At 48.3% G+C, this 57,671-nt stretch carries 55 protein-coding genes and 2 tRNA genes; 18 read left to right on the forward strand and 39 right to left on the reverse strand.

The annotated features are described in order from the left end of the window. Positions 1–25 precede the first annotated feature (25 nt). Positions 26–1,399, forward strand: coding sequence for an FAD-binding oxidoreductase (locus tag DBY97_RS08355; RefSeq protein WP_107858136.1), 1,374 nt, complete (start codon positions 26–28; stop codon positions 1,397–1,399). 55 nt (positions 1,400–1,454) lie between these two features. On the opposite strand, the gene DBY97_RS08360 is transcribed toward DBY97_RS08355, so the two are convergent. Together DBY97_RS08360 and DBY97_RS08365 are read right to left on the reverse strand one after the other, a co-directional pair. Then, entirely contained in the window at positions 1,455–2,285 is an 831-nt protein-coding gene (locus DBY97_RS08360; protein WP_107858057.1) for a symmetrical bis(5'-nucleosyl)-tetraphosphatase, read from the reverse strand. 70 nt (positions 2,286–2,355) lie between these two features. After that, the gene (locus DBY97_RS08365) at positions 2,356–2,745 is read right to left on the reverse strand and encodes a RidA family protein (RefSeq protein WP_003746001.1); all 390 of its coding nucleotides are present in this window, start codon (positions 2,743–2,745) and stop codon (positions 2,356–2,358) included. Positions 2,746–2,915: 170 nt separating this feature from the next. On the opposite strand from DBY97_RS08365, the gene yaaA reads away from it, so the two are divergent. Both yaaA and DBY97_RS08375 read left to right on the forward strand, forming a co-directional pair. Continuing rightward, the gene (yaaA, locus tag DBY97_RS08370; RefSeq protein ID WP_107858137.1) at positions 2,916–3,695 is read left to right on the forward strand and encodes a peroxide stress protein YaaA; all 780 of its coding nucleotides are present in this window, start codon (positions 2,916–2,918) and stop codon (positions 3,693–3,695) included. A gap of 79 nt (positions 3,696–3,774) precedes the next feature. Continuing rightward, positions 3,775–3,865: transfer RNA gene (locus DBY97_RS08375), tRNA-Ser, on the forward strand. 131 nt (positions 3,866–3,996) lie between these two features. Here the strand turns inward: DBY97_RS08375 and DBY97_RS08380 are convergent. From DBY97_RS08380 to DBY97_RS08400, 5 genes are all read right to left on the reverse strand, one after another. Continuing rightward, positions 3,997–5,601 (reverse strand): ABC transporter ATP-binding protein, encoded by a 1,605-nt coding sequence (locus DBY97_RS08380; RefSeq protein WP_107858058.1) that lies wholly within the window; start codon positions 5,599–5,601, stop codon positions 3,997–3,999. A 24-nt stretch (positions 5,602–5,625) separates the two neighbouring features. Further along, positions 5,626–6,534: an oligopeptide ABC transporter permease OppC gene (gene oppC / locus DBY97_RS08385; protein ID WP_003683112.1), complete on the reverse strand. Its 909-nt coding sequence runs from the start codon at positions 6,532–6,534 to the stop codon at positions 5,626–5,628. A 72-nt stretch (positions 6,535–6,606) separates the two neighbouring features. After that, a complete protein-coding gene (oppB, locus tag DBY97_RS08390; RefSeq protein WP_036490316.1) occupies positions 6,607–7,527 on the reverse strand; it encodes an oligopeptide ABC transporter permease OppB in 921 nt (306 codons plus the stop codon). A gap of 232 nt (positions 7,528–7,759) precedes the next feature. Next, positions 7,760–9,556, reverse strand: a complete 1,797-nt coding sequence (locus DBY97_RS08395) for an aminopeptidase P family protein (RefSeq protein WP_107858059.1) — start codon at positions 9,554–9,556, stop codon at positions 7,760–7,762. A 75-nt stretch (positions 9,557–9,631) separates the two neighbouring features. Next, on the reverse strand, positions 9,632–11,251 hold the full coding sequence (locus tag DBY97_RS08400; protein WP_107858060.1) for an ABC transporter substrate-binding protein: 1,620 nt from the start codon (positions 11,249–11,251) through the stop codon (positions 9,632–9,634). A gap of 326 nt (positions 11,252–11,577) precedes the next feature. Between DBY97_RS08400 and DBY97_RS08405 the strand changes: the two genes are divergently transcribed. From DBY97_RS08405 to DBY97_RS08430, 6 genes are all read left to right on the forward strand, one after another. Continuing rightward, on the forward strand, positions 11,578–12,648 hold the full coding sequence (locus tag DBY97_RS08405) for a porin (protein ID WP_107858061.1): 1,071 nt from the start codon (positions 11,578–11,580) through the stop codon (positions 12,646–12,648). A gap of 124 nt (positions 12,649–12,772) precedes the next feature. Further along, entirely contained in the window at positions 12,773–14,290 is a 1,518-nt protein-coding gene (locus DBY97_RS08410; RefSeq protein WP_314458415.1) for a polyamine aminopropyltransferase, read from the forward strand. Positions 14,291–14,457: 167 nt separating this feature from the next. Then, a complete protein-coding gene (locus tag DBY97_RS08415; RefSeq protein WP_199900760.1) occupies positions 14,458–14,925 on the forward strand; it encodes an FxsA family protein in 468 nt (155 codons plus the stop codon). A 178-nt stretch (positions 14,926–15,103) separates the two neighbouring features. After that, positions 15,104–16,951, forward strand: coding sequence for a lytic transglycosylase domain-containing protein (locus DBY97_RS08420; protein WP_107858064.1), 1,848 nt, complete (start codon positions 15,104–15,106; stop codon positions 16,949–16,951). A gap of 277 nt (positions 16,952–17,228) precedes the next feature. Continuing rightward, positions 17,229–17,441 (forward strand): 30S ribosomal protein S21, encoded by a 213-nt coding sequence (rpsU, locus tag DBY97_RS08425; RefSeq protein ID WP_003680926.1) that lies wholly within the window; start codon positions 17,229–17,231, stop codon positions 17,439–17,441. A gap of 98 nt (positions 17,442–17,539) precedes the next feature. Beyond that, positions 17,540–17,986 carry a GatB/YqeY domain-containing protein gene (locus DBY97_RS08430; protein WP_107723506.1) on the forward strand — a complete coding sequence of 149 codons (447 nt, stop codon included), beginning with the start codon at positions 17,540–17,542 and terminating at the stop codon, positions 17,984–17,986. Positions 17,987–18,049: 63 nt separating this feature from the next. Here the strand turns inward: DBY97_RS08430 and accD are convergent, their stop codons facing one another. The 14 genes from accD to DBY97_RS08500 all read right to left on the reverse strand — a co-directional run bounded on the left by accD (position 18,050) and on the right by DBY97_RS08500 (position 30,463). Then, on the reverse strand, positions 18,050–18,916 hold the full coding sequence (accD, locus tag DBY97_RS08435) for an acetyl-CoA carboxylase, carboxyltransferase subunit beta (RefSeq protein ID WP_049331298.1): 867 nt from the start codon (positions 18,914–18,916) through the stop codon (positions 18,050–18,052). 75 nt (positions 18,917–18,991) lie between these two features. Beyond that, on the reverse strand, positions 18,992–19,777 hold the full coding sequence (trpA, locus tag DBY97_RS08440; RefSeq protein ID WP_107723507.1) for a tryptophan synthase subunit alpha: 786 nt from the start codon (positions 19,775–19,777) through the stop codon (positions 18,992–18,994). A 305-nt stretch (positions 19,778–20,082) separates the two neighbouring features. Beyond that, positions 20,083–20,430, reverse strand: a complete 348-nt coding sequence (locus DBY97_RS08445) for a hypothetical protein (protein ID WP_107723508.1) — start codon at positions 20,428–20,430, stop codon at positions 20,083–20,085. Beyond that, the gene (locus DBY97_RS08450) at positions 20,414–20,716 is read right to left on the reverse strand and encodes an integration host factor subunit alpha (protein ID WP_003680933.1); all 303 of its coding nucleotides are present in this window, start codon (positions 20,714–20,716) and stop codon (positions 20,414–20,416) included. The genes DBY97_RS08445 and DBY97_RS08450 overlap by 17 nt, the downstream gene beginning before the upstream one ends. 114 nt (positions 20,717–20,830) lie before the next feature. Next, positions 20,831–23,194 (reverse strand): phenylalanine--tRNA ligase subunit beta, encoded by a 2,364-nt coding sequence (gene pheT, locus DBY97_RS08455; protein ID WP_107723509.1) that lies wholly within the window; start codon positions 23,192–23,194, stop codon positions 20,831–20,833. A 28-nt stretch (positions 23,195–23,222) separates the two neighbouring features. Further along, a complete protein-coding gene (locus DBY97_RS08460; protein ID WP_107858065.1) occupies positions 23,223–24,392 on the reverse strand; it encodes an HpaII family restriction endonuclease in 1,170 nt (389 codons plus the stop codon). Positions 24,393–24,396: 4 nt separating this feature from the next. Continuing rightward, complete coding sequence (locus tag DBY97_RS08465; protein ID WP_107723512.1) at positions 24,397–25,497, reverse strand: DNA cytosine methyltransferase; 1,101 nt, start codon at positions 25,495–25,497, stop codon at positions 24,397–24,399. After that, complete coding sequence (locus DBY97_RS08470) at positions 25,475–25,912, reverse strand: very short patch repair endonuclease (protein WP_107723513.1); 438 nt, start codon at positions 25,910–25,912, stop codon at positions 25,475–25,477. The genes DBY97_RS08465 and DBY97_RS08470 overlap by 23 nt, the downstream gene beginning before the upstream one ends. Before the next feature lie 19 nt (positions 25,913–25,931). After that, a complete protein-coding gene (gene pheS / locus DBY97_RS08475) occupies positions 25,932–26,921 on the reverse strand; it encodes a phenylalanine--tRNA ligase subunit alpha (protein WP_003683075.1) in 990 nt (329 codons plus the stop codon). Positions 26,922–27,169: 248 nt separating this feature from the next. Continuing rightward, a complete protein-coding gene (rplT, locus tag DBY97_RS08480; protein WP_003675502.1) occupies positions 27,170–27,529 on the reverse strand; it encodes a 50S ribosomal protein L20 in 360 nt (119 codons plus the stop codon). A 12-nt stretch (positions 27,530–27,541) separates the two neighbouring features. Beyond that, the gene (rpmI, locus tag DBY97_RS08485; RefSeq protein WP_003675505.1) at positions 27,542–27,739 is read right to left on the reverse strand and encodes a 50S ribosomal protein L35; all 198 of its coding nucleotides are present in this window, start codon (positions 27,737–27,739) and stop codon (positions 27,542–27,544) included. 142 nt (positions 27,740–27,881) lie between these two features. Continuing rightward, the gene (infC, locus tag DBY97_RS08490) at positions 27,882–28,403 is read right to left on the reverse strand and encodes a translation initiation factor IF-3 (RefSeq protein ID WP_079453677.1); all 522 of its coding nucleotides are present in this window, start codon (positions 28,401–28,403) and stop codon (positions 27,882–27,884) included. A 17-nt stretch (positions 28,404–28,420) separates the two neighbouring features. Further along, the gene (gene thrS / locus DBY97_RS08495; RefSeq protein WP_107858138.1) at positions 28,421–30,334 is read right to left on the reverse strand and encodes a threonine--tRNA ligase; all 1,914 of its coding nucleotides are present in this window, start codon (positions 30,332–30,334) and stop codon (positions 28,421–28,423) included. A 52-nt stretch (positions 30,335–30,386) separates the two neighbouring features. Beyond that, a tRNA-Val gene (locus DBY97_RS08500) sits at positions 30,387–30,463 on the reverse strand. A 237-nt stretch (positions 30,464–30,700) separates the two neighbouring features. On the opposite strand from DBY97_RS08500, the gene tgt reads away from it, so the two are divergent. From tgt to DBY97_RS08520, 4 genes are all read left to right on the forward strand, one after another. Next, entirely contained in the window at positions 30,701–31,816 is a 1,116-nt protein-coding gene (tgt, locus tag DBY97_RS08505; RefSeq protein WP_107858066.1) for a tRNA guanosine(34) transglycosylase Tgt, read from the forward strand. Between the two features lie 85 nt (positions 31,817–31,901). Next, entirely contained in the window at positions 31,902–32,912 is a 1,011-nt protein-coding gene (gene hemH / locus DBY97_RS08510; RefSeq protein WP_107858067.1) for a ferrochelatase, read from the forward strand. Positions 32,913–33,035: 123 nt separating this feature from the next. Then, positions 33,036–33,434 carry a c-type cytochrome gene (locus DBY97_RS08515; RefSeq protein WP_107858068.1) on the forward strand — a complete coding sequence of 133 codons (399 nt, stop codon included), beginning with the start codon at positions 33,036–33,038 and terminating at the stop codon, positions 33,432–33,434. Between the two features lie 206 nt (positions 33,435–33,640). After that, entirely contained in the window at positions 33,641–34,132 is a 492-nt protein-coding gene (locus DBY97_RS08520) for a disulfide bond formation protein B (protein WP_107858069.1), read from the forward strand. A gap of 60 nt (positions 34,133–34,192) precedes the next feature. Here DBY97_RS08520 and DBY97_RS08525 read toward each other — a convergent pair whose 3' ends face one another. Beyond that, entirely contained in the window at positions 34,193–34,921 is a 729-nt protein-coding gene (locus DBY97_RS08525) for a YebC/PmpR family DNA-binding transcriptional regulator (protein WP_003745951.1), read from the reverse strand. Positions 34,922–35,286: 365 nt separating this feature from the next. Between DBY97_RS08525 and DBY97_RS08535 the strand changes: the two genes are divergently transcribed. Then, entirely contained in the window at positions 35,287–36,717 is a 1,431-nt protein-coding gene (locus DBY97_RS08535; RefSeq protein WP_107697005.1) for an alanine/glycine:cation symporter family protein, read from the forward strand. A gap of 58 nt (positions 36,718–36,775) precedes the next feature. Here the strand turns inward: DBY97_RS08535 and trhA are convergent, their stop codons facing one another. After that, complete coding sequence (trhA, locus tag DBY97_RS08540; RefSeq protein ID WP_070625855.1) at positions 36,776–37,402, reverse strand: PAQR family membrane homeostasis protein TrhA; 627 nt, start codon at positions 37,400–37,402, stop codon at positions 36,776–36,778. 189 nt (positions 37,403–37,591) lie between these two features. Here trhA and cysD point away from each other — a divergent pair, with 189 nt between their 5' ends. Continuing rightward, a complete protein-coding gene (cysD, locus tag DBY97_RS08545) occupies positions 37,592–38,533 on the forward strand; it encodes a sulfate adenylyltransferase subunit CysD (RefSeq protein WP_283120760.1) in 942 nt (313 codons plus the stop codon). A gap of 232 nt (positions 38,534–38,765) precedes the next feature. Continuing rightward, complete coding sequence (locus DBY97_RS08550) at positions 38,766–39,329, forward strand: RBBP9/YdeN family alpha/beta hydrolase (RefSeq protein ID WP_003681918.1); 564 nt, start codon at positions 38,766–38,768, stop codon at positions 39,327–39,329. Between the two features lie 132 nt (positions 39,330–39,461). Here DBY97_RS08550 and pyrC read toward each other — a convergent pair whose 3' ends face one another. The 4 genes from pyrC to DBY97_RS08570 form a co-directional block, all read right to left on the reverse strand. Next, on the reverse strand, positions 39,462–40,496 hold the full coding sequence (pyrC, locus tag DBY97_RS08555; RefSeq protein WP_107858071.1) for a dihydroorotase: 1,035 nt from the start codon (positions 40,494–40,496) through the stop codon (positions 39,462–39,464). Between the two features lie 99 nt (positions 40,497–40,595). Then, positions 40,596–41,189, reverse strand: coding sequence for an NMCC_0638 family (lipo)protein (locus DBY97_RS08560; protein WP_107858072.1), 594 nt, complete (start codon positions 41,187–41,189; stop codon positions 40,596–40,598). A 12-nt stretch (positions 41,190–41,201) separates the two neighbouring features. After that, entirely contained in the window at positions 41,202–41,426 is a 225-nt protein-coding gene (locus DBY97_RS08565; protein WP_107858073.1) for a sulfurtransferase TusA family protein, read from the reverse strand. 124 nt (positions 41,427–41,550) lie between these two features. After that, positions 41,551–42,105 (reverse strand): hypothetical protein, encoded by a 555-nt coding sequence (locus DBY97_RS08570; RefSeq protein ID WP_107858074.1) that lies wholly within the window; start codon positions 42,103–42,105, stop codon positions 41,551–41,553. Between the two features lie 210 nt (positions 42,106–42,315). Between DBY97_RS08570 and DBY97_RS08575 the strand changes: the two genes are divergently transcribed. Further along, the gene (locus tag DBY97_RS08575; protein ID WP_039864296.1) at positions 42,316–42,927 is read left to right on the forward strand and encodes a CNP1-like family protein; all 612 of its coding nucleotides are present in this window, start codon (positions 42,316–42,318) and stop codon (positions 42,925–42,927) included. Between the two features lie 63 nt (positions 42,928–42,990). Here DBY97_RS08575 and DBY97_RS08580 read toward each other — a convergent pair whose 3' ends face one another. Beyond that, positions 42,991–44,106, reverse strand: a complete 1,116-nt coding sequence (locus DBY97_RS08580; RefSeq protein WP_107858075.1) for a porin — start codon at positions 44,104–44,106, stop codon at positions 42,991–42,993. Positions 44,107–44,494: 388 nt separating this feature from the next. On the opposite strand from DBY97_RS08580, the gene DBY97_RS08585 reads away from it, so the two are divergent. Beyond that, positions 44,495–45,241: a carbonic anhydrase gene (locus DBY97_RS08585; RefSeq protein ID WP_107858076.1), complete on the forward strand. Its 747-nt coding sequence runs from the start codon at positions 44,495–44,497 to the stop codon at positions 45,239–45,241. A 62-nt stretch (positions 45,242–45,303) separates the two neighbouring features. Here the strand turns inward: DBY97_RS08585 and DBY97_RS08590 are convergent, their stop codons facing one another. From DBY97_RS08590 to DBY97_RS08640, 11 genes are all read right to left on the reverse strand, one after another. Continuing rightward, positions 45,304–46,938 carry a CTP synthase gene (locus DBY97_RS08590; protein WP_049348005.1) on the reverse strand — a complete coding sequence of 545 codons (1,635 nt, stop codon included), beginning with the start codon at positions 46,936–46,938 and terminating at the stop codon, positions 45,304–45,306. A gap of 124 nt (positions 46,939–47,062) precedes the next feature. Beyond that, entirely contained in the window at positions 47,063–48,718 is a 1,656-nt protein-coding gene (locus tag DBY97_RS08595) for an AMP-binding protein (protein ID WP_107858077.1), read from the reverse strand. A 93-nt stretch (positions 48,719–48,811) separates the two neighbouring features. Then, the gene (gene mnmA / locus DBY97_RS08600) at positions 48,812–49,915 is read right to left on the reverse strand and encodes a tRNA 2-thiouridine(34) synthase MnmA (protein ID WP_107858078.1); all 1,104 of its coding nucleotides are present in this window, start codon (positions 49,913–49,915) and stop codon (positions 48,812–48,814) included. A gap of 126 nt (positions 49,916–50,041) precedes the next feature. Next, positions 50,042–50,518, reverse strand: a complete 477-nt coding sequence (locus DBY97_RS08605) for a copper chaperone PCu(A)C (RefSeq protein ID WP_107858079.1) — start codon at positions 50,516–50,518, stop codon at positions 50,042–50,044. Between the two features lie 131 nt (positions 50,519–50,649). Next, positions 50,650–51,033: a diacylglycerol kinase gene (locus tag DBY97_RS08610; protein WP_107858139.1), complete on the reverse strand. Its 384-nt coding sequence runs from the start codon at positions 51,031–51,033 to the stop codon at positions 50,650–50,652. Between the two features lie 68 nt (positions 51,034–51,101). After that, positions 51,102–52,058: a glutathione synthase gene (gene gshB, locus DBY97_RS08615; RefSeq protein WP_107858080.1), complete on the reverse strand. Its 957-nt coding sequence runs from the start codon at positions 52,056–52,058 to the stop codon at positions 51,102–51,104. 115 nt (positions 52,059–52,173) lie between these two features. Continuing rightward, complete coding sequence (gene recN / locus DBY97_RS08620) at positions 52,174–53,835, reverse strand: DNA repair protein RecN (protein WP_107858081.1); 1,662 nt, start codon at positions 53,833–53,835, stop codon at positions 52,174–52,176. A 199-nt stretch (positions 53,836–54,034) separates the two neighbouring features. After that, positions 54,035–56,050, reverse strand: a complete 2,016-nt coding sequence (locus DBY97_RS08625) for a BCCT family transporter (protein ID WP_107858082.1) — start codon at positions 56,048–56,050, stop codon at positions 54,035–54,037. Between the two features lie 252 nt (positions 56,051–56,302). Beyond that, positions 56,303–56,911 (reverse strand): SMC-Scp complex subunit ScpB, encoded by a 609-nt coding sequence (gene scpB, locus DBY97_RS08630; RefSeq protein WP_070607876.1) that lies wholly within the window; start codon positions 56,909–56,911, stop codon positions 56,303–56,305. A 69-nt stretch (positions 56,912–56,980) separates the two neighbouring features. Continuing rightward, a complete protein-coding gene (locus DBY97_RS08635; RefSeq protein ID WP_107858083.1) occupies positions 56,981–57,214 on the reverse strand; it encodes a glutaredoxin family protein in 234 nt (77 codons plus the stop codon). Positions 57,215–57,363: 149 nt separating this feature from the next. Then, entirely contained in the window at positions 57,364–57,564 is a 201-nt protein-coding gene (locus DBY97_RS08640) for a (2Fe-2S)-binding protein (protein ID WP_003681978.1), read from the reverse strand. Positions 57,565–57,671: the final 107 nt, after the last annotated feature.

Here is a 57,671-nt window from a genome sequence, read left to right on the forward strand (position 1 = left end):
TTCCCGACTTTTCCGCCTGACTGCCATGCACCTTCACGACCGTTTTGCTGAGTTTCTTTCCGCCTCTGAAATCATCGAAGCCACTCCGGCCTTGTTAAACGACCAACGCCGCCGTTTTGTTTCTTCTCCAGATATTGTCTTACAGCCGAACTCTGTCGAAAGCGTGCAGAAAATCATGCGTTTCTGCTTTGAGAACCGCATCCGGGTAACCCCGCAAGGCGGCAATACCGGATTATGCGGCGCAACGGTAACCACCGAGGGCGTACTGCTCAACCTCTCCAAGCTAAACCGTATCCGTGATATCAACCTTGCCGACAACAGCATGACGGTTGAAGCTGGCGTGATTTTGCAAAATGCTCAAAAGGCGGCAGCCGAAGCCGGACGACTGTTTCCGCTCAGCCTTGCCAGCGAAGGCTCTTGCCAAATCGGCGGCAATATCGCCTGTAATGCCGGCGGTTTGAATGTCTTGCGTTACGGCAGCATGCGTGATTTGGTATTGGGTTTGGAAGTCGTTTTACCAAACGGCGAACTGGTTTCTCACCTTCAGCCCCTGCACAAAAACACGACCGGCTACGATTTGCGCCATCTTTTTATCGGTAGCGAAGGAACATTGGGCATCATTACCGCCGCCACACTCAAACTCTTTGCCCAGCCCAAAACCAAAACGACCGCATGGGTAGGTTTAGACGATATTGAATCCGCCGTCTCGCTTTTAACTGCGGTGCAAGGTCATTTTGCCGAACGCTTGACCAGCTTCGAGCTGATCAGCCGCTTTGCCCTCGATTTATCCTCGGAATTCAGCCAACTCAAAAAGCCTGCCGACGCGGAATGGCATATTTTGATTGAACTTGCAGATTCCGTTCCCGATGCCGGGCTGGATGAAAAGCTTGCCGAATTTCTCTATCAAAACGGGTGGGAAAACAGTATCTTGGCGCAATCCGAGCAAGAGCGTTCCGACTTATGGACCTTACGTGAAAATATTTCCGCTTCCCAACGCAAACTCGGCACCAGCATCAAACACGACATCGCCGTTCCTATCGCCCAAGTGGCCGCCTTTATCCGCCAATGCGCCCCTGACCTGGAAACCCGTTTTCCCGGCATACAAATTGTCTGCTTCGGACATTTAGGCGACGGCAGCCTGCATTACAATACATTCCTGCCCAACGTATTGAGCAACGAAGCCTACCAATACGAAGACGCCGTCAATACCATCGTTTATGAAAACATCCTTGCCTGCCACGGTACGATTGCCGCCGAACACGGCGTAGGCATCATCAAAAAACATTGGCTGCCCCGTGTACGTACGCAGGCCGAACTCGTTCTGATGCATGCCATCAAAAATCAGCTTGACCCTTATAGCATTATGAATCCGGACAAACTCCTGCCTTCTTTGGATTAACCAATACAAAAAGGCCGTCTGAAACATTTCAGACGGCCTTTTTATTTTATCCAAACTATTTCAATGCCGTTTTCCAATCCAATCCGCCCAACGACGGTACCTGTATCACTTCGTTGGTATCCAAATTGACCGCTGTCAGCTCTCCGCCCCACAACGCGCCGGTATCCAAAGCAATAACCTGATCGGTATTAACGTAACCCAATGACGACCAATGTCCGAACACAGTAATATAATCCAAATTCTGCCTATCAGGCGCTTTAAACCAAGGGCGCAGGTAAAGCGGCATTTTTTTCAAAGTGGATTTATATTCGTAATCCAATTCGCCTTTGTACGTCAGCGCACGCATACGGGTAAAGACGTTGATAATCATGCGTAAACGCTCATAGCCTGTCAAATCGTCTGTCCACTCGGTCGGCTTGTTGCCGTACATTTTGCCAAAAAATTTCCTGTACTTTTTACCTTGCAATTCATCCTCAGCTTCACGGGCAAGGATTTCGGCTTTATCAACCGACCATTGCGGCAAAATACCGGCATGCACCATCACATGTCTGTCGCCGCGTACCAAAAGCGGTTGATGACGCAGCCAATCAAGCATGGCATGACTATCGGGATGGGTCAAAATCGGCTCAACCGTATCACTGCGCTTGAGCGTTCCTTCACCGCAACCGACTGCCAAAAGATGTAAATCATGATTGCCCAAAACCATTTGCACGCTGCTGTCATGCTCTTTGGCAAATCTCAGGGTTTCCAATGACTTCGGGCCGCGATTGACAATATCGCCGACCAGCCAAAGGGTATCCGTACCATGATTAAAGCCGATTTTGGCAAGCAACAAAGTCAGCTCGTCAAAACAGCCTTGAATGTCTCCGATTGCGTAATGTGCCATTATTATTGTTTTCCGTTGTTATTATTTTCAGACGACCTCAAGCCCAGCCCAGGCCGTCTGAAAACATCAATTATGCGTTTAAAACCAATACTGCCTCTGCTTCAACCTGAACGCCTTTAGGCAGGCTGGCCACGCCAACCGCCGCACGTGCAGGGAAAGGTTGTTCGATAAATTCAGCCATCACTTCATTGAACACGGCAAAGTTGGCCAAATCAGTCAAATAAGCATTGAGTTTGACGATATCGTTCAAAGAACCGCCGGCCGCTTCGGCTACGGCTTGCAGGTTTTTAAATACTTGCACTGCTTCGGCGCGGAAGTCGCCATTGCCGACCACAGTCATCGTAGCCGGATCCAAAGGAATCTGACCGCTCATATAAACCGTATCGCCTGCGCGGACTGCTTGGCTGTATGCGCCAATCGCGGCAGGGGCTTTGTCAGTATGGATAATGGTTTTAGACATGATATTCTCCTCAAATAGAAATGTCAGAATCAGGTGAAAGCTTCGAATTTTACTTTCAACAGAAATACGTTTCAATAAAAGCATTCAATTAATGCGTTTAGTCCGTCTTGTTCTTCCTCGATTTTAAACCTACAATCCCACACATTATTCATTTCAAAGCCGAAATTATTATGTTTTTTGTCTTATCCCCAGCCAAAAACCTCAACGAAAAAGACCCCTCCCCCGTCAGCAGCTTTACGCAGCCCGACCTTCTGCCCGAAGCAGAAATCCTGATGCAGGAGTTGCGTCAGCTTGCCCCCCAACAAATCGCCGAGCTGATGCATGTTTCCGACAAAATCGCCCTGCTCAACTCCGAACGCAATGTCGCATGGCACACGCCGTTTACGCCTGAAAACGCCAAACAAGCCGTATTTATGTTCAACGGCGACGTCTATGAAGGCATCGCCGCCGATACGCTCAAACCGGAACAAATCGACTACCTGCAACAACACGTCCGCCTGCTCTCCGGCTTATACGGCGTACTGCGCCCGCTCGACTTGATGCAGCCCTACCGCTTGGAAATGGGCACAGCCTTTGCCAACACGCGCGGCAAAAACCTCTACGAATTTTGGGGCGATAAAATTACCGACCTGCTCAACCAAACGCTGAAGCAGGCCGACAGCGACGTTTTAATCAACCTCGCCTCACAAGAATATTTCAAATCCGTCAACACCAAAAAACTCAACGCATGCCTGATTACGCCGATTTTTAAAGACGAGAAAAACGGCAAATACAAAATCATCAGCTTCTACGCCAAACGTGCGCGCGGTTTGATGGTGCGCTACGCGGCAGAACACAGCATTACCGAGCCTGAAATGCTCAAAAATTTCGACTACGAGGGCTATTCATTCAATGAGGCAGCTTCAAACGAAGCCGAATGGGTATTCATGCGTGAAGAACAATCTAAATAAAAACAGAATCCTAGATATTTTTTCTAAAATACCTCTTGGCAAAGGCCGTAAGTTCCATTAATATTACGGCTTCAAGAATGGAAGCGTGGCAGAGCGGTTTAATGCAACGGTCTTGAAAACCGTCGAGGGTTGATAGCCCTCCGTGAGTTCGAATCTCACCGCTTCCGCCATTCTTGATATTTTTTTTATCTAATGAAAATGAAATGCGAGACTTGATGATTCAAGTCTTTTTTTATTTTCAAATCCAAAGAATCCCGCAAAGGCCGTCTGAAAATCTCTTTTCAGACGGCCTTTTCCTTTTCTATAAATCAAACGCGGCGTTAATCAAACGTTTGGTGTAGTCGTTTTGCGGATGGTGGAAAATCTGATCCGCGCTGCCGTATTCAACCATTTCGCCCTGCTTCATCACAATCACGTTGTCGCTGACAGCGCGCACGACAGACAAATCATGACTGATAAACATATAAGTCAGACCGTATTTCTTCTGCAAATCGCGCAAAAGTTCGACCACTTTGGATTGTACGGAGCGGTCAAGTGCAGAGGTCGGCTCGTCCAAAAGGATGAATTTCGGGCGCAGGATAACGGCGCGTGCAATGGCGATACGCTGACGCTGGCCACCGGAGAATTCATGCGGATAACGGTTGAGCGCATCAAGCGGCAGGGACACTTCCTTCATAACTTCCAAAACACGTTGGATACGTTCTTTTTTGGTCATTTCAGGATGATGAACCGTCAAACCTTCGCCAATAATTTCGCCAACTGTCAGGCGCGGGGAAAGCGAACCGAACGGATCTTGGAACACAATTTGCCGTTGCGATTTCAGACGGCGTGTTTCTTCGGCGGTATAGTTTTTCAGGTCTTTGCCTTCAAAGGAGATATGCCCTGTATAAGGCAGCATCTGCATGACGGCTTTGCCCAGCGTGGATTTGCCGGAACCGGACTCGCCGACGACGCCCAACGTTTCGCCTTCTTTAATTTTGAGGCTGATGCCTTTGACAGCGTCAAAAGTTTTGAGTGGCTTGCCGAAAAAGTTTTGCTTCAATACGAAAGAAACATGGACATTATCAGCATCGATTAACACACCGGCGTTGTTTTCTTCCGGCTCTTTCATGCCTTTGGGAATGGCATTGATGAGTTCGGCGGTATATTCGTGTTTCGGATGGGCAAATACTTCTTTGATTTTTCCGCGCTCGACAATTTCGCCGTTACGCATGACGCAGACGGTTTTGGAATAGTGTTCCGCCAAACCCAAATCGTGGGTAATGAAGATAATCGCCATACCCATTTGCTGTTGCAAATCGTGGAGCAAATCGAGAATCTCGGCTTGAATAGTCACATCCAAAGCAGTGGTCGGCTCATCTGCAATCAGCAGGTCAGGTTCATTAATGAGCGCCATGGCAATCATTATGCGTTGCAGCTGACCGCCGGAAAACTCGTGCGGATACTGCTTCATACGGCGTTCGGCTTCTTTGATACCCACACGCTCCAGCAATGCCAATGCCTTCTGTCCTGCTTCTTTTTTGCCGAGCTTTTTATTGTGCACACGCGCCGCTTCAATCAACTGCGTACCGATACGCATAAACGGATTGAGCGAGGTCATCGGCTCTTGGAAAATCACGCTGATGCGGTTGCCGCGCAAATCACGCAAGGTTTTCTCATCGGCATCCAAAATGGAAATACCGTCAAAAGTAATGCGCGAATCTTTGCTGTATCGGGCAAATTTCTCAGGCAGCAGGCGCATAACGGACATGGAGGTTACAGACTTGCCCGAGCCGGATTCGCCGACCAAAGCCAATGTTTCGCCCTCCGCCACTTTAAAGCTGACATTACGCACGGCATGCACGTTTTTTTCATGCAATTCGAAATTGATGTCCAGATTTTCTACAACCAGTAACTGTTTTGTCATTTTGATTATCCTTTTGGTTGTGGTTTAGCGGTCTTTCGGGTCGAGCGCATCGCGTAGACCGTCGCCGATAAAGTTGAAACAGAACAAAGTGGTTACCAAGAAGAAACTCGGCACGAGCAGCTGCCATGGTGCGGCTTCCATCGAAATCGCGCCTTCTTGCAGCATCGAACCCCAACTGGTCATCGGCTCTTGCACGCCCAAGCCCAAGAAGCTCAAGAAGGATTCAAACATAATCATGCCCGGCACCAGTAAAGAGGCATACACCATCACCACGCCCAAAACATTCGGAATAATGTGGCGCGTCACGATTTTACGTTTCGCCACGCCGCTCACACGCGCCGCTTCGACAAACTCTTTATGCTTCAAGCTCAAGGTTTGACCGCGCACGATACGCGCCACGTCCAGCCAAGACACCAAACCCACGGCGGCAAAAATCAAAAGCAAGTTGCGGCCGAAGAACGTAGTCAGCAGAATAACGAAAAACATAAATGGAAACGCGTTCAAAATTTCCAAAAAGCGCATCATCAGCGAATCGAGCTTACCGCCGATAAAACCGGCAATCGCGCCGTAAAGTGTACCGATGACAACGGCCACCAATGCGCCGGCCACACCGACCAGCAAGGAAATACGTCCGCCGGTTGCCGCGCGCGACAGCAAATCGCGGCCGAGTAAATCCGTACCCAGATAGTGATGGGTAGAAAAGGACGGCGGAATCTGCATATTGTCCCAGTCGGTAAAGTCGTAGGTGTAGCGGACAATCCATGGCGCCACAATCACAAAAATGCTGATCAGCAACAGGATGATAATGCTGTACACCGCCGCTTTGTTCTGTTTAAAACGCCGCCATGCGTCGCTCCACAGGCTTTTGCCGTGTACTTGGGCGTATTCTGCTGCCTCTGCAAGGGCCTGAGTCTGCTTCTTTTTGAATAACATAATATTCTCTCTCGCTTTTTATTCTTTCTTCAGGCCGTCTGAACGTTTCAGACGGCCTTTGCGCAAATGGGATTAATAACGGATTTTCGGGTCAATAATGGCATACAGAATATCGAGGATGGCGTTGAACAAAATGGTCATGATGCCGACCAAAATCGTCAAACCCAAAATCATGCCGTAGTCGCGGTTGAGCGCGCCGTTGACAAACAATTGTCCGACGCCGGGAATACCGAACACGTTTTCAATCACAATGGAGCCGGTGATGATGCCGACGAATGCCGGGCCTAAGAAAGAAACAATCGGCAGCATGGCGGGACGCAGCGCATGGCGCAGGATGATGCGGCTCATGGGCAGGCCTTTGGCGCGTGCCGTGCGGATAAAGGGGCTGTTCAATACTTCAATCATCGCGCCGCGCGTAATCCGCGCGATACTGGATACATAACCGATGGACAAAGTAACGACGGGCAAAATCAGGTTCATCAGTGCGCCATCGTTCCAGCCGCCTGCAGGCAGCCATTGCAGTCTGACGGCAAACACCAGCACCAATACCGGCGCCATTACAAAACTGGGGACAACGATACCGGTCATCGCGCCGCTCATCAGCGCATAATCCAGCCAGCTGTTTTGTTTTAAGGCGGCGATAATGCCGATAAACATGCCGAAGATAGCGGCAATCAAAAAGGCGTAGAAGCCGAGTTCTGCCGATACCGGCAGGGATTGGGCAAGCAACTCATTAACGCTGAAATCTTTATATTTGAACGACGGTCCCAAATCCCCCTGCGCCAACTGCTTGAGGTAGTGGAAATATTGGAGGTACATCGGATCATTGAGGTGGTATTTGGCTTCAATGTTGGCCATGACCGCAGGCGGCAGATTGCGTTCGCCTGTGAACGGGCTGCCTGGTGCGAGCCGCATCAGGAAAAACGATACGGTAATCAACACCAGCATGGTCGGGATGGAAGCACATATCCGTTTGATGATGAATTTCAACATAATCAGGCTGTCCTGTCTGAACATACCGGACTCGTGAAAACAAAGCTGACCTGAAGCGGAAATCGGATGAATGGCAGCAGGCGTCTGTAACGTCGCCGCGCCGGTTTCTCTCTCTATTCCGACCGGGTTATTGTTTTTATTCGGAGTCGGGTAAGGTTTTTTAGTTTTTAGATAATTATTGTTATAAGGCCGTCTGAAACTTTGTATCCGCCGTTTCAGACGGCCTTTCACGTTAACGCGCCAAAGGTTCGGTGCGTTCAATCAGCCATGCTTTGGCCGCGCCTTCTGTCAAAGGCTCAAGACGGCGGCGCACTTCGGCGTGATATTGGTTCAGCCATTCGATTTCGCTGCCGGTCATCAGTTTGGTATCAATCAGGCGCGTATCAATTGGGCAAAGGGTAACAGTTTCAAAATACAGGAATTTGCCGAACTCGGTTTCCTCTGGGTTTTCAACCGGACGGTTGATTACCAAACTTTCGATACGGATACCCCATTTGCCCGGACGGTAAAGACCCGGCTCGTTGGAAGTCAGCATGCCTGACTTCATCGCGTGATGCGGTTGCGGCACGGCGGCAACGGCAATGCTTTGCGGACCTTCATGCACATTGAGGAAATAGCCCACGCCATGACCTGTACCGTGACCGTAATCGCATTGCGCCTGCCAGAGCGATTTGCGGCAGATGGCATCAATCATCGGGCCTTTGATGTTTTCAGGGAAAATGGTTTCCGCCAGAGAAATATGCGCTTTCAACACCAAAGTGTAATCGCGCTTCATGGCCGCACTCGGATTGCCGACAGGCACCACGCGCGTGATGTCGGTCGTACCGCCCCAGTATTGGCCGCCGGAGTCAATCAGCAGCATACCGTCGCCTTTGATTTTGCTGTTGTTTTCCGGTGTCGCACTGTAATGAGGCAAGGCGGCATTGGCATTGTAGCCGGCGATGGTGTCGAAACTTGGCGAAATAAAGCCGGGACGTTGGCTGCGGTGTTTGTAGAGCATACCGTCGATATCCAGCTCGCTCAATTCGCCACCGTCTGCCAAGATTTGTTCAAACTCGGCAAAGAAACCGCACAATGCCGCGCCGTCTTCCGCCATGGTATTGCGGATATGGGCGATGTCGGCATCGGATTTAACCGATTTGAAGAATGTGCTTGGGTGGATGGCTTCAATCAAACGGACGTCTTCAGACAGGCGGCGCAAAGTGCCGACAGCAGTTTTGTTCGGATCAATCAGCAATGCGCCCTTAACGCCTGCCAAGTAGTCCGCCGCTTGCGCATAAGGCAATACTTCAAAGCCTGCCGCTTTCAAGGCTTCGGCAGATTCGGCTTTCAGACGGCCTGCATCGGTAAACAATACGGCTTTGTCTTGGCTGATAAACAAATGGGACAAGAACACGGGGTTGAACGGTACATCATCGCCGCGCAGATTGGTAATCCAAGCGATGTCGTCCAAAGAAGAAACCAAATGCGCATCTGCGCCCTGCTCCTTCATGGCCGCACGGATACGGGCCAGTTTTTCGGCCGCCGTTTCGGAAACATAGTCGGGATGGTGAACGTAGATTTCCGGAGTCGGCAATGCAGGACGGTCGTCCCACACTTCGTCCAACAAAGTTTCAGGATATTCAAGGCGGATGTTTTTAGCGGCAAGTGCCTGTTTCAAACCGCGCTCGCCGCTGAGTGCGAACATATCGGCAGGCGAGCCGACGACTGCGCCCTCGGGCAGATTTTGTGCCAACCACTCGGTATAAGGCGCATCAACGCCCATTTTTTGCAGCTCGATGCCGTTTGGCGCAAGCTGTTGGCCTGCCTGTTCCCAATAGCGGCTGTCCGTCCACACGCCTGCTTTATCGGCGGTCACCACCAAAGTGCCGGCCGAACCGGTAAAGCCGGAAAAATCGCGACGTGCCTGCCAATGCTCGGGCAGATATTCGGAAAGGTGCGGATCGGCGGAAGGAATGACAAACGCGTCCACACCATGTTTTTTCATGGCTTCGCGTAAAGCGGACAAACGTTGTTGTACAGATTTCATGTGTTATGTCTCCTGTTGTTTCAGACGGCCTCTGTCATCAAGGCCGTCTGAAAACTTGTGCTGTCTATAATCAATCTATTTTTTCGGTGCGAACGACCAGCTCTTGACCGTGTAGTTCCGCAAAGGGTCTTTGTCGGAATAGCCGATAATATCGGGTTTGACCATACGCACTTCAACCTGATGATACAGCGGAATCAGTGCAGCGTCTTCTTGAAGCTGCTTCTCTGCATCGGCATAAAGCTGGCTGCGCGCTTCCTTGCTGACACCATCTTTCAGCGTATTGTTCATAAATGTGTCAAACGCCGCGCTTTTGTAGCGGAATGCATTGTTTGAGTTATTGGATTTCAAGATATTGAGCATGCCCGCCGGATCGTTAAAATCAGAACACCAGCCGCTGAACGAAACCTTGAAATTGCCTTGCGCGCGCGTATCCAAATAAGTTTTCCATTCCTCGTTGGACAAAGTCGGACGGATAAACGGAATGGCGGCTTTCCACACCGACTGCACGGCAGTAATTTGTTTTTTGGACGCTTCGCTGGTGCTGTACAAGATATCGAACTCAAGCGGATGGTCATCGTTGTAGCCTGCTTCGTTCAACAGTTTGCGCGCGGTTTCGATGCGTTTTTCAGGCGTCCACTCTTTCCACTCCGGATAAACAGGAATCACGCCCTGCATTTGCGGCGGCGTCAATTGGAAAGCAGGCGTATCGCCACGGCCGCCCACTTTGACGACGATGTCGCGGCGCGTCAGCATATTGAGCGCCTTGCGGACGCGCGGATCGTTAAATGGCGCCGCTTCGTGGTTCGGCTCCAAATACCAGCTGCACAAAGAAGTCGTGCGTCTTACTTGTCCCGGAAACTCAATATCCGCTACTTTGACCTGATCGCTGGGAATGCCGTAAGTCACATCAATTTCATTGGCGCGATAACGGTTGTACTCGCCGCTGCCTGACAAGAAAACCGCCTTTGGAATGGCCACTTTGTCTTTATCGTAATAATTGGGATTGCGTTCCATATTGATGTGGCTGTTGACTTTCCAATCCGTTAACAGATAAGCGCCACTGGAAACATAATGACCGGGCTGCGTCCACTTATTGCCGTATTTTTCAACAGTGGCGCGGTGAACCGGAAACGTGAATTGCTGAATCAGCATATCGGGAAAATAAGGTACGGGCGCAATCAGCGTAAATTGCAGGGTCTTCGCGTCCAACGCCTTGACGCCCAATGTCTCAGGCTTGGCTTTGCCGTTTAATATATCTTCCGCATTTTCCACTTGGGCATCGACCAAATAGCTGCCAAAAGGTGCGCCGGTGGCCGGATCGGCAAGACGGCGGAAGCTGTATACAAAATCTTCGGCAGTAATCGGATCGCCATTACTCCATTTGGCATCACGCAGATGGAAGGTCCAAACACGCTCGCCCTCGCTCTCCCATTTTTCCGCCAAAGCAGGAATGGTTTTGCCTTCGGCATCCGTACCGACCAAACCATCCATCAACTGACGGATAATCGCACCGGCCGCCATATCGCCACTCATTTGAGGATCCAGCGTACCCGGCTCGACGCCGTTGCTGACTACCACGCGCTCATAATCGGTACGCTTAAACTCAGGAGCAGGCTTGACATCGCGGCTGCACGCTGACAATGCGAATACGGCAGCCAATGATGCAGCCAACAGCGGATAGGTTTTTCCGGCCATATTTCATTCCTTCTTTTGGGTATTCTTCTTTTTCAGACGGCCTGATTATTCAAACTACACTTAACTACAAATATTTGAGGTTTTTAAACCCAGTTAAATCCTCTATTTTTTAGATATAAAAATAGTGTTTAAAACTACCTATACCATCAAAATAAAAGCAGCCGTCTAAGATTGTTGGCAAATTAACACAAAAATACGTAACTGAAAACTATTTTTCAATTTATCCTACGATAAGTTACAAATGTATTGATTTTTTATAATTTGTCAAATAAGATTATCCGAATTTCCCGTCCCCAATTAAGAAAAAGACATAAAAGGAGAACAAAATGAACAAGTTATCTTGTTTTATTGCCACTGCCCTCATAGGCTCTTCCATAAGCGCCGCCCACGCCGAACCTAAAATGAGCGGCACCATCTACATCATGACCGAGGTCGAACACAACAATAAAACCGGCGTAACCAATACAACCATTTCCGATAAAAGTTCCAGTCTTTATCTCTCCGATGAAGTACGACTCAACAACGACTTATGGCTAAAATGGCAACTTGGCTCCTTTATTTACTTCGATTCCGACCGCTGGGGCGGCTGGGGTACTGCCGACTCATACGTCGCGCTCAACAGCTACAAAAACCTTGGCACCGTCAAAATGGGTTACATCAGTACCCCTATGAACAGCATTTATCTGAACCCGTTCGACACCAACAGCCCGATTTTGGAGTTCGGCAAAATTTCTCGCTTCGGCCAACGCCGTGTTTCCATGGCTTATGAGTCGCCTTGGAAAAACGGTTTCCAATTCAAATTCAACGTTTCCCCCGGTTCCAATGCCGCGCGCAACAACAATGACTGGAATCCGGACAAAAAACGTGACGGCGACTGGGTCTTCGGCTGGGGGATGGACTACTACCACCCAAACAATGGCTTTAACGCGCACTACGCTGCCGAATACGCACCCAATGACTCCCCAACCGAAACCAAAGACTTCCAAGCCCACGCATTCATGGCTGGATACAGCAAAGACAAAATCTCCGTCGATGCTGCGTTCCAATACGCCAAAAACACTTGCGACGGCTTCAGCTGCTGGGGCGTATGGAAAGATGCGGCAGGCAACGTAGCCGGTTCTTACGACAAAGAAATCAACAACACCAAAGAATTTATGGTGTCCGGCTCATACAAAGTGGGCAATTTCAAACCTCAAATCGGCTTTGCCTACGGTAAAAGCTCTGTCGGCGAAGACTACAAACACGTCGCCGTCAGCACCGATTACAGCTTCTCCAAACGGACAACCGCCACACTCGGCGCTGGCTGGTTGAAAGAAAACGTCAATCCGAAATACGACGAAGATTTGCCGAAAAAATCTTCTTACGCAGTGGGCATGGTATTCAAACACCGCTATTAATGCCTGACAGATTAAAGGCCGTCTGAAACAATTTGTTCAGACGGCCTTTTCTACATCCTATAATTAAACTTGCAGCCCACCCTAAAAATCATTACATTGCCCACACTCAAGCAACAAAAACGTCATCATGAACGCCCACCGCACCCTCATCATCTCCGTTTTTATCGTCGCCAGCTGTGGCCTCGCTTACGAGCTCATTATTGCTGCACTCGCAAGCTATCTTTTGGGCGACAGTATTTTACAGTTTTCCTCCGTCATCGGGCTTTATCTGTTTTCAATGGGTATCGGTGCCCACCTGACCCAATACATCAAAGATAAAGACGTGTTGCACCGCTTTATCGAAATTGAGCTTCTAGTCGGCATCATCGGCGGTATTTCCGCGCTGGCATTATTTGTAGCCTTCGGTTTATCCGCAGCCCCGTTCCGCACCCTGCTCTACGCTTTTGTACTGATTGTCGGCATGGTTGTTGGCATGGAAATTCCTTTGGTCATGCGCGTGTTAAACCAAAAAGGTGCGGAATTTAAAGAACTCGTTTCCAAAGTATTGACCTTCGACTACTTGGGCGCACTTGCCGTCTCGTTATTATTTCCGCTCCTGCTCGCCCCAAAACTCGGCATGGCGCGTTCCGCCTTGTTGTTTGGCATCTTCAACGCCGCCGTCGCCTATCTGACCGCCCGCGTGTTTAAAGCCGAACTGCCACGCTACCGCGCCATCCGCCTGCGTGCGCTGATTGTCTTGTCCATCCTCGCCATCACCTTCGCCTACGCCGACCGTATTTCCTTTAAAGCCGAACAAAGCTATTTCGGCGATCCCGTCGTCTATCAAAGCCATTCACCCTACCAACGGCTGGTCGTGACACGCTGGAAAGACGACACCCGCCTCTATATCAACGGCAACCTACAATTCTCCTCACGTGACGAAGCCCGTTACCACGAAGCACTCGTTCTGCCTGCCATGCAGATGGTGCCGAACGCCGAACGCGTCCTGATTCTCGGTGGTGGCGACGGATTGGCGGCACGCGAAGTCTTGAAATATCCGCAAGTCAAAAATGTTACTTTGGTCGATCTCGACCCCGATATGACCGCTACTTTTAGAACCTCCGCCACCTTAAGCGCCCTCAACCAAGGCTCGCTGTCCCATCACAAAATGCACGTCGTCAACGATGATGCCGCCAAATGGCTGGAAGGGTCGTCTGAAAAATTTGACGTTATCATCATCGACCTGCCCGACCCATCCAATTTCTCGCTGGGTAAACTTTACTCCGTCCCCATGTACCGCCTCGTTGCCCGTCATCTTGAGCAACATGGTAAAATTGTTGTGCAATCGACTTCGCCTTATTTCGCACCCAATGCCTACTGGTCGGTCGTTGCCACCCTCGAAGCGGCTAAGTTGAATACCGCGCCCTATCATGTCTACGTCCCCTCATTTGGCGAATGGGGATTTGTGTTGGCAGGGTTTGACCAAAACTTCCCCATTCCGCAAAAATTCGACGTACCCACCCGCTATCTCAATGCCCAGACCGTCGCTGAAATGTTCCGTTTTCCGCCCGATATGGCAAGGCGCAAGGTGGAAGCAAATTATTTGAACAACCAAATTCTCGTCAGTTATTTTGAAAGCGATTGGAACAATGTGATGCGATAGAATATCTAAAGGCCGTCTGAAACATCAGTCTTCTTTTTATCTCCGTTCAGACGGCCTCATTACCCGTTTACCCTTTTTCACACAGCATTTGCTTGAAAAAATAAGGTTTATCTTTATCTAGATAGAACACAATCGACACTATCCGTTGAATGAAGGAACAAACTCTTATGCAGTATTTTGGAATCGGTTTTTTGGTTTTAATCTTTTTGGAAATTATGTCCATCGTCTGGGTTGCCGACTGGATAGGTGGCGGCTGGACGCTGTTTGTGATGGCCGTCAGCTTTATCAGCGGTATCTTTATGCTGCGCCATACCGGCATTTCCGGCCTTTTGCTCGCAGGCGCAGCCGTCCGCAGCGGCCAAAACATTTCCCTCTATCAAATGCTGTGGCCGATTCGCTATACCGCCGCCGCGGTTTTCCTGCTCAGCCCAGGCTTTATTTCAACCGCCGTCGCCCTGCTCTTGCTGATTCCGTTTAAAGGCAACGCGACCGTTTCTTCTACGCAGTCTTTCCAAAGCCGTCAGACTTACAGCTCCGCCAAAGAGGATGAAGACATTATCGAAGGCGAATATACGGTTACGCGCACCAGCAAAGCCGACAAACCGCAAGACTATATCGAACACAAACCCGATTGACGACTTCCTTCATAAAAGGCCGTCTGAAATAAGAATACCTCAAAAGTGTTTCATATTTCAGACGGCCTTAGTCATCTCCAGGCTTTGAAAATGTAAATATCGGTTTGTAATTCGGTTATTCCGCATAAATCATTTAAAATAAGCAGTTATTTTGATTCTAAAAACGACACGGTACCCAATGAACGTTCAACGTCTTTTCCCTCTCTCCCTCAGCTTGATTACCGCCGCTGTTTTATCGGCGTGCGCCACCCAAAACACACCGACTGCTTCGAAAACCGAAACCGTCGTTCAGCCTAAATCTACTTCTATTCCTTCACGCCGCACCGACAGCGAGTCCAAAGTCCTGTCCGATTACAGCCAATACCAAAGCGCCATCGATGCCGCCAAACGCGGCGACGATGCTTGGGTACAACAATTTTTATCCCAAGCCAGCGACAGTGCAATGGCTGAAAACGTCCGCAACGAATGGCTGAAAACCTTGGGTGCACGCGGCCAATGGGATTTGTTCCGTCAAGAATTCAGCAAATTGAACGCCGCCGGCGTCGCACAAGAAGTGCAATGTTATGCCGATTTGAGCAGCAGCAATTACAGCAAAGCCGCCGAGCTGGTTCGCGTTACCGGCAAACTGCCTGCCGGGTGTACTCGCTTGGTTGAAAGCACGGCAGCTTCAGGCCGTCTGAACACCAACGATGCATGGCGTCGCGTGCGCGGCTTGTTGAGCAACAGCCAAACCACGGATGCACGCAACCTCGCCGCCGCATTGGGCAGCCCGTTTGAAGGTGGCGCGCAAGGTGCGACCGAATACAGCCTGTTGAGCGTAATCGGCAAAGATGCACGTAAATCCGCTTCTGCCGCCGCCACCCTGTCCGACATGGAATCCGGCCTCAGCCGCGAACAACGCAGCTTCGCATGGGGCGTATTGGGCCACTACCATGCTCAAAGCCAAAACATGCCGACTGCTTTGAGCTACTACGGCCGCGTTTCCGACCGCAAGCAACTGACCGACGAACAATTGGAATGGTACGCACGCGCCGCTTTGCGCCTGCAACGTTGGGACGAATTGGCAAGCGTGATTCAGCATATGCCTGAAAAACTGCAAAAAGACCCGACATGGCAATATTGGCTGGGCCGCAGCTTTGCCGCACAAGGCAAAAGCAGCCAAGCCAAAGAAATGTATGAAAAAGCCGCTGCTTCCGGCCGCAATTTCTACGCCGTAATGGCAGGTGAAGAACTGGGCCGCCGCATCAATACGCGCAACAATGTTTCTGATGCTGATGCCAGAGACGTCCGCCGCATGAGCGAAGACGGTGCCATCAAACGCGCATTAGTTCTGTTTAAAAACAGCCAAAGCAACGGCGACTCCAAAATGCGCCGTCAGGCACAGGCAGAATGGCGTTTTGCCACCCGCGACTTCAACGAAGACAACCTGCTGACTGCCGCACAAGTCGCTTTTGACAACCAGTTCTACGACATGGCGATCAACAGCGCCGACCGTACCGACCACAAACTCAACTACAAACTGCGCTATCTCTCTCCGTTTAAAGACCTGACCGTCCGCTATGCCGCACAGGCAGGCGTTGACCCTGCATGGGTTTACGGTTTGATTCGCCAAGAAAGCCGCTTTGTCATGGGTGCGCAATCCAGCGTCGGCGCACAAGGCCTGATGCAGGTCATGCCTGCGACCGCCCGCGAAATCGCCGGCAAAATCGGCATGAGCAGCAGTGAACTCTACACCATGGACGGCAACATCCGCATGGGTACTTGGTACATGGCAGATGCCAAACGCCGCCTGCAAAATAACGAAGTAATGGCCACCGCAGGCTACAATGCCGGCCCCGGCCGCGCCCGCAACTGGCAGGCTTCTTCGCCTTTAGAAGGCGCGATTTACGCCGAGACCATCCCATTCACCGAAACCCGCGACTACGTGAAAAAAGTTATGACCAACGCGACTTATTACGCGTCATTGTTCAACGAACCGCAAACTTCGTTGAAACAACGTATGGGTACGGTTCCCGGCCGTTATTAATACCCGATAGGCCGTCTGAAAAGTGAGACAGAATCAAACGTTCAGACGGCCTGCAACCTTGACAGACCATCGGGTTTATAAGATAATCGCCCGATTGTTTCTGACCGAAAAGGTCACTTGCACGGCAAAAGCCGACTTGTTAGGAGGTGATGTTTACATCACGGCGCGTATCCCGCCCTGCCCTCGGCAAACCAGCGATACAACAACTCCCCCATTATGACAAACCGTCCTCTATTTCTTAAAACGGTTTGATTGAACAAAATTTAAAGGAAATAAAATGCCTGCTATTCGTGTTAAAGAGAATGAACCATTTGAAGTTGCCATGCGTCGTTTCAAACGTGCCGTAGAAAAAACCGGTCTGTTGACCGAACTGCGCGCCCGTGAAGCGTACGAAAAACCAACTACCGAACGCAAACGCAAAAAAGCTGCTGCAGCCAAACGTCTGCAAAAACGTCTGCGCAGCCAACAACTGCCTCCTAAAATGTACTAATTACAGGCCTGCCCTGTGATAAACGACACACCGCAAGGGCAGCTTTGCGGTGTGTTTTGTTTTTCAGACGGCATCTTTTTATATAAAGTGAGAACATTATGAGCCTAAAAACACAATTAACCGAAGACATGAAAACCGCCATGCGTGCCAAAGACCAAGTATCTTTAAGCACCATCCGCCTGATTAATGCCGCCATCAAACAATTTGAAGTAGATGAGCGCACTGAAGCCGATGACGCAAAAGTCATCTCTATTCTGACCAAAATGGTGAAACAGCGCAAAGACAGCGCCAAAATCTACACCGAAGCCGGTCGTCAAGATTTGGCTGACAAAGAAAACGCGGAAATCGAAATCCTCAACCGCTACCTGCCGCAAATGATGTCTGCAGAAGAAATCAAGACTGTCGTTGAAGCAGCCATTACAGAAACCGGTGCATCAGGCATGGCCGATATGGGCAAAGTCATGGGTGTACTGAAAACCCGTCTGGCCGGCAAAGCCGACATGGGTGAAGTCAACAAGGTTTTGAAAGCCGCATTGACTGCTTAATCATCAATAATTAAAAAGGCCGTCTGAAATATTATTTTCAGACGGCCTTTCTTATTGTGCCAATCAAGCGGCAGTTACTTTACCTTCATGACGCAACAAAGTAATCAAATCGCTGATACGTTTTTTCATGGAACGGCGATCGACGATTTGGTCGATTGCCCCCTTCTCCAACAAGAATTCTGCACGTTGGAAACCTTCCGGCAAGGTTTCACGTACAGTCTGCTCGATAACGCGCGGACCGGCAAAACCAATCAGCGCATTCGGTTCTGCCAAAACCACATCGCCCAAGAAGGCAAAGCTGGCAGATACGCCGCCCATGGTCGGGTCGGTCAATACAGAAATAAACGGCAGACGTTTTTCAGTCAGCAAATGCAAAGCCGCGCTGGTCTTCGTCATCTGCATCAAAGAGTTAATCCCTTCCTGCATACGCGCACCACCGGAAGCCGCCACACAAATAAACGAACAATTATCTGCAACGGCACGACGTACACCCTGAACGAAACGCTCACCCACGACCGAACCCATAGAGCCGCCGATAAAACGGAATTCAAACGCAGCCACAACGACAGGCAGGCCGTTCATGGTGCCTTTCATAACAACCAATGCATCGTCTTCGCCGGTTGCTTTACGCGCAGCCGCGAGGCGGTCGGGATATTTTTTGCTGTCTTTGAATTTCAGCGGGTCGGTCGGTTTAATATTGGCTGCAATCTCTTCACGGCCTTCTTCATCCAAAAGTAGATTCAAACGTTCGCGCGCAGAAAGCGGATTGTGGTGATTACATTTCGGGCAGACTTCGCTGTTTTGCTTCAACTCGGTTGAATAAACCGTTGCCGAACAAGACGGACATTTGTGCCACAGGCCTTCAGGGACGCTGGACGAACTGCTTCGGTTTTTAATTTTCGGAGGAAGAATTTTATCTAGCCAGCTCATGAATGACTCCTTGGAATTCAGAATTCAGACGGCCTGTTGAATGTAAGGCCGTCTGAAATAATGGAATAAAAAATATTAGCGAATCGCGTCTTTCAACTCTTTAACCAACACGCCTACCGCTTCGGCCTCGCTACCTGCGTGGCTTTCAATCTCTTTGACGATACGGCTGCCGACAATAACGGCATCCGCTACCGCACCAATTTTACGCGCACTCTCCGCATTATTGATGCCGAAGCCGACACCAATCGGAATATCGATGTATTTGCGCAAAAGCTCTATTTTACGCGAAACTTCTTCAGTATCCAAACTTGCCGCACCGGTCACGCCTTTGAGCGATACATAATACACAAAACCGCCGGCTACTTTGGTAATCGTTTGAATACGCTCCTCAGTTGTTGTTGGCGCAATAAGGAAAATACAATCAATACCTTGCTCTTTCAACGAGTCATGCAGCGGGGTAATGGTTTCTACCGGAGAATCCACAGTCAATACGCCATCCACGCCAGCGTCGGCAGCCGCTTGTGCAAACGCTTGATAACCCATTTTATGTACTGGGTTCAAATAGCCCATTAACACAATCGGCGTTTTATCATTGGTTTGGCGGAACAAACGTACTGTTTCCAATACGTCGTACAAAGAAACATGATTTGCCAACGCCCTTTCAGCCGCACGCTGAATGGTCGGACCATCCGCCATCGGGTCAGAAAACGGCACACCCAGTTCCAAAATATCAGCACCGTTAGCCACCAGGCTATGCATCAATGCCAAGGTCGTCTCAAGGTTGGGATCACCCACTGTAATATAAGGAATCAGTGCTTTTGCGCCATTGAGCGCTGAGAAAGTTTGTTGGATTCTGCTCATTTTCTGCTATCCATTTCATCGATTCGAATGTTGTCCGACAGCCTAATCTATTCTGCCGTTACATTTATTGTAAAAAACTTAGTCTGCCGCAAAAACAAATGGCCGCTTTTCCCAATCGGCAAACAAGAGGCTAAGTATAACATTTACGGCTATTTCATAGAATCATTTGCAATCAAGATTCTGATATTTTGAAAGCAATATAAAACAATAAAGGCCGTCTGAAAATCATTCAAACAGCCTTTATTAGAATCAATTATGCAAATCTTTGTATGCTTTCGCACTTTTGATCAGATTTTTCCTATCAATTACAGCTCAACATGATGGTTTTGTTGTTCAAAACCAAGATGACGCTCCAAATCAGACAAAATCTGCGTCAGACCATGACGGACTTCTTCCGCATTGGCGGCAGGATTGCCGTTTGCATCCAAAGCGCCACGGCTGAACGTATCGATATACGGTTCAAACGTATCTTTCAGTTTCAACAACTTAACTACATCTGAGCGCGTATATCGATCGCCACCGTATCCAATCACAACATTATTTTCATGTTGCCATTGGGCAAACTGAGCCGGGCTGATTTGCACCAATTGGCACATCTCATCCAACGTAAAATAACGCTTGGCAGGAATAACCGGATTATTGTTGTTTGTCATAGTAATGCTCCACCATGCCTTTGAGTTTTTGGCTGGCATGGAAAGTTACCACACGGCGTGCGGTAATCGGCACTTCTTCGCCTGTTTTAGGGTTACGGCCTGGGCGTTGAGGTTTGTCGCGCAATTGGAAATTGCCGAAACCGGAAATTTTAATTTCTTCACCACGCGCCAAAGTGCTGCGGATTTCTTCAAAAAAGAGCTCGACGATTTCTTTGGCATCATTCTTGGTGACGTTGCTGACTTTGTCGACCAAAATATCAGCCAATTCTGCTTTAGTTAGTGTCATGTGTTTACCTTCATTCAAACTGGTGCAATTATTACCAAAATTCTTTTAAAAATCAAGTCCTCACCAAAAAATCAAATATTATTGGTGATTTTTGGCGACAACTTTTATCTTATTTTAAGCGCGAAGCTGTGCATCTTTTTCGGCTGCCGCTTTAATCATTTTCGCAACCAAAGGCTCGATGACTTCATCTGTCAGCGTGTTTTCCATATCTTGCAAAATGATTTTGACGGCAACGCTCTTCATGCCTTCAGGCACGCCCGTACCGCGGTAAACGTCAAACACGCTGATTTCTTGAACCAGCTTGTTTGCTGCCGCTTTCAGGGCATTTAACAAATCATCATGCGTCACAGCCTCAGGCATTACAAATGCCAAATCTCGGCGCGCAGGTTGGAATTTGGATACAGACTGATAACGGGTTTTCTCACGACCCAATACCGCATCCATATCGATTTCAAATACCAGCGGCGCTTGTGGCAAGTCATATTTTTGCAGCCATTTCGGATGCAACTCGCCAACAAAACCAACTACTTTGCCGTCTGAAACAATATTGGCGGCACGTCCAGGATGCAATGCCGGATGTTCTGTCTTAACAAAGGATACTTCCTTGTTTTTCAAAAGGCTCTCAACATCGGCTTTCATATCGTAAAAATCTACGTAGCGTGTTTTCTCACCCCATTGCTCAGGCAACACGGAGCCATACCACAAACCGCCAATACGTTCGTTTTGAACAAATTGATCAGCCGAATCTTTGCTGAACACACGGGCAATTTCAAACACGCGTACGCGGTTTTGCTTACGGTTCAAATTGTTTTGCAAAACTTCCACCAAACCGCCGATAAGCGTAGAACGCATAACGGCATACTGCGCCGCCAACGGATTTTGCAGGCGGATAGGATTGGTATTGGCAGCAAAGTCTTGCTCCCATTGCTCATCCACAAACGCATAGCTGACTACTTCGCGGTAACCGCGAGCCGCCATTTCGTTATAAACCGCAAAACGCGGACGTTTGGTTTCAGGCAAAGCCAACATCTTCAGACGGCCTGAAGTATAGTCGTCAGGAATATTTTCATAACCGTAAACGCGGCCGATTTCTTCAATCAAATCAGCTTCGATCTCGATATCGAAACGGAAGCTAGGAGAAGTGACACGGAAGCCTTCTGCAGTTTTCTCAGGCTGCAAACCCAAGTGTTGCAAGATAATTTCAACTTGCTCGACAGGGATTTCAACGCCCAATACCGTTTTCAGACGGCCTAAACGCAATTCGACCTGTTTTGCCTCGGGCAATTTGCCTTGTGCCTCAACCATTTCACCGGCTGCACCACCGCAAATCTGCAACACCAATTCGGTAGCACGCTCAATAGCATCAGCTTGCAAGCGGTAATCCACACCGCGTTCAAAACGGAAAGAAGAATCCGAACCAAAACCGTATTGACGGGATTTACCGGCAATAATCTCCGGAGCAAACCAAGCAGCTTCCAACACAATATTTTGTGTCTCATCAGAAACCGCGCTTGCCTCGCCGCCCATCAAGCCGGCCAAGCTCAACGCACCTTTTTCATCAGCGACCACCAGTGTATTGTCAGCCAAAGTAACCGTCTTCTCATTCAGACACGCCAAAGTCTCGCCATTTTGAGCACGGCGGACAATCAAACTGCCTGACAGCTTGTCAGCATCGAAAACATGCATAGGCTGACCGATTTCCAGCATCACATAGTTACCAATGTCCACCAATGCGGAAATGCTGCGGATACCGCTGCGTTCCAAACGTTGTTTCATCCAATCGGGAGTAGCCGCTTTCGCATTGACATTTTCAATAACGCGGCTGATAAAACGACCGCAATCGGCCGGTGCATCAATACGGACAGCCTGTTTTTTCTCGCTGCCAATAGAGGCCGTCTGAATTTCAACAGGCGTAAACACACATTGAGTCAACGCAGAAACCTCACGCGCAATGCCCTTAACACTCAAGCAATCAGCGCGATTAGGCGTAATTTTCAACGTAAACAGCGTATCGTCCAAATCCAAGTATTCGCGGATATTGGTACCGACAGGCGCATCTTCAGGCAGAATGTGCAGACCGTCTACACCATCATCAGGCAAACCCAGTTCATTGGTCGAACACAACATGCCGTTTGATGGTACGCCGCGCATTTTAGTCGGCTTAATTTTGAAATTACCCGGCAAAACGGCACCCGGCAACGAACACGGCACTTTAATGCCCGGCTTGACATTTGGCGCGCCACAAACAATCTGAACTAACTCGCCCGTACCGGCATCAACTTGGGTAACGTTCAAACGGTCTGCATCAGGATGTTTTTCAACGGATTTTACTTCGGCAACAACCACGCCACTGAAAGCAGGGGCAGCAGTATCGATTTCTTCCACTTCCAAACCGGCCATAGTCAAAAGATGTTCCAGTTTATCGGCAGAAAGATCAGGATTGGCTTGGGTTCTCAGCCATGAGTAGGAGAATTGCATTTATCACTTCCTATAAAATAAATCTGCTTTATTTAAAGCGAACTTGAAGATTCAGTTTGATAAAAAAGTCATTGTCTTCTTTGAATAGCCAACCGTAAAAATACTTCTTCTTAGCATCATTGTCAGAATGCCCTGGATTATTTTTATCTTCGCCTGTAGTAGCTTGTTCCAATTTTGTACGCTTTAAGAGATAATTTCTAAGTAAATTGAAGTCATAAATGTGGAAACATACGACACTTCCATCCTTTTTTGCTACAATTACCCCACCAAAAGATTCATATTCTCCCAGCCATACAGCTTCCGAGGTCATTCCCATCGCACTTTCTACTAAAAATTTTTTAATCTTATACTCATAAAACTTCTGCTGCCCCCTCCCCCCTTCATAAAAATTTAATGGGTCTGAATCCTCCAATATGTCTACTAATTTTTCAATAGAAGATTCCCTATTCAAATACCTTAAGTATAGGCAATGTGCCAAAATTTCAGGTAGATCCCCATCTATAATCTTCAGATTATTATAAAACTGCCTGGACTGTATTCCTTGAAAGCAAACATCTGCACCAATGTTTTCTATTTTTTCTAATCTTGCTGTTATCTTTCCTTTCTTTCCTTTTGTCTCATAAGTATTACCATTGAAAGACTGTAAATCAAAGCTTTTTGGAAGATTTGTTATCTTATAAATAAAGTTGTTTCCAGCCCCTGTGTTCAATAAAGTTGCATTTTCTCCTAATAAAGACTTAATACTGAAGCCTAAATCAGTATCCTTGGCAAGCCGATAATCATAAATTTTTAACCTTATATCCGATTTAGTACCAGAATTAGCTTTTGCTGTTTTAATTTGATTGCTCTGTAAAAATGGATCTAATTTAGAAATTGGAAATGAACGGTCTTTTCCATCTTTTATACCTGATAAAGCATCTTCAATTACTTTAGTTAATTCCTGATATGTATAGCTATTCAATAATTCTTCTTGAGTATTATCAACTTTAAAGATATGTATTTTTACTTCTTCACCTAGCTCTTCTCTTTCAAACTCTAGCCGATATCCTTGTTCAGATTTATAGCTTTTCATCACTTGATAAATATTTGTATTATCAGGATTTAAATCCATATCTGACTGCACCAACTTTCCCTCTGCAATTAGTTTCAATAATACATATAATTCTGTCCACTCCCCTTTATTTGCTCGTACCGCCATAATTTTATCCCTTATCTGATAATAGCTTGTCTAAAACTCTCTCAGCCACTGCCTGAATTGCTGGCACAGCAACCGAATTGCCGAATTGTTTATATGCGGAAGCATCTGCAACCGGGATTTTAAATTCTTCAGGAAACCCTTGCAGCCTTGCCCATTCGCGCGGAGTCATTTTTCTGATTCCTTCGCGGTTTACCTCGCCTTTAATATTGGTGGTCGGAGTAAAATCGGTAATACGCTTGTCGATTACCAAATTCCGCTCCCTTCCCATACCTCCGACGACAATCGCATTGGCAATCCCGTCATCGGGAATAATCTCATATCCAAACCCATTACCCTTTTCTTCATGCCTTTGTTTGTGTTTTCTTAAAGTATCAATGTATTGGGTGGACAAATAATATTTAGTCGGTACAGTATCTTTTTCCCGTATATCCTTAAAAGCCACCTGAATTCTTGTCGGTTCAGGATATTCGAAATCTTTGATATTAGTATCTTCCCGAAAGCCCACAATAAAAATCCTCTCACGGTTTTGCGGCACCCCGAAATCCTTTGCATTGACAATTTTCGGCTCTGGTACAAAATATCCTAAATCTTCTCTCAACGTATTCAATATCGTCTGCAACGTCCTGCCTCGATCATGATTAGTCAATCCTTTTACGTTTTCCAAAAAGAATGCCTTAGGACGGTGCCTGCGGATAATCTCCGCCACATCAAAAAATAATGTACCGCGCGTATCTTCAAACCCCCCGCGCCGGCCGGCAATCGAAAAGGCTTGACAGGGGAAACCTGCACACAGCACATCAAATTGCTTCGGAATGTATTGTTTGGTTTCTTCCGAAGTAATATCGCCAAACGGTACTTCTCCGAAATTGGCTTCATACGTCTGTTTGGCTTTCTCGTCCCACTCGCTCGAGAACACGCATTTCCCACCCAAGTTCTGCATCGCTATGCGGAAGCCGCCAATACCTGCAAACAAATCGATAAAGGTAAATTTGGGCTTCAAGGCCGTCTGAAAAGTACCACTGTTTTCAAAAAGGCAGTATTGAGCTGCTTTTTCTTCCAAGTATTCGCCTTGATTACCACCCTTAATTTCGTTTTTGTAAATCAATTCTTCTTGCTCGGATGATTTCTTTGACTTTTTCTGCACAGCTGGTTGTATCTTTAACGACATCGTTACTCCAAAAACGTAAAACCGTCCAGCCCTCGGCTTTCAGACGGCCTGTTACTTCCATATCCCGTCGGATGTTGCGTTCTATCTTGGCAATCCAAAATTCGCGGTTGCCCTTTATTTCCGCTTTTCTCTGTTCCCAATCCTTGCCGTGCCAAAACTCGCCATCGACAAACACGGCAACTTTGTATTTTTTAAACGAAAAATCAGGTTTTCCAAAAATGCTTCCGCTATTTTTCCGATACCTGAGCCCCAAAGCCCACATCGCCTTTGCCAATGCAAGCTCAGGTTTCGTCCCTTTGCTTTTGTTGGCACGCATACATTTTTTACGCTGCTCTGGGGTTAATTTATCCATTTTTTGGGGCGTCTGAAAATTACTTAAACTGCTTCAAAAAGTTCAAATCATTATCGAAGAACAAGCGCAGGTCATTGACGTTGTAGCGCAACATGGCAAAGCGGTCGAGACCGATACCGAAAGCGAAACCGGTATATTTTTCAGGGTCGATATTGACGTTTTTCAACACGTTAGGATGTACCATGCCACAGCCGCCGACTTCCAACCATTTGCCGTTTTCGCCCATGATGTCGATTTCGGCAGAAGGCTCGGTGAACGGGAAGAAAGACGGACGGAAACGTACTTGCAGGTCATCGCGTTCAAAGAAGCGACGGATAAAATCAGTGAACACTGCTTTCAAATCGGCAAAAGTTACGCCCTCTTCTACCCACAAACCTTCGGCCTGATGGAACATAGGCGAGTGAGTGGCATCACTGTCCACACGGTAAACGCGGCCAGGGGCAATAATGCGGATAGGCGGCTCTTTTTTGTCGAGCATATAGCGGATTTGAATAGGCGAAGTGTGTGTGCGCAAAACGTCGCCGTTTTCAACGTAGAAAGTATCTTGCATCGCACGCGCTGGGTGATTTGCAGGAATATTCAAGGCTTGGAAATTGTGGAAATCGTCTTCGATTTCAGGGCCGTCCGCCACTTCAAAACCCATACCGTGAAACAGCTCGACCACACGTTGCAAAGTCAAAGTAACCGGATGCAAACCGCCATGTTCTTGTGCACGGCCCGGCAAAGTAATATCCAAGGCTTCTGCAGCCAATTGAGCTTGTAGCTTGGCTTCATTCAGGGCATCGCGTTTGGCATTAAAGGCCGTCTGAAACTGATTTTTGCATTCGTTGATGTGCGCGCCTATGGTTTTACGCTCTTCAGGAGACATTTGACCCAAAGTTTTCAAAAGTCCGGTCAATTCGCCGGTTTTACCAAGATAGCGTGCTTTAATTTGTTCTAAGGCATTGAAGTCTTGCGCGGCTTCAATAGCGGCAATACCTTCTGCAACGATACGGTTTACATTTTCCATAGTGGTTTATCGTCTGTTTGTTGATGGCAGGCCGCCTGAAACAACAAAGCCGTCTGTTGGATTTGATTGCAAACCCGTTCAGACGGCCTTTTGTCTTACTGCGGCCAATCCGTTTGATAAGAGGGGCCTATTTTATCGCAAATCAGTATAAAAAAATAGAGTTTAAAGAAAGAAAATCAACTACATAGGATTTCTTTAAGAAAAGAAAAAAGGAAGCATAAGCTTCCTTTTTAAATAATCTTATCGAATTAAGCAGCCAAAGCAGCTTTAGCTTTTTCAACCAATTGTGCAAATGCAGCTTTGTCGAATACAGCCAAATCAGCCAATACTTTGCGGTCGATTTCGATAGCAGCGCGTTTCAGGCCGTTCATGAATTTGCTGTAAGACAGACCATTTTCACGGGCACCTGCGTTGATACGAACGATCCACAGTTGACGGAATTGACGTTTGCGTTGGCGACGGTCACGGTATGCGTATTGACCGGCTTTCATTACCGCTTGTTTGGCAACACGGTAAACGTTTTTACGACGACCGCGGTAGCCTTTGGCTAACGCGAAGACTTTTTGGTGACGAGCACGAGCGGTAACACCGCGTTTTACGCGTGGCATATTCTAAACTCCTTAAGCGTAGGGCAACATTTTAGCAACAGAAGCCAAATCGCGTGAATCCACCATAGCGGTGCCGCGCAATTGACGTTTAGTTTTAGTGGTTTTTTTGGTCAGGATGTGACTTTTGAACGCATGACCGCGTTTTACACCACCGTTACCCAGTACTTTAAAGCGTTTTTTCGCGCTAGACTTGGTTTTCATTTTAGGCATTGGAAAACTCCATTCGTTATTAGATAAGGTATAAGGGGTTTTGAAATAAATTTCAAACACTTGGAACCCAAAATACCACGGTTTTTGCCGCTAATTAAACCTTATTCCGAGCGGCAATCGAAATAATCCTTGCATTATAGCTTTATTTTTTCTTAGGCGCAATCATCATCACCATCTGGCGGCCTTCCATTTTAGGGAAGGACTCGATTTGTGCCACTTCAGCCAACTCTTCTTTTACGCGTTCAAGCAGTTGGGCACCCAATTGTTGGTGGGCCATCTCACGGCCGCGGAAACGCAATGTCACTTTGACTTTGTCACCATCGGCAAGGAAACGGTTGATGTTGCGCATCTTGATTTGATAGTCGCCTTCATCAGTACCCGGACGGAATTTAATTTCCTTGATTTGTACCTGCTTTTGGTTTTTCTTGGCTTCGTCGCGCTTCTTGGCTTGTTGGTATTTGTATTTACCGTAATCCATCAGTTTGCAAACGGGCGGCTTGGCAGTTGGGGAAATTTCTACCAAATCGACATCTTGCTCTTCGGCCATAGCCAGAGCTTCACGAACTGAAACGACACCAAGCTGATCGCCTGACTCACTGATTAATCGCACTTCTTTGGCGGTAATTTCACCATTGATTCGTGCTTCGCGTTCTTGAGCGATGATGAATACTCCTATAAAAATTAATGATTGACAAGGGCGTCAGTGATTTCTTGCTGCAATTGTGCAATAAAATCATCTACATTCAAAGAACCCAAGTCTTCTGCTTTGCGGCGTACCGCAACTTTGTTTTCTTGCTTCTCTTTATCGCCGACAACGATTTGATAAGGGAAACGGTATTGGCTGTTGTCGCGGATTTTGTAACCGATTTTTTCGTTACGCAAATCCAATTCGACACGGAAGCCTGCCGCCTGCAACTTAGCAGCTACTTCTCGACAATAATCTGCTTGGTTCTCGGTGATATTCATAATCACCATTTGAACCGGCGCAAGCCACAATGGGAATGAGCCTGCATGGTTTTCAATCAGAATACCGATGAAGCGCTCCAATGAACCCAAAATAGCACGGTGCAACATTACAGGACGCGCACGGTCGTTGTTTTCTGTTACATATTCGGCATTCAAACGCTCTGGCAATACAAAGTCCAACTGCAGGGTACCGCACTGCCAAGAACGACCCAAGGCATCTTTAACATGGTATTCAATCTTAGGACCGTAGAATGCACCTTCGCCAGGCAATTCTTCCCACTCTACGCCGCAAGCGGTCAATGCATCACGCAGGCCTTGTTCGGCTTTATCCCAGACTTCGTCAGAACCTGCACGTTGCTCAGGGCGGAGTGACAACTTCACAGCAACATCATGGAAGCCGAATTGTTTGTAAATACGAACCAGCAATTCATTGAATGCACGTGCTTCATCAACGATTTGATCTTCGGTACAGAAGATATGCGCATCATCTTGCACAAAACCGCGAACACGCATCAGACCATGCAATGCACCGCTTGGTTCATTACGGTGGCAAGAACCGAACTCAGCCAAACGCATTGGCAAATCGCGATATGAGCGCAAACCGTTATTGAAAATTTGCACATGACCCGGACAGTTCATCGGTTTAACCGCGTATTCGCGTTTTTCTGAACTGGTCACGAACATATTGTCTTTATAGTTTTCCCAGTGACCGGATTTTTCCCAGAAGGTTTTATCCATAATCTGAGGCGTTTTAACCTCTTTATAACCGGCAACATTCAGCTCTTTGCGCATATGCTGCTCAATCACTTGCCACAAAGCCCAGCCTTTAGGATGCCAGAACACCATACCCGGCGCTTCATCTTGCAGGTGGAACAAATCCAATTGTTTACCCAGCTTACGGTGGTCGCGTTTTTCCGCTTCCTCGATGCGTTGGATATAGGCTTTTAATTCGTCTTTACTTGCCCATGCTGTACCGTAAATACGTTGCAACATTTCATTATTACTGTCGCCGCGCCAGTATGCGCCCGCCAGTTTGGTCAGCTTGAAGTTTTTCAAGAAACGGGTATTGGGAACGTGAGGACCGCGACACATATCGACGTATTCTTGATGATGATACATACCCATTGCTTCCACTTCAGGCATGTCTTCAATCAGACGCAATTTGTACTCTTCGCCGCGATTTTGGAAAATTTTGATGGTTTCTGCACGGGGCGTCATCACTTTAATGACGTCATAGTCTTGTGCAATCAATTCTTTCATGCGCGCTTCGATGGCTGCTACATCATCAGGCGTAAATGGTTTTTCAGTTGCGATATCGTAATAGAACCCGTCTTCAATCACCGGGCCGATAACCATTTTAGCATCAGGGTAGAGCTGTTTGACCGCATGACCGACCAAGTGCGCGCAAGAGTGGCGGATAATTTCCACGCCTTCTTTGTCTTTAGGCGTAATGATTTGAACGTGGGCATCTTCGGTAATCGGATCGCAAGCATCCACCAATTTACCGTTAACCTTGCCCGCTACCGTTGCCTTTGCCAAACCTGCACCGATAGACGCTGCTATTTGCGCCACGGTAACGGGTGATTCATATTGGCGGACCGAACCGTCCGGCAAGGTAATGTTCAACATCAGAAAGCTCCAAAACATTAAAAAATAACGGCATAAAGCCGTTATGGAAATTTGGTAGGCACAATTGGACTCGAACCAACGACCCCCACCATGTCAAGGTGGTGCTCTAACCAACTGAGCTATGTGCCTTCATCTAAGTCGCTTATTGTAACGAAGCGTGTTCCCTTTTGCAAGCATCTGTAAATACTTTTCAGACGGCCTGAATATTTTTGTTTGATTTATACCTCATTTTTTATTCTCTCCGTCATTCAGGCCGTCTGAAGCATTGTTTTGACAAAGATAAAATCCAGCCGTCAACCAACGAAAAATCCTTTATAATCTGCCCTTTCATTTCGCACACACGCGAACGTCCAATCTATTATTACTATGCTCAAATTTACCTTACACAAAAAAGACGGTCATGCCCGACGCGGCACTTTGGAACTGAACCACGGCAAAATCGAAACGCCGGTATTTATGCCGGTCGGCACTTACGGTTCGGTCAAAGCGATGAACCCGCAAAACCTGCATGACATCAAAGCGCAAATCATCTTAGGCAACACTTACCATCTGTGGCTGCGCCCCGGTTTGGAAGTCATCGAACAATTCGGTGGCCTGCACGAATTTATCGGCTGGGATAAGCCGATTTTGACTGACTCAGGCGGTTTCCAAGTATTCTCGCTGTCCGACATGCGCAAGCTGACCGAAGAAGGCTGCACATTCCAAAGCCCGATCAACGGCGACAAACTGTTCCTCTCGCCCGAAGTGTCGATGAAAATCCAAACCGTATTGAATTCCGACATCGTGATGCAGCTGGACGAATGCACCCCTGGCGAAGCAACGCACAGCCAAGCGCAAAAATCGCTGCAAATGAGCCTGCGCTGGGCGGAACGCAGCAAAAAGGCTTTTGAAGACCTGAAAAACCCGAATGCACTGTTTGGCATCGTCCAAGGCGCGATGTATGAAGATTTGCGCGAAGAATCGCTGAAAGGTTTGGAAGAGCTCGACTTCCCCGGCTTGGCCATCGGCGGCTTGTCTGTTGGCGAACCTAAGCCCGAAATGTACCGTATGTTGCGCGCCGTCGGCCCTATTCTGCCGGAACACAAGCCACATTATTTGATGGGCGTTGGCACTCCTGAAGATTTGGTATACGGCGTGGCACACGGCGTGGATATGTTCGACTGCGTCATGCCTACCCGCAATGCGCGTAACGGCTGGCTGTTTACCCGTTTTGGCGATTTGAAAATCAAAAACGCCAAACACAAACTCGACAAGCGTCCGATTGATGAAAGCTGCACCTGCTACGCCTGTCAGAATTTCAGCCGCTCCTACCTGCACCATCTGCACCGAGTCGGTGAAATCCTGGGCGCACAGCTCAACACCATCCACAATCTGCACTTCTACCAAGTCATCATGGCAGAAATGCGCGAAGCCATCGAACAAGGTAAATTTGCCGATTGGCAGGCGCAATTCCATGAAGACCGTGCCCGCGGTGTGGATTAATCCTTTTAAAGGCCGTCTGAAATCAGGTTTGGATTCAAACTGCTTTTCAGACGGCCTCAATATTCTTCATTAGTAAAGCACAATCATGTCCCGTTTCCATACCGAACCGCCCTTAGCCTACACCGCACAAAACCGCACCGCCGTCCTGCTGCTCAACCTCGGCACGCCTGACGCGCCGACGGCTGCCGCAGTCAAGCCTTACTTGAAAGAATTTCTGTCCGATCAACGCGTTGTCGAACTGCCTAAACTTTTATGGCAACCGATATTGCGCGGCTTGGTATTGACTTTTCGCCCGAAAAAAAGCGCGCATGCCTATGAAAAAGTTTGGTTTAAAGAAGGTTCGCCGCTTGAGGTTTACACACACCGCCAAGCAGAAGCCCTAGCCAAACATTTGCCCGATGTCATCGTCCGTCATGCCATGACTTACGGCAATCCAAGCGTTGCCGATGTTTTGGCGGAACTCAAAGCCCAAGGCGTGGGCAAATTGCTGGTCATCCCGCTCTATCCGCAATATGCCGGCTCTTCTACTGGCGCGGCTTTGGACAAAGTGTTTCAAGAATTATTGCTGCAACGCAACCAAATGAGCGTCCGCACCGTTTCCCGTTACTACGACGATGCCGCTTATATCCAAGCCATGAAGCAGCACATCGAAGCCTATTGGGCCCAAAACGGACGCGGTGAAAAACTGATGTTGAGTTTCCACGGTATTCCGCAAAAGCATCACGACGACGGCGACCCTTATCCTGACGAGTGCCACCACACCGCCAAACTGTTGGCGCAGGCATTGGGCTTGTCCGAACAAGAATACATCGTTTCTTTCCAAAGCCAGTTTGGCAAATCCCAATGGATCAAGCCCAGCACGCAAGCCCTGTTTGATCAGCTGCCGAAACAAGGCACAACCAAACTCGACGTATTCTGCCCCGGCTTCCTGGCCGATTGCCTTGAAACCATGGAAGAAATCGCCATTATGGGACGCGAACAATTCCACGCCGCAGGCGGCAAAGAATACCGTTACATCCCCTGCCTCAACGATTCCGCCAACTGGATTGCCGCACTTGCACAATTAAGTCGGGCCAATCTGCAAGGCTGGATTTGACCTAAACCAAAGGCCGTCTGAAAAATCCACTTTCAGACGGCCTTTAGCGTTATCATCAAGCTATTAAAACGCAAACCAAGCGTGTGGCCATCAAAAACAACACTACTCAAAAAGGAACACATCATGACTGCACTCCGCCCTATCCTGCTCCTTCTGACCGCACTCAGCATCCCAACCGCTTTTGCCGCCGATGCCACGCTGATGAGCAAAGGACAAAAGATTTACGAAACCAACTGCGCCGCCTGCCACGGCAAAAAAGGCGAAGGCCGTGGTGCCATGTTCCCGCCACTGTTCCAGTCCGACTATATCAACAAAAAACCGCAAGTCCTGTTGCAAAGCATGACCAAAGGCATCAACGGTCCGATTAAAGTGAACGGCAGATCCTACAACGGCTTCATGCCTTCTACCGCCATCAATGATGCCGATGTTGCCGCCGTTGCCACTTACATTATGAACGTCTTTAATAATGGCGGCGGTACGATTACTGAAGCAGATGTCAAAAAATCTCACGGGAAAAAATAAAACGTCTCTCCCCTAAAGGCCGTCTGAACATTTCAGACGGCCTTTTCGATATGAAACACATTTTTATTTCCATATTTATGGTTACGCAACATCAACAAACATACGCAAAAAACCGTCAAACCAAAAAAAGCATATGCGTTTTTGTGTTAAAGTAAACATTATTTAGCGGCTGTTTTGCGTCCAGGCCGTCTGAAAGGTTTTATGTTATGAACTTTTTCCGCAAGACTGTTTTATTTCTAGTCGTCCTCTCTATATTTGCCGCCTGCGGCTCATTTATTTCCCAATACGTTTTGGGCATGAACCCGTGCGTATTGTGCATCCTGCAACGCTTGTGCGTTTTGGCTGTCGGGCTGTTGGCCATTGTTACGGCATTCAGTTCTCAATCTTCCAAATTTGCCCGCTCGCTCTCGGCATTGTTGATTGCCGCTCCGGCCGTTTACGGCGCCGGTGTCGCCGCCTATCAAATTTGGCTGCAAAGCCTGCCGCCCGGCACCGCCCCTTCTTGCGGCGCACCTTGGACCTTCCGCCTGCGCGACTGGCCCTTGTTCGATTGGTTTGAACCCATCGTCCGCGGCTTTGGCAACTGCGCCGAGCCGGACTATCTATTCGACGTCGCCCTACCGGTGTGGAGTATTTTGTATTTCAGCTTCGTGGTATTGCTGCTGCTTTGGGCTTGGTTTAAAACCAGAAAAATCTGATTGGTTTCGATATAAAAAGGCCGTCTGAAATTTCAGACGGCCTTTTGTTCTTTAAACTGTTTAGTCCAGATTCAACACGGCAGAAGTGTAAACGTCTTGTACGTCGTCCAAATCTTCCAATGCATCAATCAGTTTTTGCATTTTAACCGCATCTTCGCCGCTTAACTCGGTTTCGTTTTGGGCGCGCATGGTAACGTCGCCGTCAACAGATTTGTAGCCTGCGGCTTCCAATGCCGCTTTCACGCCTGCCCAGTCGTTCGGCGCGGTAATCACTTCGATGGAACCGTCGTCGTTGGTGATGACGTCTTCCGCACCGGCTTCCAAAGCCGCTTCCATCAGCGCATCTTCGTCAACACCTGGTTCAAACACCAAATAGCCTTGATGAACGAAGTTGAACGCTACGCAGCCGTCGGTACCCAAGTTACCGCCGTTTTTAGTGAACGCATGGCGCACATCGGCAACGGTACGGGTTTTGTTGTCGGTCAGACAGTCCACCATCAAAGCCGCGCCGCCGATGCCGTAGCCTTCGTAACGCAACTCGATGTATTCCACGCCTTCCAGATTGCCCGTACCTTTATCGATGGCACGTTGCACGTTGTCTTTAGGCATATTGTTTTCAGCAGCTTTTTCCAAAGCCAGGCGCAGGCGCGGGTTCGCGCCGGGGTCGCCGCCGCCCATGCGGGCAGCAACGGTAATTTCTTTAATCAGACGGGTGAAGATTTTGCCGCGTTTGGCATCTTGTCGGGCTTTTTTGTGTTGGATATTTGCCCACTTACTATGGCCTGCCATATTGATTCCTTTCGTTTTTTCACGCGTTGAGGCGGAATTTGCTTCATTTGTAAGGCGTGCATTTTATCATAAGTTGCCTTTAGCCAAAATATTCAGACGGCCCGAACATTTGCAAAAAAAGGCCGTCTGAAAACAAAGAAACCTTTTTTAAATAAAGAAGCACATTTACGGCAAACCTTTGTCAGTTTTTCGTTTTAATTCACGAAGGTTTACGGTATGATGACAAAATCGGTCAAAATTGTTAACAACTTAACCGGTATCGAATGGCAAAACGGCCTGCTCGCCGATGTTGCCAACCATGAAAAATGAGTGGGAGTAGTTACCCGTATCATTTTATTTTTATTGTTTTTATTAAAGGTTTTATTATGGAAGAAATATTGTCTGCTCTGGTGGGTGCAGTCAATCAGGTTCTTTGGGACTACCTGCTGATTTATGCCTTAATCGGTATCGGCCTGTTCTTTACCCTGTACTTGGGCGCGCCGCAAGTGACCAAATTGGGGGCTGGTTTTAAAGCCGTTTTCGGCGGCTTGTTCAGCAAAAAAGACAAAGACCACGAAGGCAAATCCCTGTCTCAATTTCAAGCGCTTGCCGTAGCGATTTCCGCGCAAATCGGTACCGGTAACGTTGCCGGTGTCGCCACTGCGATTACTGCCGGCGGCCCCGGTGCCATTTTTTGGATGTGGTTGTCTGCCATTTTGGGCATGTCCACCATTTTTGCAGAAGCCGTTTTGGCGCAAAAATACCGCGTGGTCAGCCACGGCAAATACATCGGCGGCCCTGCGTTTTACATCACGCACGGCCTGACGCCGAAAATCGGTCGTGGTGCGGCGCGTTTCCTGTCCGGCTTTTTCTCCATCGCCTTGATTATCGCGCTGGGCTTCATCGGCAACGCAACCCAATCCAATTCCATCGCCTCGGCCATGAATTTGGCTTTCGATATTCCTCCGATGGCTGTCGGCATTGCTTTGGCGGTTTTCGCCGGCCTGATCATCATCGGCGGCATCAACCGCATTGCCGGTATCGCGCAATTTGTCGTGCCGTTTATGGCGGTGATTTACATCTTGTGTGCGGTGATTATTTTGTTCAAATTCTCCGACCACATCATTCCGATGTTCCACAGTATCTTTGTGGCCGCCTTCAATCCTGAAGCGGTATTGGGCGGTGCGGCCGGTATCGGTATGCGCGAGGCAGTCCGTTTCGGTGTGGCACGCGGCCTGTTTTCCAATGAGGCCGGTATGGGTTCTACTCCGCACGCTCACGCGACCGCCAACGTCAAACACCCTGTGCAACAAGGTATGGCCGCGTTTATCGGTATTTTTATCGATACGCTGATGGTCTGCACGGCAACCGCGCTGATTATCCTGCTGACCGACGCCAACCTGTCCGGCGAAACCGGCGCTGCGGTTACCCAACTGGCGTTTAACAAAGCCTTCCCGGGTTTCGGTTCGCAACTGCTTGCCGTCTGTCTGACCTTCTTCGCCTTTACCACCATCATCGGCTGGTACTACTTCGGTGAATCCAATATCCGCTTCCTGTTCCGCGGCAAACACTTGGGCATCTACCGCGCACTGGTTTTGGTGGCCATCGTATTGGGTACATTGGGCAAAGTGGATTTGGTTTGGAGCATGTCCGATATGTTCAACGGCTTTATGGTCTTGCCGAACTTAATCGCCCTCTTCCTGCTGCGTAAGGAAATCCGTGCGGTTTACGACGATTATCTGGCGCAAACCAAAGCCGGCAAAGAGCTGACCTACAACTATGAATTCCACGAATTCCACGACAAAAACCCAGGTTAACGACAAACAAAAACCTCTCAGTCAAACTGAGAGGTTTTTTATTTCAGGCCGTCTGAAACTACAACACATAAAAATAAATGCTGATAAATTGCGTCAAACTGCCTGCCAAGACAAACAAGTGCCAGATGCCGTGTCCGTGGCGGATTTTCGTATCGTTGATAAACCAATAAATCCCCGCGCTATACAATACGCCGCCCAACACCAGCCAAAATAATCCGCCTGCCGAAAGCGACTGTATCAGCGGCCATACCGCCACCACAATCAACCAGCCCATCAACACATAAATTACCATCGACAGCAGCCGCTTCTCGCTTTTGCGCCCGATCGTCAGCTCCTGAACAATGCCCAGCAAAGCCAGCCCCCACGACACGCCGAAAAGTGACCAGCCCCAACCGCCGTGAAGGGTAATCAGCGTAAACGGCGTATAGCTGCCTGCAATCAAAAGATAAATCATGCAATGATCGACCTTTTGCAAAATCGCCTTGGCCTTCGGCTGCGGAATACTGTGGTATAAGGTTGAGCCCAAATACAGGAGTAGTAGGCAGACTCCGTAAGTCAGTGCACCGGCAATCCGATAGCCGTCCGCCGATTCCACCGCTTTCACCAGCATCAGCACCAAGGCCGCCACTGCCAATAAGAAACCGGCCAAATGGCTGTACGCATTAAATCTCTCGCCGTGATACATAAACCATTCTCATTTATAAAAAACCAAAGTGTACGCCAAGACAGGCGCTTCGTCAGAGAAATCGGTTTAAAAATAAGTTAAAGCGCAAAGGTCGTCTGAAAAACACGGCCTTGCAATATAACAAAAACATCTTTGCAACAAACAAACCATTCTTTCCCTTTTTCAGACGGCCTCACTAAAGTATCGGCTATCGCCAAGGTTACAAAGAGAGAAAAAATGTCCATCCAAAACCACCACCTCGACTGGCTTGAAGCCGAGTCTATCTACATCATCCGCGAAGTGATTGCCAATGCCCAAAACCCGGCCTTGCTGTTTTCCGGCGGCAAAGATTCCGTCGTATTGCTGGCACTTGCCGTCAAAGCCTTCCAAATCGAAGGCCGTCCGCTGAAGCTGCCGTTCAAACTCCTGCATGTCGATACCGGCCACAATTACCCCGAAGTCATTCAGTTCCGCGACGATACGGTCGCACGCACCGGCGTACAACTTGTAGTCGGTAGCGTAGAAGAGTCCATCCGTAAAGGAAGCGTCGTCTTGCGCCGCGAAACCGATTCGCGCAACGCAGCCCAAGCCGTTACGCTGGTTGAAACCATCGAAGAACAAGGCTTTGATGCGTTGATGGGCGGAGCTCGCCGTGATGAAGAAAAAGCGCGCGCCAAAGAACGCATCTTCTCTTTCCGAGACGAGTTCGGCCAATGGGATCCTAAAAACCAACGTCCTGAATTATGGTCGCTCTACAATACACGCCTGTTCCAAGGCGAAAACATGCGCGTATTCCCGATTTCCAACTGGACGGAATTGGACATCTGGCAATACATCGCACGCGAAAAACTCGCCCTGCCGCCGATTTATTACACCCACAAACGCGAAGTTGTCGAACGCAACGGCTTACTCGTTCCCGTTACCCCGTTGACCCCAAAACGCGAAGGAGAAGTTGCCCAAATCCGCGATGTCCGTTTCCGCACCGTCGGCGATATTTCCTGCACCTGCCCGGTTGCCAGCACCGCCGCCACACCCGAAGACATCATTGCCGAAACCGCCGCCGCGACCATTTCCGAACGCAGCGCCACGCGCATGGACGACCGCGTATCGGAAGCGGCAATGGAAGAGCGCAAAAAACAAGGCTATTTCTAAACCGTTTTTTCAGACGGCCCCTATATATTTCAAACCCGAACAACACGGCAACGCCATCAGCCCCTGCCGTGTTGTTTGCTTTATTATTCTTGCAAATATCATTTAACAACAAAAGCTTAATCGACCATCCTTACCAAGCGACAAACAATAAAACATAAACAAACATGGTATAATGAACGCTTACAGGCAGAGATTAAGACAAAAGTCTCAGGCCGTCTGAAGGAGGAAAAACATGAATCGACGCGTTTATATCGTACATGGCTTTGAAGGCAATCCGCACGGCAACTGGTTTGACTGGCTTTGCGCCCAAGTCAAAAGCACCGGCGCACAAGCAATCTCCCTCGCCATGCCCAATCCCGACAAACCAAGCACGACCGCGTGGCAGTTTACCCTTGACCAGCACATTGGCAAGCCCGATGCCCATACCTTCCTAGTCGGCCACAGCCTCGGCTGCATTACCCTCCTTCACTTCCTCAGCCGCCAACAGCCGCAAAAAATCGGCGGCCTGCTGCTTGCCGCAGGTTTTGCCGATACGCTGCCGCCCTTACCTGCGCTCGATGCCTACATTAAAGCAGCGTCGCCCGATTTCGACATCCTGCGCAAAATCGACATGCCCAAACACTGCCTGGTTTCCGACAACGACACCCATGTTCCGCCCGAACTGACTTTGGACATGGCGGCCAAACTCAAAAGCCCTGTTACCCATATTCCCGAAGGCGGCCATTTGATGGCTTCAGACGGCTTTACCCAACTGCCACAGGCTTGGGAAGCACTGAAACCCATGTTGACCGAATAAACACACAATATAATCCGGTTTTCAGACGGCCTTGTATGTCCCTTCCCTATAACAGGCCGTCTGAACGACAATAAAAAAACAACCTGCCCTTTCAAGCAGGTTGTTTCTTTTTATGTCTCATTGACGGCAAATTTAATATTGCACCGTCCATTCGATCTCGCTGCCAGCCCTCATCGGTACAAGCTCGCCATCGCCGTAAGGTACGCTGGCAGGAACGGTTTGCGTTTGTTTGACCAATGTGATGGTATCGGAATTTTCAGGCAGACCGTAGAAACGCGGGCCGTTTTTAGAAGCAAAGGCTTCCAGTTTATCCAACGCGCCTGCTTTCTCAAACACTTCGGCATAAAGCTCAATGGCAGTCATCGCGCTGAACATACCGGCGCAACCGCAAGCATTTTCTTTGGCAGTTTTGGCATGTGGCGCAGAGTCCGTGCCGAGGAAGAATTTGTGCGCCTTATCGCCGGTAACAGCGGCAACCAAAGCCTGACGGTGGGTTTCGCGTTTGAGAACCGGCAAGCAGAAATGATGAGGGCGCACGCCTCCGACCAAAAGGTCGTTGCGGTTGAGCAGCAAGTGTTGCGGCGTCACAGACGCAGCCACATTATCGCCGGCTTCCAATACCAGTCGGGCAGCCTCGGCAGTAGTGATGTGTTCAAACACGACTTTGAGGTTGGGCACTTGTGTTAAAACTGGCTTCATCACGCGCTCGATAAAGGCTGCCTCGCGGTCGAAAATATCAATTTCAGGATCAGTGACTTCGCCGTGAACCAAGAACAAAATGCCCTGTTTCGCCATTTCTTCCAACACGGGAATCAGCTTAAACAAGTCGGTCACGCCGGAATCGGAATTGGTGGTCGCGCCTGCAGGATAGAGTTTGAAAGCCACAATACCGGCAGCCTTGGCCTCACGCACGAGTTCGGGAGTGGCATTGTCGGTCAAATAAAGCGTCATCAACGGCTGGAAGGTACTGCCTTCTGGTAGGGCGGCCATAATGCGATCTTTGTATGCTTGGGCATCGGCAACGCTGACGACGGGCGGCTTCAGGTTGGGCATGATAACCGCGCGGCCCATTTGTCGGGCGGTGTACGGGGCAACGGCTTTGAGCGCGTCGCCGTCGCGCAGGTGTAAGTGCATATCGTCGGGGCGGATGATGGTCAGGGTTTGCATAGCTTACTTTCGAGTGGTTTGGTTTGATAATGTTTCAGACGGCCTTTATTCGGCGGTAACGGTTTCTAGCAATTTGATGTTTTTCAATCGTCAACCGGCCTAAGGCAAAACGGCGGCCTTATTGTCGTAAGAATGATGGGTAAAATAAAAAACAGCCTGTACCGGAAAATGCTCGGACGACGTTGTTTTAACGGTCAGCAAGGTTTCTTTCGGACTACCGGACGCGCGCCATGCGTAGGAAATCTGACGCATAGGCAACGGGGTTTCCGCTAAATTATCGGCACGCAATTCAGCGTTCAAACCTTGCGGCGGATTTTCTGCCAAAGCCAAAAATTGTTTGAAAATCAGATGGTCGTCGGCTTTAGCCGTGCGCACGCTGCAACTGTCTTCAGTCAGGCTCAAATAATAATCCGCGCCGTTTTCCGTTTTCTTCCAAATGCTTAATGCCTCCAAATCCATCATTCCGGCAGGCAAATCGGCAATATCTTTTTTCGACAATAAAACCAGTTTATTGGCATTGGCAAACTCGCCGACAAGGGCGGCATCGCCGTCTGCGGCCACGCAGCTTTGGCGGAACAAGTCGGTTACATTTTGGGCATAATCGGCAGCGTTCTGCGGCGAAACGCCTTCATTGCCGCATGCACTCAGGCAGACGGCCAATACAGCGGCAGACAACGCGACGGCTTTAGACATTTCAGACGGCCTTTATTTGTGTTTCAACACCAGCTTGAACACGCCGTCGGCCTCGCTCGATTCCAACAAGACATGTCCGGTCTGACGGCAAAACGCTTCAAAATCGCCGGGCGCGCCGCCATCGGTAGCCAATACGGTCAGCACTTCTCCTTCCTGCATTTGCGCCAAAGCTTTTTTGGCACGCAAAATCGGCAACGGGCATTTCAAACCGATGACATCCAGAGTTTGTATATTCATAAGGCTCCATAGGTGTATTGGGGTTAGGTTTTATTGCCGCGTTACCAACAGCGGCACAACTATTCAGCTATAACTAACGCAATGATAAATTTAACTTTTAACTATTTTAGAGAATTCAACATTTTTAATGTAAAAGAAATTTTTTTGCGGTATTTTGTGAATTTTCAGAAATATATTTTTCAATCAATATAGCTGTTTCCGCAAAATACTCAGTAGATGTTTCAAATTCTCTTTCTTGTTGCATCTTTGTGAAAGCAATGTAAAACATAAAAAATTCCGTCAGGCTATTGCTCAACTGATAAAAATCCGGGTCTCCTGGTCTTCCTGCATATACAGGAGACATTAAATGAGTTATATCGCAAAAAATAATGGCATCACTATCTGTACAAGCAAAAATTTGATATTTCCCATCTATAAATTCTTCATAATCTTGCAAAGCCCAATGTTCGACTGTTGTAAATTCGGAATGTAAAGGCAGCAATATTAAATTGAAATTACTATTTCTAAAATAACAATCTCCCTTCATTTGGACATGCTGATAATAATATAAAAGCTCCCCTTGAAAAGATAAGGATGAAATATCCAGCTCTTCAAATGAAAATTCTAATTTATTTGAAGGAAATGGGGTTACTCTGGAATATAACTCTGCTAACTCACTTAATACATTGTCTAATCTCATATTTTCCCCATTAGTATTTATCTTGTTCTTGACTTAATCGTTGTTGCAAGGTTGCTTTGCGATTGATTAACCTTCCTGTATTTTTACCGCTATGTCCTTAGTATGAAAACTCGTCATATTAATCAGAATTAACGTCAATTATACCGCACTTACTTGCACCCCACCCTGCAAGCCCATAAAATAAAGCCGTTTTTCACTTTGGAGCTGTCTATGCGCCGTTTTGCCCTTCTCGCTCTCAGCCTTGCCGCGACTCAAGTATTTGCTTTGGGTTTCAGCCAAAAGGATACGCTGACCAACACGCGTTATCAGGAAAGCCCTGAAGAAGTTGCCGCACGCGAATTTAAAGAACACAAAGCTGAGTTGCCGCCCCTGCCCGATACCCAATCGGGCGATTGGTTCGACCTCTATGTCAACGAAACCTACGGCAAGCAGCCCAAAATCCTGCTCAGCAGCCTGCAAATCATGCCTGCGCCTGACAACAGCATCCGCTACGTCTTGAACGTGCGCTCCGACAAAGGCTACGACAACCTCTCCGTCGAAGGCCTCTATTGCGCCCGCACGTCCTTTACTTACAGCAACGACAAGCGTTCGTCTTACAAAGTATTCGCTTACGGCGACACAGTAAACCACCGCTGGATCGAGCCGCGTAAAGGCGATTGGAAGCTGATCGGCAATGCGTTCAGCCGCAACGATGCCCTGCACACCGCCCTGTATCAGGCATTCTGTATCGACGGCATGCCGACAACGGTCGAAGGCTTGGTGCAACGTTTGAAAGAACGCGGCGGTCGTCACGGCACAACACTGACCAACCACGACAAATAAACTGCTTTAATCAACAAAAAGGCCGTCTGAATTTTTTCAGACGGCCTTCTCTTTCAAGACGGCTTAGAATTTGTGATACAGGCCCACAGAAGCGGCTTTTTGTTCAACGCCGCCTTTGTTGGTTGCAGTCAGACGGGTTTTGTTGCCGACTTTCAGATACGCCAGTTGGGCATTGACGCCGGTGCGTTTGCTGAAGGTGTATTGGCCGCCGACAACGACTTGGTCGAATTTATCCACCAATTTCTCGCCGCTGTTCACGCCCTTGGCAGGCCAGCCGTGCGCGTAAGTAATACGCGGGGTCACGTTGCCAAATTTGTAGCCGACAGTTACCGCTGCATCAACTACTTTTACGGCTTCAGATTTGCCTGTATCGACAGTAATGTCGCTACCCTTGTACTCATTAAAACCATCGGTGAAATAGCCTAAATATTCGTTGCCTGTCTCATGGCCTTTGGCATAGTGTACGCCGCCGCCGACAAAGAGATTGTCTTTATCGTAATAAGTTTCGACTTTGGCGATTTGCGCCGCTTTGACTTTGCCTGATTTGTCGGTGTACGCGCCGTTGTAGTGGCCGTAAGCCGCATTGGCGGTAAAGCCGTTTTTAGAGAAGCTCACGCCGCCGGTGTATTGGTCTTTAGCCGGTTTGGTGTGCGTGTATTTGTCTGAAGGATTGCGGTTGTCGCGCGGTGCGTAAGACACGTTGAATTTGAATCCGCCGAAATCCGGGCTGTCGTAGCGTACAGCGGCGTTACGGTTGCCGGTACGGGTAAAGATGCCCAAGCCTGCGGCATTGGTTTTGTACATCCATGGATCGATGGTGTCTATTTCGTTCAGCATATTGCTGAGTTTACCGGCGCGAATCTTACCGAATTTACCTTGCAAACCGATGAAGGAATCACGAGTGGCAAAACCTTGGGAATCGCCCGTGATTGCTGTTTTTTGTTCAACTTGCCAAATGGCTTTCAAATCGCCGCCCAAGTTCTCGCTGCCTTTGAAACCGATACGGGAAGTATTGTCATTGATGCTGGTTGCTGTAGAGCTGGTTTCAGAACCTGCATCACCTTTGATTTTTACTTGACCGACGGTCACGCTGCTTTTGATTTGACCATACAGAATCACTTCTGCAGATGCAGCCAGCGGCAAACCAGCAATAACCAAAGCGATAATCGATTTTTTCATTATTCTCTCCAAAACAAAGTTAAAATCTCGTGAAAACACGTTTGGCAATATTAATGTTTTCCAACGCTACAAACAACTACTTTCATCTTGATAGACACTTTTATTCATTAGAGTTTAGACTTTTTACAACATTTTCAAATAAAACAGGCCGTCTGAAAAAAATTTCAGACGGCCTCTCCCATTCAAAGTCATGGAAAGGACAATCATCCCTATTATTGTAATCATTTAATCAAAAATGATTGCTTGATAAATGTTTGCCATATATCAACCCAATATTCCCAAATTATCACTATCATTAACTTTCTTCTTATAAAGAAACTTTTTTATATCAATAATTTATTTGGTATAAATTTTTCCTTTTACCTAATATAAATAAATAGGAGTCCTTATGTTGAACAAACATCTCTTTTTATCTTTGCTAATGGCTGTCTCTACTGCAACGGTATCCGCCGAAACCCATCATGCACATTGGTCTTACACAGGTGAAAACGATGCTGCACACTGGGGCGATTTAAGTGAAGACTTTGCTGTCTGCAAAACAGGCAAACAGCAATCTCCAGTGGACTTCTCCACGACAAAAGCAGTAAAAGGCAAACAATTGGCATACCGTTACAACGTCGCCGATTACAAAGTAGAAAATAACGGCCATACCCTTCAAGCCACGCCGCAAGGCAAGGCCCAAACCATCGTGATTAACGGTAAAACCTATACCTTCAAACAATTCCACTTCCATACGCCGAGCGAACATACTTTCAAAGGCAAACATTTCCCGATGGAAGCGCATTTCGTCCATCAAGCCGAAGACGGTACTTTGGCAGTCATCGGCTCTGTATTTAAACCAGGCAAAAACAATCCTGCCTTATCCGCACTCACAGCTAAAAAACTGAAAGCAGGCGAATCCGTAACGTTGAAAAACTTGAATATCCAAGCCCTGCTGCCTAAAAATAGCAAGTCCTTCCAACTGAAAGGCTCGCTGACAACACCGCCTTGCAGCGAAAACGTTACTTGGGTTGTCTTAAAAACTCCGGTTCAAGCTGATGCGGCACAGTTTAAAGCCATGCGCGACATCATAGGAGGCGAAAACAACCGTCCCGTACAACCTTTAAACGACCGCGAAGTCAATGAAGACAAATAACTTCTAAGGCCGTCTGAAAACAAAAAAGCACCCGGAAACGGGTGCTTTTTCAATCACATCAATCAGGCTTTTTTGTTACCCAACGCGGCTTTTACAAACGCGCTGAACAAAGGATGGCCTTTGCGCGGATTGGAAGTAAATTCCGGATGGAACTGACACGCGAAGAACCAAGGATGATTTGGCAATTCGATGGTTTCAACCAAACGCTCGCGGCCTGCGGATACGCCGCCAATGACCAAACCGGCTTTTTCCAACTGAGGCACATAGTTGTTGTTGACCTCGTAGCGGTGGCGATGACGTTCGCGGATATGTTCGCTGCCGTAGATTTTTGCGGCAAGGCTGCCCGGTTTGAGGTCGACTTCTTGTGCACCCAGACGCATGGTGCCGCCCAAATCGGCAGATTCGTCACGGGTTTCTACGCTGCCATCGGCAGTTTGCCATTCGTCAATCAGGGCAACGACAGGCGCGGCGCATTTCAAGTCAAACTCGGTAGAGTTCGCACCTTTCAAGCCTGCAACATCGCGGGCGTATTCGATCAGGGCAATTTGCATGCCCAAGCAGATGCCCAAGTATGGTACGTTGTTTTCACGCGCATAGCGTACAGCGGCAATTTTGCCTTCTACACCGCGTGAACCAAAGCCGCCCGGCACCAAAATCGCGTCCATGTCTTTGAGCATGGAAACGTCGCCATTGCTCTTCTCGATGCTTTCACTGTCGACAAAGGTAATTTGTACGTCAGTTTCAGTATGAATACCGGCGTGTTTCAGGGCTTCGATCAGCGATTTGTAGGACTCGGTCAAATCAACGTATTTGCCGACCATTGCGATTTTGACGGTGTGTTTCGGATTTTGAATCGCGTGAACGATTTTCTTCCATTCGGTCAAATCGGCTTGTTTGACATTCAGTTGGAGCTGCTCGGTAATGATGCTGTCGATGCCTTGGTTGTGCAGCATTTCAGGGCATTCGTAAATGCTGTCCACATCGTAGCTGCCCACAATGGCGCGTTCTTCAACATTACAGAACAATGCAATCTTACGGCGCTCGTCCGCAGGCATTTCTCTGTCCATACGGCAGATCAGGATGTCCGGTTGCAAACCAATGCTCAACATTTCTTTAACGGTATGCTGGGTCGGTTTGGTTTTGATTTCGCCGGCAGCGGCGATGTAAGGCACATAGCTCAGGTGGGCAAACAATGTATTATTGCGTCCGAGCTGGCTGCGCATTTGACGGATGGCTTCCAAAAAAGGCAACGATTCGATATCGCCAACTGTACCGCCGATTTCGACAATCGCCACATCATAACCGGCCGCGCCTTCGTGGATGCGGCGTTTGATTTCATCGGTAATGTGCGGAATCACTTGTACGGTACCGCCCAAATAGTCGCCGCGACGCTCTTTGGCAATCACGTTTTCATAGACTTGGCCGGTACTGAAGCTGTTGCGGCGGGTCATGGTGGCGTTGATGAAACGCTCGTAGTGACCGAGGTCGAGGTCAGTTTCCGCACCGTCATCGGTTACGAATACTTCGCCGTGTTGAAAAGGGCTCATGGTACCCGGGTCAACATTGATATACGGGTCAAGCTTAAGCATGGTCACGTTCAAGCCACGCGACTCGAGAATAGTAGCAATAGAAGCGGCGGCGATACCTTTACCCAAAGAAGATACAACGCCGCCGGTTACGAAAATAAATTTAGTCATGATGTGATACCCATGTTGGAATGTGTGATTTTAACTTGAAGCAGCATATTCTGGCAAACGGCAAAAGCTTCAGGCCGTCTGAAAACAGCGTTTTCAGACGGCCTTATCATGCTGATTCTGTATATCAGCGTAGCTCGCGGCGCAGGATTTTGCCGACGTTGGATTTTGGCAACTCGTCGCGGAATTCGATGTCTTTCGGCACTTTATAAGCAGTCAATTCTTTGCGGCAGAAATCGATCAGCTCTTCCTTGGTCAAAGACGGGTCTTTGCGTACGACGAAAACTTTAATCGCTTCGCCGGTTTTCTCGCTTGCCACACCGATACAGGCGACTTCCAAGACTTTGTCGTTGCTGGCCACCACTTCTTCGATTTCGTTCGGATATACATTGAAACCGGATACCACAATCAAATCTTTTTTGCGGTCCACCAGCTTCAGCCAGCCTTTTTCATCCATCACGGCAATATCACCGGTCTCCAAAAAGCCGCGTGCATCGATTGCTTTGGCGGTTTCTTCCGGACGGTTCCAATAGCCTTTCATCACTTGCGGGCCGCGCACCCACAATTCGCCCGGCTGTCCGATAGGCACTTCTTTGCCGTCCGCATCGCGTAATTCGACTTCGGTCGAAGGAACCGGCAAACCGATACCGCCGCTGTAAGCCTCGATATTCAAAGGATTGCAACATACGCCCGGGCTGGCTTCGGTCAAACCGTAAGCTTCCACAATCGGCGTACCGGTAATTTTTTTCCATTTTTCCGCCACGGCTTTTTGCGTTGCCATACCGCCGCCCAAAGTCAGCTTCAAACGGGAAAAATCGACTTCGGCGAAATCCGGACGGTTGACCATCGCATTAAACAGGGTATTCACACCGATGAACACGCTGATCGGCTCTTTTTTCAATTCGCCGATAAACCCCTTCATGTCGCGCGGGTTGGTAATCAGGATGATTTTGGAACCGGTATTCGCAAAAATCATCAGGTTCACCGTCAAGGCAAAGATATGATAAAGCGGCAACGCGGCAATAACCGTTTCTTCGCCTTCGCGCAGGCTGTTTCTAATCCATTCTTTTGCCTGCAACATATTGGCGCAGATGTTGCCGTGGCTGAGGACGGCGCCTTTCGCCACGCCAGTCGTGCCGCCAGTATATTGCAGCAAGGCTGTGTCATCGCGCGTCAATTCGACGGGCTTGAACGTATTTGCCGCACCTTGCTTCAAGGCCGTCTGAAAAGTCACGGTATTGGGAATGCGGTATTCCGGCACCATTTTTTTCACTTTGCGGATGACGAAATTCATCAACGCGCCTTTAATCATGCCGAACATCTCGCCAACCGATGCGACAATCACATGTTTGATTTGTGTACGCGGCAACACCAGCTCCAGCGTATTGGCAAAGTTCTCCAACACGACAATCGTGGTCGCGCCGCTGTCTTTCAACTGATGTTCCAACTCGCGCGGCGTATAAAGCGGATTGGTATTCACTGCCACCAAACCGGCCTGCAAAATACCGAAAAGCGCAATCGGATACTGCAAAACGTTCGGCATCATAATCGCCACACGCTCACCGCGCGGCAGTTTCAATACGTTTTGCAGGTAAGACGCAAAATCCGTCGCCAACTTGCCCACTTCGGCATAAGTCAGCGTTTTGCCCATGTTTTGAAAAGCCGGTTTGTCCGCGAATTTTTCGACGCTTTGACGGAATACGTCGCTGATGGAGCTGTATTGCGTGATGTCGATTTCGGGGTTGACACCTTGTTCGTAGCTTTTGAGCCAGAGTTTTTCCATGTTGATTCAGTCTTTGTTTTAGTCGTTTTTAGAATGGAGGCCGTCTGAAAGGCTTGATTTAATCCGCCGCTTCGTTTTCAGACGGCCCTTGTGTTAAGCAGTAATGATGACAGGCTTGTCGGTGGACATGATGATGCCGCCGCCCAAGCACACATCACCGTCGTACAGTACCGCAGATTGGCCTGGGGTTACTGCCCACTGCGGCTCATCAAAAACAAGCTCAATGGTTTCATCATCCAAGTAACGCAACGTACAAAGCGCGTCAGCCATACGGTAGCGCGTTTTGCAGGTATAGCGGCCTTCTTTCGGGCGTTCGGGCAATGTGAAGCTCAAATCGTTCATAACCAGGCTTTGCGTATAAAGCAAAGGATGGTCATGGCCTTGGACGACAATCAGTTCGTTTTTGGTCAAATCCTTGGCCGCAACAAACCACGGCTCGCCTGCGCCGCCGATGCCCAAGCCTTTGCGTTGACCCAGCGTGTAAAACATTAAGCCGACGTGTTCGCCGACTACTTTGCCTTCAGGGGTCACCATTTTGCCATTATTGGTCGGCAGGTATTTTTGCAAAAACTCGCGGAACGGGCGCTCGCCGATAAAGCATATGCCGGTACTGTCTTTTTTGGTTGCGGTCGGTAATTTGAATTCTTCGGCAAGACGGCGGACTTCAGGCTTCTCCAAATCGCCCAACGGGAAAATCGCACGCTCGAGTTGGAAAGGCTTGAGACGATATAGGAAATAGCTTTGGTCTTTATTTTGATCCAAGCCTTTGAGCAGGTAATGCACGCCGTTGCGAACTTCTTTGCGGGCATAGTGTCCGGTGGCAATGGTATCGGCGCCCTGCTCTATGGCATAGTCCAAAAAGCATTTGAATTTGATTTCGGCATTGCACAAGACATCCGGGTTTGGCGTGCGGCCTGCGCTGTATTCTTTGAGAAAATAGGCAAATACATTGTCTTTATATTGCGCGGCAAAATTAACGATGTCGATGTCGATGCCGATGATGTCGGCAACGGCAATGGCATCGAAGGAATCTTGTTTGATGCTGCAATATTCGTCGTTGTCGTCATCTTCCCAGTTCTGCATGAACACGCCGCTGATTTGATGGCCTTGCTGTTTGAGCAGGGCCGCGGTAACGGATGAATCGACGCCGCCGGAGAGGCCGACGATGATGTTTGCTGGTGTGTTGTGAGTATTCATGAGCGGAATGTGGGTTTCAAATACATTTTTTAAAGCGTGATTTTAGCACATTTTGATTTGACGACAGAAAAGGCCGTCTGCAAGCCCAATGACTTTCAGACGGCCTTTATATGCAAATTCAAGCAATTAGTGCTGATGTGCGCCACCGTGTGCGCCGTGATCGTGCTGCATTTCGGCTTTAGGCGCGGTTTTCACTTCCAGCTCGACAGTTTGAGGTTTGGCGTTTTTGAATTTCAGGGTTACAGGCACTTTTTCGCCTTCTTTCAATTGTTTTTTCAGACCCATGAACATAAAGTGGTAGCTGCCCGGTTTCAGCTCGGTTACGCCTTTTGCCGCCAAAGGCACGCCGCCTTTAACTTCGCGCATACGCATAACGCCGTTGTCGTTAATATGGGTATGTACTTCAACGCGTTCTGCAACAGGGCTGCTGCCGCCTACCAAGAAGTCTTGTTTGGCTTCATCGTTTTGGATTTTCATGAATGCGCCACCCATTTTCATACCTTCGACAGTGGCACGTGCCCAACCGTCTTCAATATGGATACCGGCTGCAGATACGGAAGTTGCCAAGCCTGCCAGAATCAGGGTTGCCATTAATTTTTTCATGTTTTGCTCCTTGTGTTTGCCAAATGGCTGGGATATACAGTCTTCATCTTACAACCAAAGGCCGTCTGAAAACTTTGATATAGATTAATTAATACTATCTAATCCTAACGAATTACCATATTACCACATTTTTAAGCAGTTAATGCAATAATCCAAACAATAAATAACATGAACAAAGCCATCAATTGCGCGGCCGAACCGGCATCTTTGGCACGCTTGGCCAACTCGTGTTTTTCAGTAGAGGTATGGTCAACGGCTGCCTCGATGGCGGTATTAAACAATTCGGTAATCAGTGAAATAAACGATGCGACAACAAGCACCATTTTGGTGACCGATCCGAAATCAAGAAACAACGCTAAGAAAATTAAAATCAGGTTCAACCAAAAAACTTGGCGAAATGCGCTTTCATACCGATACGCGGCAGCCAGTCCATCTTTGGAATAACCAAACGCATTAATGATGCGCTTGATGCCGTTTTTGCCTTTTTTCTCGGAAGCGTAGGAAGATGGTTTCATCATATGCTCAACATTAGAATGCCGTCTGAAAAGAAACGGTCGGGTCAATTTTCAGACGGCCTTTGGGTTTATTGTTTTGCCCAAGATGCCACGGCATCTGCAAACATGGCGGCAACGTCGAAATCTTTTTGCTTCATGATTTCTTGGAAGCCGGTCGGGCTGGTTACATTGACTTCGGTCAGGTTACTGCCGATGACATCCAAACCGGCAAGCAAAATACCGCGGCGTTTCAATTCAGGCACCAGGGTTTCTGCAATTTCACGGTCGCGCTCGCTCAATTCCTGCGCCACGCCTCGGCCGCCGGCAGCCAAGTTGCCGCGCGTTTCTCCGTTTTGCGGAATACGCGCCAAAGCATACGGAACAACTTCCCCGCCGATAATCAGAATGCGCTTGTCGCCATGTACGATTTCAGGAATATAACGTTGCGCCATGATGGTGCGTGAATCAAGCTGCATCAGGGTTTCCAAAATACTGCCGATATTGGGGTCGGATTCGGTCAGGCGGAAAATGCCCATGCCGCCCATGCCGTCCAAAGGTTTGATGATGATGTCGCCGTGTTCTTTCAAAAAGGCACGGACATCGGCGGAACGTGTGGTAACCAAAGTCGGCGCGGTAAACTGGCTAAAATTCAAAATAGCCAATTTCTCATTGAAATCGCGCATTGCCTGCCCGCTGTTAAATACTTTTGCTCCCTGCTGCTCTGCCAACGTCAAAAACTGGGTTGCGTACAAATATTGCATATCAAACGGCGGATCAGTGCGCATAATGACCGCATCGAAATCTTTTAAGGCCGTCTGAACTTTTGCCTCTGATTTAAACCATTCGTGATCGTCATCGTGCTTCGCGCCGACAAACTCAAATGCCGCTGCCTGAGCCACTACCCAGCCTTCACGGACGGACAATTCTCCGCTCAAGGTATGAAAAAGCTGCCAACCGCGCTTTGCCATTTCACGCATCATGGCGTAAGTAGTGTCTTTATAGGTTTTAAAACTTGCCATCGGATCGGCGATAAACAGGACTTTCATCAAAATTTCCTTGTAAACAGACGATATAATCATACCTTGTATTCTGCCTGCCTGAAAAGGTGGCAAAATATAGAAAAGGCCGTCTGAATCCTATTTTCAGACAGCCTTGAGGCTTTTAGGCGGCTGCCAAATGCAAGAGTTCGGCGGCATGGCTGCGTGTGGTATCGGTAATGATTTCGCCACCCAGCATACGCGCGATTTCCTCAATGCGCTGATGATGGTTCAACACGCTGATTTCGCTGACGGTTTGTTCGCCTTCACTATGCTTGCGGACTTGCCAATGGTTTTCACCGCAAGAGGCGACTTGAGGAAGATGGGTTATCGCTAAGACTTGATGTTTTTTACCTAAGGCACGCAAAGCTTTACCGACCATTTCAGCAACGCCGCCACCAATACCGGTATCCACTTCGTCGAAAATCAATGTCGGCACTTGCGTGTATTGGCTGGCAACCACTTGCAAAGCCAAGCTGATGCGCGCCAATTCGCCGCCGGAAGCCACTTTGTTCAAAGGTCGGGAAGGATTGCCTTTATTCGCCGCCACTTGGAATTGCACCTGCTCCAGACCATGTGCGGTCGGCGAAGACGGCAACAAGACGATGTCAAAACGTGCGCCTTTCATAGCCAAATGCTGCATATGCTCGGTGGTCTCTTCTCCCAAACGGCCGGCTGCCTGATGGCGCATGGCGGAGAGAATGTGCGCGGCTTCGTGGTATTCGGCAAGATTGCGCGCAACCGTATTTTCCAAGGCTTCCAAATCAGCGGCCGCTTGCAGGTTTTGCAGGCGCTCGTCAATTTCCGCCAACTTTTGCGGTAGCTCTTCCGGCTCAAGGCGGTATTTGCGCGCCATGCTCATCAATTCACCCATACGGCTTTCTTGTGCGGCCAATTCATTCGGATCGATATCGCTGCGACCGGCCACATCACGCATATTGGCACTGATTTCACCCAACTCGGCTTCAATACTTGCCAACATATTCAGGCTCTCGGCAAAGCGCGGCTCAATGTTTTGCAGATTGCTAAGCAGTTTTTGGCATTGATAGATTTGACGTTGGATGCCGTTGTCTCCGTCTATACTGTCGCCCACCTGCTCGGCGGTTTGCAGCAACTCGGCCGAATGCGCCAGGCTGTCGTGGCTTTGGCTTAAGGTTTCCCATTCATTGGGTTTGAGCTCCAATTGGTTCAATTCATTAAACTGCCATTCCAAACGCTCGCGTTCGATGGCCATGGTTTCTGCCTGCTCTTGTGCTTCTTGTAGTGCCTTTTTCGCATTGACCCAATTTTGATAAAGCTGTTTGACCGTTTCTGCCTGCTCTTTGCTGCCGGCAAACGCATCCAACAACTCGCGTTGCGCAGACTCTTGATTCAGCGAATGATGGGCATTTTGTCCGTGAATATCGATTAACTGCTCACCGATGGCTTTCAGCTGCGCCAGCGTTGCCGCTTGGTTATTGATATAACTGCGGCTTTTGCCCTTGGCATCGATAATACGGCGGATGCTGAGCTCTTCCGCATCTTCTTCCAAAAGGCCTTGCTCCTGCAGCTGCGCTTTCAGTTCGGGCAAACCGCTGATGTCAAACAAAGCCGACAACTGCGCTTCTTTGGCGCCGCTGCGCACTTGGCTATAATCGGCTTTATCGCCCAACAACAGGCCAATCGCGTCCAGAGTAATCGATTTGCCTGCGCCGGTCTCGCCCGTCAATACGGTAAAGCCGTTTTGAAAATCAAGATTCAGGTTTTCAACAATGACAAAATCACGCAAAGAAAGTGCCAACAGCATTGCAGTATTCCTTAGTAAATCACCCGCACCTATGCGGAATAACTTTAGATAAGCTGATTATAACTAAGATTTTTTATAGTTTAAATCAGATTTTTCTTATAATTTATTTAAGATATTTATTTTAAACAAATTATTTTTTAAGCAGGCAATAAAAAGGCCGTCTGAATATTGCTACATGTTCAGACGGCCTAAATTTGCTTTACTCTGCCAGCTCTACTTGTTCATGCCCCATCAATTCCTGCCCCACTCCGGCAAGCAGGTTCAGATAGCGCTCATACTGCTTGAGCATATCGGCAATCAATTCTTTTTGCGTCATATATTGCACATCGTATCCATCGCGCCCATCCGAGAAATACGTCAACGGTATGAACGTTGCCGCATATTTGAAATGAGGCAGGTTGTCTTCGCGAATCAACTGATCGGTAATTTCCCGCTTTACGGATTTAATCCCATAGACAAAATCCCTTACCGTCCCTTTATGTACCACCAGCTCCACAGACGGCTCATCCTGCTGCAACAGGCAACGGATTTCTACGTCCATATTGTATTTTTCGGTCAATTCGTTTTTCAATTCCTGCATTGCCGAAAGCGCCGTATTTTTCATAAATTTGATGATATCGACTTCCTGCGTCTGATTCATCATTTGGCCAAGGCGTTCCCTCCAATGATCGCCCGACCAGAAAATACTGCTCGGATTGACGGCGGTTGCAAAATAGTTGGCATCGTTGTTCAGGGCTTTCCACAAAGAAACCATCATAAAAATCATCAACACCGCAAACGGCAGAGACGCAATCAGGGTCATGGTTTGCAAGATAGGCAAACCGCCGGCGCCCAGCAACACAATAGCCACAGCCGAAATCAACACGCCCCACATAACCGATTGCCACTTGGGCGAAGCCAGCCCTTTATCGCGCGAAGCAATATTGTTCAGCACATAAATGCCCGAGTCGGCAGAAGTGATAAAAAACAGCGAAATCACCAGCAATGCTACCAAGCTGCTGACAACCGGCCACGGCAAATAATTCAAAAAGGCAAACAACAATTTTTCAGGCTCGTTGGTCAAGGCAGACAAGGCGCCGTTTGCCACATGCGTGTCCAGCCACAAGGCTGAATTGCCAAATACGGTAAACCACAAAATACTCATCAGGCTAGGCACTGCCAATACACCAAAAATAAATTCGCGGATGGTTCTGCCTCGCGAAATTCGGGCAATGAACAAACCGACAAAAGGCGACCACGAACACCACCAAGCCCAATACAACACCGTCCAGCCGGTAAACCATTTTGTATGCTCAGGCTCGTAGGTATATGACTTAAAGCTGAACGAAACGAAGTTACTCAAATAAGTGCCCAAATTGTCGCTGAATGCGAAAATCAAATACGTCGTTGGCATACTCAACAAGACAAACAACAGCAATGACAGTGCCAATACCAAGTTGGTTTCACTCAAAATTTTGACGCCTTTGCCCACGCCCGAAGTTGCGGAAAATATGGCAATCGCCATCACAACAACGATAATGCCGACCTGCAAGACATAGCTGTTGTCCTGCACCCAGCCCATCTTCAGCAAACCGGAACCCATTTGTGCCGCGCCAAATCCCAAGGTTGTGATAATACCGAACAAAGTCGCAATCAAAGCCATCACATCGATGGCATCGCCCATTTTGCCGTTGATTTTGTCTTTTAAAATCGGATAAAAGCAGGAGCGCAACGCCAGCGGCAATTTATAGCGGAAACCGAAATACGCCAAGGCAAGTGCAATGATTCCGTAGATTGCCCAGGCATGAATCCCCCAGTGGAACACCGTATGCAGAATCGCCTCTTGCGCATTGCCTTTGGCAATCGGGGAAGAGAAATGCGATAAAGGTTCGGCCACACCGAAAAACATCAAGCCCACGCCCATGCCGGCTGCAAACAGCATGGCCAGCCATGATAAAAACGAAAACTCAGGTTCATCCTCGTTTGTACCCAACCTGATACTGCCGAAGCTGCTGATGGGAAGCGCCAATAAGAAAATAAGGAATACAGAGAAAGTCAGAATGTAAAACCAACTGACATTTTGAAAAATAAACTGCTTCATGGCATTTAACAAAGCCTCAGTATTTTGAGGCCAAACCAAAGCAGCTGACAAAAGCAAAAGGACGAAGAAAAGCGTAATACCGACCACGCTTGGGTTGAAAGAAGATTTGTTTTGAATGAATTGTTTGAATTTCATATCGGTTCCGTAGTTGATACAGCGCATATTTGAAGAACAAACGGGCTGCCGATTGATAAAGAGAGAAACGTTTCCGTATGTCTTCTCAAGCTATTACAGAATGAGAGATATTTATTCTAATGCTTTTTTCAAATTATATCACAAAATCAATAAGTTACAAAACTAAACGAAAATTTTATTTAGAATCATAATGTTACACAACAATAAAAGCCGTCTGAAACATAATTGTTTCAGACGGCCTTTACATTCAAATCAGTTAATCAGTCTACTTCCTGATTCAACTGTTTCTTCAGCTTCCTCATCGCCTGTCGGCGGCGTTTCCATCAAATCAGGCAACACCAGCTCGCCCAATTCAGTCAGCGGCGGCAATTCTTCCAAACTTTCCAAACGCAAATCGCTTAAGAATGTTGCCGTGGTTGCCCACAAAGCCGGACGGCCGACAGAATCACGGTGACCGATGACTTCAATCCAGCCCCTATCCTGCAAGGTTTGCATGACATTTTGCGACACAGCCACGCCGCGTATGCCTTCGATATCGCCACGCGTTACCGGCTGCTGATAGGCAATAATCGCCAGTGTTTCCATCACGGCGCGGGAATAACGCGGCGCGCGCTGCTCTTGCAGGCTGCCCAGTCGTTCAAATGCGGCTTGGGCAATTTGAAAGCGCCAGCCCTCATGGGTATGCACCAGTTGCAAAGCCCTGCCCTGCCAGCGAGCCTTCAGTTGCGCCAACACGTCAATCAGCTTGTCTTGCGACAACGGCGGCACGCACAATTCGCGCATGGCTTTTTCGTTTAAGGGTTCGACTTGCGTCAACAGCGCCGCTTCAATCAGCGCATCGGGAGAAAGTTTTTCAGTCATAATAAAATCAATGTTCAGACGGCATAAACAGCCAAAGGCCGTCTGAAAGATAATATGGTCAACGGTTTGTTACGCCCTCAAATGAGCTTTCAGTTTTTCTTCGTCCAAAAACCAATGGCAAATTTCGGTATCGCCATCCAGCAAGACAGGTACCAGCTCATTGTACTTTTCTTCTAAAACCGGATCGGCATCGACATCAACAATATCCAGCTCAAATCCAAACTGCTCCTGATAAGGCTTTAATTGTTCGCGCATTTTGTGGCACAGGCTGCAATATTCCCGAAACATCAAGGTCAGTTTCATGGCGGTTACTCTCGGAGGGACAAAAGCGGCCATTGTATAGCAAAATGCTTCCAAACCATACAGGCATGACAAAGGCCGTCTGAATAGGCGCGAAACGAAATCAAAGATTTCTGTTACGCCTTCAGACGGCCTTTATGTGTATTCTAAAATTAAGACTGAACGTTGATACCGGCAGTCACGGTATTTTGGGCACTGCTTGCTGTCAAAAACGATGCAGCCAATTCGCCACAGCAACCGCAACAAGTCGCCACGCCCAATTGAGCCTGCAAATCACTCATGGTGGTTGCACCGGCGGCAATGGTCTCTTTGATGTCGTGGTCAGTAATGGCGTTGCAGATGCAGACAAACATGATGTGCTCCAATAATTTTGTTACCCTCTGTAATTGAGAGTAGGATTTATTCTTGAACGTAAATATAAATAAAAACGGTTTGCATTGCAATATTGGCACTGTCCTTT

The sequence above is a fragment of the Neisseria subflava genome (assembly GCF_003044645.1).
In the GTDB taxonomy this organism is placed as follows: Bacteria; Pseudomonadota; Gammaproteobacteria; order Burkholderiales; family Neisseriaceae; genus Neisseria; species Neisseria subflava_B.

Bases quoted from the DNA above. Each gene is read 5' to 3' on its own strand.
- DBY97_RS08405 (WP_107858061.1), top strand. From the start codon at position 11,578: ATGAACAAGTTATCTTGTTTTATTGCCACTGCCCTCATAGGCTCTTCC.
- DBY97_RS08575 (WP_039864296.1), top strand. From the start codon at position 42,316: ATGCGCCGTTTTGCCCTTCTCGCTCTCAGCCTTGCCGCGACTCAAGTA.
- accD (WP_049331298.1), bottom strand. From the start codon at position 18,916: ATGAGCTGGCTAGATAAAATTCTTCCTCCGAAAATTAAAAACCGAAGC.
- DBY97_RS08525 (WP_003745951.1), bottom strand. From the start codon at position 34,921: ATGGCAGGCCATAGTAAGTGGGCAAATATCCAACACAAAAAAGCCCGA.
- DBY97_RS08400 (WP_107858060.1), bottom strand. From the start codon at position 11,251: ATGGCCGGAAAAACCTATCCGCTGTTGGCTGCATCATTGGCTGCCGTA.
- DBY97_RS08450 (WP_003680933.1), bottom strand. From the start codon at position 20,716: ATGACACTAACTAAAGCAGAATTGGCTGATATTTTGGTCGACAAAGTC.
- rpmI (WP_003675505.1), bottom strand. From the start codon at position 27,739: ATGCCTAAAATGAAAACCAAGTCTAGCGCGAAAAAACGCTTTAAAGTA.
- DBY97_RS08595 (WP_107858077.1), bottom strand. From the start codon at position 48,718: ATGGAAAAACTCTGGCTCAAAAGCTACGAACAAGGTGTCAACCCCGAA.
- DBY97_RS08355 (WP_107858136.1), top strand. From the start codon at position 26: ATGCACCTTCACGACCGTTTTGCTGAGTTTCTTTCCGCCTCTGAAATC.
- DBY97_RS08610 (WP_107858139.1), bottom strand. From the start codon at position 51,033: ATGAAACCATCTTCCTACGCTTCCGAGAAAAAAGGCAAAAACGGCATC.
- oppC (WP_003683112.1), bottom strand. From the start codon at position 6,534: ATGTTATTCAAAAAGAAGCAGACTCAGGCCCTTGCAGAGGCAGCAGAA.
- DBY97_RS08565 (WP_107858073.1), bottom strand. From the start codon at position 41,426: ATGAATATACAAACTCTGGATGTCATCGGTTTGAAATGCCCGTTGCCG.
- scpB (WP_070607876.1), bottom strand. From the start codon at position 56,911: ATGACTGAAAAACTTTCTCCCGATGCGCTGATTGAAGCGGCGCTGTTG.
- yaaA (WP_107858137.1), top strand. From the start codon at position 2,916: ATGTTTTTTGTCTTATCCCCAGCCAAAAACCTCAACGAAAAAGACCCC.
- pyrC (WP_107858071.1), bottom strand. From the start codon at position 40,496: ATGCAAACCCTGACCATCATCCGCCCCGACGATATGCACTTACACCTG.
- trhA (WP_070625855.1), bottom strand. From the start codon at position 37,402: ATGTATCACGGCGAGAGATTTAATGCGTACAGCCATTTGGCCGGTTTC.
- DBY97_RS08580 (WP_107858075.1), bottom strand. From the start codon at position 44,106: ATGAAAAAATCGATTATCGCTTTGGTTATTGCTGGTTTGCCGCTGGCT.
- recN (WP_107858081.1), bottom strand. From the start codon at position 53,835: ATGCTGTTGGCACTTTCTTTGCGTGATTTTGTCATTGTTGAAAACCTG.
- DBY97_RS08520 (WP_107858069.1), top strand. From the start codon at position 33,641: ATGAACTTTTTCCGCAAGACTGTTTTATTTCTAGTCGTCCTCTCTATA.
- DBY97_RS08430 (WP_107723506.1), top strand. From the start codon at position 17,540: ATGAGCCTAAAAACACAATTAACCGAAGACATGAAAACCGCCATGCGT.
- rpsU (WP_003680926.1), top strand. From the start codon at position 17,229: ATGCCTGCTATTCGTGTTAAAGAGAATGAACCATTTGAAGTTGCCATG.
- DBY97_RS08605 (WP_107858079.1), bottom strand. From the start codon at position 50,518: ATGAAAAAATTAATGGCAACCCTGATTCTGGCAGGCTTGGCAACTTCC.
- DBY97_RS08395 (WP_107858059.1), bottom strand. From the start codon at position 9,556: ATGAAATCTGTACAACAACGTTTGTCCGCTTTACGCGAAGCCATGAAA.
- DBY97_RS08415 (WP_199900760.1), top strand. From the start codon at position 14,458: ATGCAGTATTTTGGAATCGGTTTTTTGGTTTTAATCTTTTTGGAAATT.
- DBY97_RS08380 (WP_107858058.1), bottom strand. From the start codon at position 5,601: ATGACAAAACAGTTACTGGTTGTAGAAAATCTGGACATCAATTTCGAA.
- pheT (WP_107723509.1), bottom strand. From the start codon at position 23,194: ATGCAATTCTCCTACTCATGGCTGAGAACCCAAGCCAATCCTGATCTT.
- DBY97_RS08550 (WP_003681918.1), top strand. From the start codon at position 38,766: ATGAATCGACGCGTTTATATCGTACATGGCTTTGAAGGCAATCCGCAC.
- DBY97_RS08585 (WP_107858076.1), top strand. From the start codon at position 44,495: ATGTTGAACAAACATCTCTTTTTATCTTTGCTAATGGCTGTCTCTACT.
- DBY97_RS08445 (WP_107723508.1), bottom strand. From the start codon at position 20,430: ATGACAAACAACAATAATCCGGTTATTCCTGCCAAGCGTTATTTTACG.
- DBY97_RS08635 (WP_107858083.1), bottom strand. From the start codon at position 57,214: ATGAAACTGACCTTGATGTTTCGGGAATATTGCAGCCTGTGCCACAAA.
- DBY97_RS08640 (WP_003681978.1), bottom strand. From the start codon at position 57,564: ATGTTTGTCTGCATCTGCAACGCCATTACTGACCACGACATCAAAGAG.
- DBY97_RS08420 (WP_107858064.1), top strand. From the start codon at position 15,104: ATGAACGTTCAACGTCTTTTCCCTCTCTCCCTCAGCTTGATTACCGCC.
- gshB (WP_107858080.1), bottom strand. From the start codon at position 52,058: ATGAAAGTCCTGTTTATCGCCGATCCGATGGCAAGTTTTAAAACCTAT.
- DBY97_RS08535 (WP_107697005.1), top strand. From the start codon at position 35,287: ATGGAAGAAATATTGTCTGCTCTGGTGGGTGCAGTCAATCAGGTTCTT.
- DBY97_RS08360 (WP_107858057.1), bottom strand. From the start codon at position 2,285: ATGGCACATTACGCAATCGGAGACATTCAAGGCTGTTTTGACGAGCTG.
- oppB (WP_036490316.1), bottom strand. From the start codon at position 7,527: ATGTTGAAATTCATCATCAAACGGATATGTGCTTCCATCCCGACCATG.
- hemH (WP_107858067.1), top strand. From the start codon at position 31,902: ATGTCCCGTTTCCATACCGAACCGCCCTTAGCCTACACCGCACAAAAC.
- DBY97_RS08460 (WP_107858065.1), bottom strand. From the start codon at position 24,392: ATGGCGGTACGAGCAAATAAAGGGGAGTGGACAGAATTATATGTATTA.
- DBY97_RS08365 (WP_003746001.1), bottom strand. From the start codon at position 2,745: ATGTCTAAAACCATTATCCATACTGACAAAGCCCCTGCCGCGATTGGC.
- DBY97_RS08515 (WP_107858068.1), top strand. From the start codon at position 33,036: ATGACTGCACTCCGCCCTATCCTGCTCCTTCTGACCGCACTCAGCATC.
- DBY97_RS08590 (WP_049348005.1), bottom strand. From the start codon at position 46,938: ATGACTAAATTTATTTTCGTAACCGGCGGCGTTGTATCTTCTTTGGGT.
- thrS (WP_107858138.1), bottom strand. From the start codon at position 30,334: ATGTTGAACATTACCTTGCCGGACGGTTCGGTCCGCCAATATGAATCA.
- tgt (WP_107858066.1), top strand. From the start codon at position 30,701: ATGCTCAAATTTACCTTACACAAAAAAGACGGTCATGCCCGACGCGGC.
- DBY97_RS08470 (WP_107723513.1), bottom strand. From the start codon at position 25,912: ATGGATAAATTAACCCCAGAGCAGCGTAAAAAATGTATGCGTGCCAAC.
- rplT (WP_003675502.1), bottom strand. From the start codon at position 27,529: ATGCCACGCGTAAAACGCGGTGTTACCGCTCGTGCTCGTCACCAAAAA.
- mnmA (WP_107858078.1), bottom strand. From the start codon at position 49,915: ATGAATACTCACAACACACCAGCAAACATCATCGTCGGCCTCTCCGGC.
- trpA (WP_107723507.1), bottom strand. From the start codon at position 19,777: ATGAGCAGAATCCAACAAACTTTCTCAGCGCTCAATGGCGCAAAAGCA.
- DBY97_RS08625 (WP_107858082.1), bottom strand. From the start codon at position 56,050: ATGAAATTCAAACAATTCATTCAAAACAAATCTTCTTTCAACCCAAGC.
- DBY97_RS08560 (WP_107858072.1), bottom strand. From the start codon at position 41,189: ATGTCTAAAGCCGTCGCGTTGTCTGCCGCTGTATTGGCCGTCTGCCTG.
- pheS (WP_003683075.1), bottom strand. From the start codon at position 26,921: ATGGAAAATGTAAACCGTATCGTTGCAGAAGGTATTGCCGCTATTGAA.
- DBY97_RS08570 (WP_107858074.1), bottom strand. From the start codon at position 42,105: ATGAGATTAGACAATGTATTAAGTGAGTTAGCAGAGTTATATTCCAGA.